Annotated in this window: 52 protein-coding genes and 4 tRNA genes (1 of these 56 only partly in view); 2 read left to right on the forward strand and 54 right to left on the reverse strand. The window is 54.7% G+C overall.

The window, feature by feature from the left end:
- The first annotated feature begins 49 nt into the window (after nt 1-49).
- Nucleotides 50-1,357: a citrate synthase gene (locus UF64_RS00955; protein WP_044826757.1), complete on the forward strand. Its 1,308-nt coding sequence runs from the start codon at nt 50-52 to the stop codon at nt 1,355-1,357.
- Nucleotides 1,358-1,447: 90 nt separating this feature from the next.
- On the opposite strand, the gene UF64_RS00960 is transcribed toward UF64_RS00955, so the two are convergent.
- The 43 genes from UF64_RS00960 to UF64_RS01170 form a co-directional block, all read right to left on the reverse strand.
- On the reverse strand, nt 1,448-1,867 hold the full coding sequence (locus UF64_RS00960) for a DUF5615 family PIN-like protein (RefSeq protein WP_044826758.1): 420 nt from the start codon (nt 1,865-1,867) through the stop codon (nt 1,448-1,450).
- Nucleotides 1,864-2,502 (reverse strand): DUF433 domain-containing protein, encoded by a 639-nt coding sequence (locus UF64_RS00965; protein WP_044826759.1) that lies wholly within the window; start codon nt 2,500-2,502, stop codon nt 1,864-1,866. Before UF64_RS00965 ends, UF64_RS00960 begins: the two co-directional genes overlap by 4 nt.
- Before the next feature lie 240 nt (nt 2,503-2,742).
- On the reverse strand, nt 2,743-3,183 hold the full coding sequence (locus tag UF64_RS00970; RefSeq protein WP_044826760.1) for a VOC family protein: 441 nt from the start codon (nt 3,181-3,183) through the stop codon (nt 2,743-2,745).
- A 338-nt stretch (nt 3,184-3,521) separates the two neighbouring features.
- Nucleotides 3,522-4,688, reverse strand: a complete 1,167-nt coding sequence (lpxB, locus tag UF64_RS00975; protein WP_044826761.1) for a lipid-A-disaccharide synthase — start codon at nt 4,686-4,688, stop codon at nt 3,522-3,524.
- The gene (locus tag UF64_RS00980; RefSeq protein WP_044826762.1) at nt 4,678-5,541 is read right to left on the reverse strand and encodes an LpxI family protein; all 864 of its coding nucleotides are present in this window, start codon (nt 5,539-5,541) and stop codon (nt 4,678-4,680) included. The genes lpxB and UF64_RS00980 overlap by 11 nt, the downstream gene beginning before the upstream one ends.
- The gene (gene lpxA / locus UF64_RS00985; protein WP_044826763.1) at nt 5,522-6,325 is read right to left on the reverse strand and encodes an acyl-ACP--UDP-N-acetylglucosamine O-acyltransferase; all 804 of its coding nucleotides are present in this window, start codon (nt 6,323-6,325) and stop codon (nt 5,522-5,524) included. Before lpxA ends, UF64_RS00980 begins: the two co-directional genes overlap by 20 nt.
- 2 nt (nt 6,326-6,327) lie before the next feature.
- Entirely contained in the window at nt 6,328-6,777 is a 450-nt protein-coding gene (fabZ, locus tag UF64_RS00990; RefSeq protein ID WP_044826764.1) for a 3-hydroxyacyl-ACP dehydratase FabZ, read from the reverse strand.
- A gap of 11 nt (nt 6,778-6,788) precedes the next feature.
- Entirely contained in the window at nt 6,789-7,808 is a 1,020-nt protein-coding gene (gene lpxD / locus UF64_RS00995) for a UDP-3-O-(3-hydroxymyristoyl)glucosamine N-acyltransferase (protein WP_044826765.1), read from the reverse strand.
- The gene (locus UF64_RS01000) at nt 7,808-8,386 is read right to left on the reverse strand and encodes an OmpH family outer membrane protein (protein WP_044826766.1); all 579 of its coding nucleotides are present in this window, start codon (nt 8,384-8,386) and stop codon (nt 7,808-7,810) included. Before UF64_RS01000 ends, lpxD begins: the two co-directional genes overlap by 1 nt.
- Nucleotides 8,386-10,707, reverse strand: a complete 2,322-nt coding sequence (gene bamA / locus UF64_RS01005) for an outer membrane protein assembly factor BamA (RefSeq protein WP_044826767.1) — start codon at nt 10,705-10,707, stop codon at nt 8,386-8,388. Before bamA ends, UF64_RS01000 begins: the two co-directional genes overlap by 1 nt.
- A complete protein-coding gene (rseP, locus tag UF64_RS01010; protein ID WP_044826768.1) occupies nt 10,704-11,810 on the reverse strand; it encodes an RIP metalloprotease RseP in 1,107 nt (368 codons plus the stop codon). The genes bamA and rseP overlap by 4 nt, the downstream gene beginning before the upstream one ends.
- A 44-nt stretch (nt 11,811-11,854) precedes the next feature.
- Nucleotides 11,855-13,009, reverse strand: a complete 1,155-nt coding sequence (locus UF64_RS01015; RefSeq protein ID WP_044826769.1) for a 1-deoxy-D-xylulose-5-phosphate reductoisomerase — start codon at nt 13,007-13,009, stop codon at nt 11,855-11,857.
- Between the two features lie 39 nt (nt 13,010-13,048).
- On the reverse strand, nt 13,049-13,867 hold the full coding sequence (locus UF64_RS01020; RefSeq protein WP_235284921.1) for a phosphatidate cytidylyltransferase: 819 nt from the start codon (nt 13,865-13,867) through the stop codon (nt 13,049-13,051).
- Nucleotides 13,854-14,594 (reverse strand): isoprenyl transferase, encoded by a 741-nt coding sequence (locus UF64_RS01025; RefSeq protein ID WP_044826770.1) that lies wholly within the window; start codon nt 14,592-14,594, stop codon nt 13,854-13,856. The genes UF64_RS01020 and UF64_RS01025 overlap by 14 nt, the downstream gene beginning before the upstream one ends.
- Nucleotides 14,595-14,596: 2 nt before the next feature.
- Nucleotides 14,597-15,160, reverse strand: coding sequence for a ribosome recycling factor (gene frr / locus UF64_RS01030; RefSeq protein ID WP_044826771.1), 564 nt, complete (start codon nt 15,158-15,160; stop codon nt 14,597-14,599).
- Between the two features lie 2 nt (nt 15,161-15,162).
- Nucleotides 15,163-15,894 (reverse strand): UMP kinase, encoded by a 732-nt coding sequence (gene pyrH / locus UF64_RS01035; RefSeq protein WP_044826896.1) that lies wholly within the window; start codon nt 15,892-15,894, stop codon nt 15,163-15,165.
- Between the two features lie 166 nt (nt 15,895-16,060).
- A complete protein-coding gene (gene tsf, locus UF64_RS01040; protein ID WP_044826772.1) occupies nt 16,061-16,984 on the reverse strand; it encodes a translation elongation factor Ts in 924 nt (307 codons plus the stop codon).
- Between the two features lie 86 nt (nt 16,985-17,070).
- Nucleotides 17,071-17,850: a 30S ribosomal protein S2 gene (gene rpsB / locus UF64_RS01045; RefSeq protein WP_044826773.1), complete on the reverse strand. Its 780-nt coding sequence runs from the start codon at nt 17,848-17,850 to the stop codon at nt 17,071-17,073.
- A gap of 231 nt (nt 17,851-18,081) precedes the next feature.
- Nucleotides 18,082-21,567, reverse strand: coding sequence for a DNA polymerase III subunit alpha (gene dnaE / locus UF64_RS01050; protein ID WP_044826774.1), 3,486 nt, complete (start codon nt 21,565-21,567; stop codon nt 18,082-18,084).
- Between the two features lie 89 nt (nt 21,568-21,656).
- Nucleotides 21,657-22,391, reverse strand: a complete 735-nt coding sequence (locus UF64_RS01055) for an ABC transporter ATP-binding protein (RefSeq protein WP_044826775.1) — start codon at nt 22,389-22,391, stop codon at nt 21,657-21,659.
- The gene (locus tag UF64_RS01060) at nt 22,384-23,634 is read right to left on the reverse strand and encodes a lipoprotein-releasing ABC transporter permease subunit (protein ID WP_044826776.1); all 1,251 of its coding nucleotides are present in this window, start codon (nt 23,632-23,634) and stop codon (nt 22,384-22,386) included. Before UF64_RS01060 ends, UF64_RS01055 begins: the two co-directional genes overlap by 8 nt.
- Nucleotides 23,635-23,757: 123 nt before the next feature.
- Complete coding sequence (gene proS, locus UF64_RS01065) at nt 23,758-25,083, reverse strand: proline--tRNA ligase (protein ID WP_044826777.1); 1,326 nt, start codon at nt 25,081-25,083, stop codon at nt 23,758-23,760.
- 294 nt (nt 25,084-25,377) lie between these two features.
- A complete protein-coding gene (locus UF64_RS01070) occupies nt 25,378-25,869 on the reverse strand; it encodes a hypothetical protein (protein WP_235284922.1) in 492 nt (163 codons plus the stop codon).
- Nucleotides 25,870-26,389: 520 nt separating this feature from the next.
- Nucleotides 26,390-26,629 (reverse strand): DUF1467 family protein, encoded by a 240-nt coding sequence (locus UF64_RS01075; RefSeq protein ID WP_008891214.1) that lies wholly within the window; start codon nt 26,627-26,629, stop codon nt 26,390-26,392.
- Nucleotides 26,630-26,744: 115 nt separating this feature from the next.
- Nucleotides 26,745-27,149: a methylmalonyl-CoA epimerase gene (gene mce, locus UF64_RS01080; protein ID WP_044826779.1), complete on the reverse strand. Its 405-nt coding sequence runs from the start codon at nt 27,147-27,149 to the stop codon at nt 26,745-26,747.
- A 102-nt stretch (nt 27,150-27,251) separates the two neighbouring features.
- Nucleotides 27,252-28,928, reverse strand: a complete 1,677-nt coding sequence (locus tag UF64_RS01085) for a ribonuclease J (RefSeq protein WP_200892623.1) — start codon at nt 28,926-28,928, stop codon at nt 27,252-27,254.
- Between the two features lie 73 nt (nt 28,929-29,001).
- Entirely contained in the window at nt 29,002-29,793 is a 792-nt protein-coding gene (locus UF64_RS01090) for a type III pantothenate kinase (RefSeq protein ID WP_044826781.1), read from the reverse strand.
- A gap of 43 nt (nt 29,794-29,836) precedes the next feature.
- Nucleotides 29,837-30,595: a biotin--[acetyl-CoA-carboxylase] ligase gene (locus tag UF64_RS01095; protein WP_052657397.1), complete on the reverse strand. Its 759-nt coding sequence runs from the start codon at nt 30,593-30,595 to the stop codon at nt 29,837-29,839.
- Nucleotides 30,596-30,597: 2 nt separating this feature from the next.
- On the reverse strand, nt 30,598-32,037 hold the full coding sequence (gene nuoN / locus UF64_RS01100; protein WP_235284923.1) for an NADH-quinone oxidoreductase subunit NuoN: 1,440 nt from the start codon (nt 32,035-32,037) through the stop codon (nt 30,598-30,600).
- 11 nt (nt 32,038-32,048) lie between these two features.
- Nucleotides 32,049-33,566, reverse strand: coding sequence for an NADH-quinone oxidoreductase subunit M (locus tag UF64_RS01105; protein WP_044826783.1), 1,518 nt, complete (start codon nt 33,564-33,566; stop codon nt 32,049-32,051).
- Between the two features lie 6 nt (nt 33,567-33,572).
- Nucleotides 33,573-35,576, reverse strand: coding sequence for an NADH-quinone oxidoreductase subunit L (gene nuoL / locus UF64_RS01110; RefSeq protein ID WP_044826784.1), 2,004 nt, complete (start codon nt 35,574-35,576; stop codon nt 33,573-33,575).
- A 7-nt stretch (nt 35,577-35,583) separates the two neighbouring features.
- Nucleotides 35,584-35,892, reverse strand: coding sequence for an NADH-quinone oxidoreductase subunit NuoK (gene nuoK, locus UF64_RS01115; protein ID WP_007089416.1), 309 nt, complete (start codon nt 35,890-35,892; stop codon nt 35,584-35,586).
- A complete protein-coding gene (locus UF64_RS01120) occupies nt 35,892-36,500 on the reverse strand; it encodes an NADH-quinone oxidoreductase subunit J (protein WP_044826785.1) in 609 nt (202 codons plus the stop codon). The genes nuoK and UF64_RS01120 overlap by 1 nt, the downstream gene beginning before the upstream one ends.
- 83 nt (nt 36,501-36,583) lie before the next feature.
- Nucleotides 36,584-37,072, reverse strand: a complete 489-nt coding sequence (gene nuoI, locus UF64_RS01125) for an NADH-quinone oxidoreductase subunit NuoI (RefSeq protein ID WP_044826786.1) — start codon at nt 37,070-37,072, stop codon at nt 36,584-36,586.
- A gap of 31 nt (nt 37,073-37,103) precedes the next feature.
- Entirely contained in the window at nt 37,104-38,117 is a 1,014-nt protein-coding gene (gene nuoH, locus UF64_RS01130) for an NADH-quinone oxidoreductase subunit NuoH (protein ID WP_008891224.1), read from the reverse strand.
- Nucleotides 38,118-38,204: 87 nt separating this feature from the next.
- Entirely contained in the window at nt 38,205-40,265 is a 2,061-nt protein-coding gene (nuoG, locus tag UF64_RS01135) for an NADH-quinone oxidoreductase subunit NuoG (protein WP_044826787.1), read from the reverse strand.
- A gap of 27 nt (nt 40,266-40,292) precedes the next feature.
- Entirely contained in the window at nt 40,293-41,573 is a 1,281-nt protein-coding gene (nuoF, locus tag UF64_RS01140) for an NADH-quinone oxidoreductase subunit NuoF (protein ID WP_044826898.1), read from the reverse strand.
- Between the two features lies 1 nt (nt 41,574).
- A complete protein-coding gene (gene nuoE / locus UF64_RS01145) occupies nt 41,575-42,237 on the reverse strand; it encodes an NADH-quinone oxidoreductase subunit NuoE (protein ID WP_044826788.1) in 663 nt (220 codons plus the stop codon).
- Nucleotides 42,234-43,412 carry an NADH-quinone oxidoreductase subunit D gene (locus UF64_RS01150; protein WP_044826789.1) on the reverse strand — a complete coding sequence of 393 codons (1,179 nt, stop codon included), beginning with the start codon at nt 43,410-43,412 and terminating at the stop codon, nt 42,234-42,236. Before UF64_RS01150 ends, nuoE begins: the two co-directional genes overlap by 4 nt.
- Nucleotides 43,412-44,041, reverse strand: coding sequence for an NADH-quinone oxidoreductase subunit C (locus UF64_RS01155; RefSeq protein ID WP_044826790.1), 630 nt, complete (start codon nt 44,039-44,041; stop codon nt 43,412-43,414). The genes UF64_RS01150 and UF64_RS01155 overlap by 1 nt, the downstream gene beginning before the upstream one ends.
- Before the next feature lie 19 nt (nt 44,042-44,060).
- Nucleotides 44,061-44,603, reverse strand: coding sequence for an NADH-quinone oxidoreductase subunit B family protein (locus UF64_RS01160; protein WP_044826791.1), 543 nt, complete (start codon nt 44,601-44,603; stop codon nt 44,061-44,063).
- Nucleotides 44,594-44,959 (reverse strand): NADH-quinone oxidoreductase subunit A, encoded by a 366-nt coding sequence (locus tag UF64_RS01165; protein WP_008891231.1) that lies wholly within the window; start codon nt 44,957-44,959, stop codon nt 44,594-44,596. The genes UF64_RS01160 and UF64_RS01165 overlap by 10 nt, the downstream gene beginning before the upstream one ends.
- Nucleotides 44,960-45,244: 285 nt before the next feature.
- Nucleotides 45,245-45,321 (reverse strand) — tRNA-Asp (locus UF64_RS01170).
- A gap of 312 nt (nt 45,322-45,633) precedes the next feature.
- Here UF64_RS01170 and fliG point away from each other — a divergent pair.
- A complete protein-coding gene (gene fliG, locus UF64_RS01175; RefSeq protein ID WP_044826792.1) occupies nt 45,634-46,653 on the forward strand; it encodes a flagellar motor switch protein FliG in 1,020 nt (339 codons plus the stop codon).
- A 104-nt stretch (nt 46,654-46,757) separates the two neighbouring features.
- On the opposite strand, the gene UF64_RS01180 is transcribed toward fliG, so the two are convergent.
- From UF64_RS01180 to UF64_RS01230, 11 genes are all read right to left on the reverse strand, one after another.
- Nucleotides 46,758-47,438 (reverse strand): hypothetical protein, encoded by a 681-nt coding sequence (locus UF64_RS01180; protein ID WP_235284924.1) that lies wholly within the window; start codon nt 47,436-47,438, stop codon nt 46,758-46,760.
- Between the two features lie 270 nt (nt 47,439-47,708).
- Nucleotides 47,709-47,785 (reverse strand) — tRNA-Val (locus UF64_RS01185).
- Between the two features lie 274 nt (nt 47,786-48,059).
- Nucleotides 48,060-48,136, reverse strand: a tRNA-Val gene (locus UF64_RS01190).
- Between the two features lie 112 nt (nt 48,137-48,248).
- The gene (locus tag UF64_RS01195; protein ID WP_008891813.1) at nt 48,249-48,521 is read right to left on the reverse strand and encodes an HU family DNA-binding protein; all 273 of its coding nucleotides are present in this window, start codon (nt 48,519-48,521) and stop codon (nt 48,249-48,251) included.
- A gap of 263 nt (nt 48,522-48,784) precedes the next feature.
- Nucleotides 48,785-51,196, reverse strand: a complete 2,412-nt coding sequence (gene lon, locus UF64_RS01200; RefSeq protein WP_044826794.1) for an endopeptidase La — start codon at nt 51,194-51,196, stop codon at nt 48,785-48,787.
- A gap of 142 nt (nt 51,197-51,338) precedes the next feature.
- Nucleotides 51,339-52,604 (reverse strand): ATP-dependent Clp protease ATP-binding subunit ClpX, encoded by a 1,266-nt coding sequence (gene clpX, locus UF64_RS01205; protein ID WP_044826795.1) that lies wholly within the window; start codon nt 52,602-52,604, stop codon nt 51,339-51,341.
- Between the two features lie 301 nt (nt 52,605-52,905).
- Nucleotides 52,906-53,535 carry an ATP-dependent Clp endopeptidase proteolytic subunit ClpP gene (gene clpP, locus UF64_RS01210; protein WP_044826796.1) on the reverse strand — a complete coding sequence of 210 codons (630 nt, stop codon included), beginning with the start codon at nt 53,533-53,535 and terminating at the stop codon, nt 52,906-52,908.
- Nucleotides 53,536-53,579: 44 nt separating this feature from the next.
- Nucleotides 53,580-55,052, reverse strand: coding sequence for a trigger factor (gene tig / locus UF64_RS01215; protein ID WP_044826797.1), 1,473 nt, complete (start codon nt 55,050-55,052; stop codon nt 53,580-53,582).
- A 112-nt stretch (nt 55,053-55,164) separates the two neighbouring features.
- Nucleotides 55,165-55,249 (reverse strand) — tRNA-Leu (locus UF64_RS01220).
- A 168-nt stretch (nt 55,250-55,417) separates the two neighbouring features.
- Nucleotides 55,418-56,812 (reverse strand): malonyl-CoA decarboxylase, encoded by a 1,395-nt coding sequence (locus UF64_RS01225; RefSeq protein ID WP_044826798.1) that lies wholly within the window; start codon nt 56,810-56,812, stop codon nt 55,418-55,420.
- Between the two features lie 150 nt (nt 56,813-56,962).
- Nucleotides 56,963-57,671 carry the end of a bifunctional ADP-dependent NAD(P)H-hydrate dehydratase/NAD(P)H-hydrate epimerase gene (locus tag UF64_RS01230; protein WP_044826799.1) on the reverse strand. 755 nt of this gene lie beyond the right edge of the window, so the window shows 709 of its 1,464 coding nt (coding positions 756-1,464); its start codon lies beyond the right edge, outside the window; it ends in the stop codon at nt 56,963-56,965.

The raw sequence follows: 57,671 nt of genomic DNA on the forward strand, positions 1-57,671 counted from the left end.
GCACCCAACTTGAAACCGTGTTCGTTCAAACAGGGAAGGAAAAATAGTCATGGCATCTAATTCCAAGACTTCCCACACCGTGACCCTGACCGACAATGCCACTGGCAAGTCGTTCGAGATGCCGGTGCTTGAGGGTAGCGTAGGCCCGTCTGTCATCGACATTCGCAAGCTCTATGCTGAAACCGGATATTTCACCTATGACCCGGGCTTCACTTCGACCGGCTCCTGCCAGTCCGAATTGACCTACATTGATGGCGACGTTGGTATCCTCCGTCACCGCGGTTATGCAATTGATGAACTCGCAGAAAATGCCGACTTCCTCGAAGTCTGCCATCTGCTGCTTTATGGTGAGCTGCCGAATGCCACCGAGAAAAGCCAGTTCGAAAACGATATCACCATGCACACCATGGTCCACGAACAGATGCGCAATTTCTATAACGGCTTCCGCCGTGACGCGCATCCGATGGCCATCATGTGCGGCGTTGTTGGTGCAATGTCTGCTTTCTATCATGACAGCACCGACATCAATGACCCGCAGCAGCGACTGATTTCGGCTTATCGCCTTATTGCGAAAATGCCGACCATTGCTGCGATGGCATACAAATATTCGATCGGTCAGCCGTTCCGTTACCCGAACAACAAACTCGGTTATGCAGAAAACTTCCTGCAGATGATGTTCGGCAACCCGTGCGAAGACTATGAAGTCAATCCGGTTCTGGCCAAGGCAATGGATCGTATCCTGATCCTGCATGCCGACCACGAACAGAACGCGTCGACTTCGACAGTTCGTCTGGCCGGTTCTTCGGGTGCCAACCCGTTCGCATGTATTGCGGCTGGTATCGCATCCCTTTGGGGTCCGGCACATGGCGGCGCAAACGAAGCCGTTCTGGTCATGCTGAACGAAATCGGCGATGTGAAAAACATTCCGGAATTCGTTGCAAAAGCAAAAGACAAGAACGATCCGTTCCGTCTGATGGGCTTTGGTCACCGTGTTTACAAAAACTACGATCCGCGCGCCAAAGTCATGCAGGAAACCTGCCACGAAGTTCTCAAGGAACTCAACATCAGCGACCCGCTGCTTGACGTTGCCCAGGAACTGGAACGCATCGCACGTGAAGACGAGTACTTCATCGAGAAGAAACTCTATCCGAACGTCGACTTCTATTCGGGCATCATCTTCAAGGCGATGGGCATCCCGGTCAGCATGTTCACCGTGCTGTTCGCCGTTGCTCGTACCGTCGGCTGGATTTCCCAGTGGAAAGAGATGATCGAAGATCCGTCGCAGAAAATCGGTCGTCCGCGTCAGATGTTCACCGGTGTTGCAGAACGTCCGTTCGTTCCGGTCAACAAGCGCTAAGTCGCGAAGACAACGATCTGAAAAAGAAAAGGCCCGGATTTTTCCGGGCCTTTTTGCGTATCTGTTATACTTCGGTTCCAATTGAAACCGTCAGGGCAGAGGATACTGTATTACATCCACATCCCCTTGATCGGCATCATAGGAAAATTCGAGACATTGATTGATCAGGTCTGCATGGCTTTGCAGTTCTTGCAGCACAAGTTTGAACATGCGTTTTTGCAAGACGTAACTCATTCCGCCCGGTGCATTCAGACAAATCAATCCTGCATGCACAGCCTGTTGACGATAAAGCCCTCGAGCACCTTTGACATTTAACTTCCCTCTAAAATCAACAGAGTTATGCGTCACAAGGGTCCAATCATTTTCAATGATCGCGTCCATTAACTGCCAGTCTTTCCATCCCTGCATACCGCGCCAGTTTACGTGTATACTTTCGACATGTCCCGCATTGATGGCCATATGAGCCAAATCCGGGCTAAGGCACTCATCAATGAGGAAAATGAAGCTCACGCATTGAACTCCGGAAGCACAAGACGTTTCCGAGATATAACTTTGATCTGTTGCGACGCTGCCGCAGGTCTTCCACGTAGGGGATGCGTCCGGGCATATAAAGGTGCCCGCCGGATCTGAGACAGTTCCAGATGCGGATATGCCCGTTTAACATTCTCCTCTGACATTCCTGATGCCAGTGACGCTGCAACGTTATGAACCGGTACACGTGTCCCAGTAAAGACAGGAATCCCCCCCAAAATCTCTGGGTCTTCCGTCACCAAAGATTTGACTTCCTGCAATTCGCTCAAACGCTCGGCAATCATGATGCGAAATGGCTCCAAGTCTATTTTAAGCCACGAATGAAACACTTTCGTATCCAAATATACGTTCTGGATGGGTTCAAATGCCAAACTCGGATAGGCAATATCCAAATCCTTAATGATTGATTTTCTCATAGAGGACGTGAGAACGTCCTTGGTCTCATAATACAGAGAAACCATAAGGCATGAATTGGCTGATATCATTCGAACATTTTTGCGAGCGATGTATTTCTCTGGAAGAATATGCTCGTCAAACATCCGGTTAATATCCCTTACGGTTACGCCGGACACATGCGCGGCTTCCGCTGCCTGTAGCATTTCCATTTCATACATAACACACACCAAAACAATACTTCCGATGCCTCGGAATATATATATTCATCCATAAAATCACAAGCGACAGAATAGGCAGACTTATTATACTGCTTGTTATCGAACGGGTATTTCAGCTCTCTACCAAGCCCCTCGCCTTTAACCAAGCTGTTAAAATCAAAGTAAAAATCCGCTGCGGCGTGTGCCACAGCGGATCCATTTAAAGCAATATATTTTGGGGTAGTCCCCGATCTGTCGTGTTTACCAGCTACCCGTGTTTTCCATGCTGGCCCAAGGTTCTGCCGGGGCAAGGTTGCCACCCTTTTGCAGGAATTCGATGGAAATACCATCCGGGGAGCGGACAAACGCCATACGGCCATCACGCGGCGGACGATTGATGGTGACACCGGCATCCATCAGTTTCTGGCAGGTCGCGTAGATATCATCGACTTCATAGGCCAGATGCCCGAAGTTGCGACCGCCCGAATAGCTTTCCGGATCCCAGTTATAGGTCAGTTCAAGCTCAGGCGCCTTGGTGGTCTTGGCACTTTCGACGTCTGCCGGCGGTGCGAGATAGATCAGGGTGAAACGGCCCTGCTCGCTTTCGATGCGGCGGGTCTCTTGCATGCCCAGAAGGTCGCAATAGAATTTCATCGACTCATCGACATTTTCGACACGTACCATCGTGTGCAGGTAGCGCATAACACTGTCTCCGTTATGAATTAATCAATCCTAGGGTCCAAACTCATTCACATAATCGTCCCGGTCACCCGAATTTGTGCGGATATGCGAAGCGAAATCGCCGGAAGATCTATCTCTTTCAAGATTTTGCGACAAAATAGCCCGTGCAAATTCGGGGAATCTAAAGGACAACTAATATGAGAGAAAGCCTCTGCGTCAAATCCCTTGATCGGGGATCACCCCGATCTGCGGGCTTTTCCTTGCTTTTTCTCTCATATCAGTTGCCGGGCCGGTCATGTGAATGAGTTTGGACCCTCAGAACCTAGTTGCAATGCGGATTTGACGCCACCCGTAACAGGTTATTTTTTGGCGATGATTTTCAAAATCTGCTCGGCTGCCTTTTCGCTGGGCGGCCTGTCACCAAATCCGAGCAAGGTACAGGCTTTGTCAAAGCCTTCGATCTGGGCGGCTCTTTCCGGGCCGTCTGACATCAGGGCTTCAAGGCGCGGAGTAATGCGTTTTGCCTTGCAGTTATCCTGAAGGAATTCGGGGATCAGCTTTTGCCCCAGAACCAGATTAACGATGGTGACGGTATCAATCTTGATCAGGCGCTTTGCGATCCAGCCGGTAATCGCGTTGACCTGATAGGCGATCACGTGCGGTACACCGGCAATGGCCAGTTCAAGCGATACGGTCCCCGATGCGGCCAAGGCCGAATTGGCAGCCGCAAACGCATCATGGCGGTCTTGATCGGTGGTAACGACAAGTGGATCAAGCGGCCATGTTTTCATTTCTGCGGTAACCGTGTCGGCGACCTTGCTGACGGTCGGGACGACGATGCGGGCATCGGGATATTTGGCCGCGATGTCATCAATGACCTGCCTGAACACAGGCAGCAGGCGTTTAACCTCGGAATTGCGGCTTCCGGGCAGGACGGCCAGAAGCTTTTGATCGGGGCTCAGGCCATGTTGGGTGCGGAACCTGTCACCATTCCCGTCATGGCGTTCTTCGACCGCTGAGTGGCCGATAAAGGTGGTTGGCAGGCCTTCTTTCTCGAAGTAAGGCGGCTCAAACGGCAGCAGTGCGAGCAGGTGATCAAGAAAACCGGCGATTTTCTTCGCCCGGCCTTCGCGCCATGCCCAGACTGATGGTGCGACATAATGCACCAGCGGGATACCCTTGCCTTTTAGCTTCTTGCCGACGCGAAAGCTGAAATCCGGGGCGTCGATGGTGATGACGACATCGGGTTTTTCGGATTTGGCGAAGTCGGCCGTCTGGGAAATGCGTTTGAGCAAATGCGGGATATGAGGCACTACCTCTGTCAGGCCCATGACCGACATTTCGTTCATTGGAAACAGGCTTTTGAGGCCTTCACGTTCCATACGCGGGCCACCGACACCAATGAAACGGATGTGGTCCTGCTTGGCCTTTAGCGCCGCCATCAGGCGACCGCCCAGTTGATCCCCGGATGCTTCACCGGCAACCAGCATGATTTTCGGACCAAGTGGCGCTGTTTCATCCGCCATGGGGGGATTCCTCGTCCGGAAGAGCCAGACCGACCACAAATAGGCCCAGCGCATCGGCACGGGCAATTACAGCTGCCCGGTCAATGATCATGGTTCCACCCGCGAGCAACGCAACCCCGCGTAACCCGGCTTTGTGGGCCTCTTCGATCGTTGTCATGCCAATGGCCGGCAGATCAAGACGTTTGTCCTGCTGCGGCTTGGCAGACTTTACCAGCACGCCACCAACGCCATCGCGCTTATAGGTCGCTGAACGGCGGACCATTTCGTCGGTGCCCTCGATGGCTTCGAGTGCCAGCACCAGCCCCTGCTGCACGACGCAGCCCTGCCCGACATCGGCTTGTCCCAGTGTCCGGGCGACGGCCAGGCCATGGCGGGCATCGGAAATTGCCTGCTCGTCCGGTTTTACTTTGCCAAGCACGCCTTCCTCGACAGCGAGATCGCCGAGAATTTCATGGGCACCGAGCAGCCGGAAACCTTCGCGCTCAAGCTCCTTGCCAACAAGCTTGAGCAAACCATCATCGCCAAGCGCCTTGGAACCGACCTTCATCAGAAGTTTGGCCGCGCGCCAATCGGGGCGGATGGATGAAAAGCTTGGACGTGCGACTTTTCCTGCCAGAACGACATCCTGGCAGTTTGCATCGCGCATGGCATCAAGGATTTTGGCTGCCGCGCCAAGGCGTGTGGTTACAGTCGGATATTGATCAAGGTCAGGATCATCGGCATAGCCATCGAGTTTGACGATGCAAACATCACGGCCAGCGGAAATCGCAGCCCCTGCCAGACGGGCGGGAAGTGCCCCGCCTCCGGCGATAATCCCCAATTTTGGCTGCGGATTATCCTGCGGAGCTGTCATATTTCGGCGTGCATACGGAACGCATGCTTTCCGCTTTGAGGAAATTGATGATTTCCATCACCGGACCGACACCCTCAAAATCCTTGGCGACTTCTTCGACGCGCTCTGCGAGTGTGCCTTCCTGCGCAAACAGCAGACGATAGGCCTTGCGCAGCGAATGAATGGTTTCACGATCAAAGCCGCGACGCTTGAGGCCAACGATGTTCAGACCTGACAGATAGGCACGGTTGCCAATCACGGAACCATAAGGAATGACGTCGCTTTCGACACCGGTCATGCCGCCGATCATGGCGTGCTTGCCGATACGAACAAACTGGTGCACCGCCGACAGACCGCCAACAATGGCGAAGTCTTCGACCAAAACGTGGCCAGCAAGTGTGCCGTTATTGACCAGAATACATTGATTGCCGACATGGCAATCGTGACCGACATGGGCACCCGTCATCAGCAGGCAATCATCGCCAATGGTGGTTTCCATCCCACCACCTTCGGTGCCCGGATTAAGGGTCGCGCCCTCGCGGATTTTGGTGCGCTTGCCAACGACCAGACGGCTTTGTTCGCCCTTGAATTTCAGGTCCTGCGGCGCGTGACCGACAGAGGCAAACGGATAGACTTCGCACTGATCGCCAAGGGTGGTGTGACCTGCGACAGCAACGTGGCTGTGCAGTTTGACACCATCACCCAAGACAACATTCGGACCGACCACGCTATAGGGCCCGATTTCGACATCCTGACCAATCTGCGCGCCATCTTCGACAACGGCGGTTGGATGCACTTTTGACATTATCAGTTATCCCGGATCATCGCGGCGATGGTGGCCTCGGCAACGACCTGACCGTCGACCTTGACCTGGCTTTCGAATTTCCAGACAGGGCCACGGCTTTGTTTCTTGGTGACATGGATGTGCATGACATCACCCGGAGTGACCGGCTTGCGGAAACGGGCGTTATCGATGCTCATGAAATAAACAAGTTTGCCTTCTGCGTCCGCACCGAGCGTCTGGACCACCAGGATTGCCGCGGTTTGCGCCATGCTTTCGATGATCAGAACACCGGGCATGATCGGCTGCTGCGGGAAGTGGCCGGTAAATTGCGGCTCGTTCATCGTGACGTTCTTGATGCCGGTCGCACAGACATCGGTTTCGATGTCGATGACCTTGTCGATCAGAAGGAACGGATAGCGATGCGGAATCATTTCCAGAATGCGCTGGATATCGACACTTACCAGTTCGGTCATGTGTGTAGCCCTTATTTCTTTTTTCGTATCAGACGCGACAAGGCGACCGTCTGTTTATGATATTCCATGACCGGAACGGCGGGGCTGCCGCCCACAGTTTCGCCCGGTCCGATGTTTTTCATGACGCCGGCTTGGGCTGCGACTTTCGCGCCATCGCCGATTTCAAGGTGACCAGTAATGCCTGCCTGACCGGCAAGCACCACAAAATTACCAAGCTTGGTCGAGCCGGAAATCCCGACTTGCGAGACAATGACGCAACCCATGCCAAGTTCAACGTTATGGCCGATTTGCACCAGATTGTCGATACGACAGCCATTGCCGATCACGGTATCGGGCCCTGCCCCACGGTCAATCGTGCTGTTTGAGCCGACTTCGACGTCATTGCCGATGACAACACGGCCAAGCTGCGGGACCTTGACGTGGCCTTGTGGCCCCATGGCAAAGCCAAACCCGTCCTGCCCGATGCGGGCACCGGGATAAATCAGGCAAAGATTGCCAATCAGGCTGTGGCTAATCGAGGCGTTCGCCCCAACCTTGCAGCCTGCACCAATGACAACGCCCTCACCGATGACGGCGTTGGACGCGATGATGGTGCCGTCGCCGATTTCGCAATTGGCGCCAATGACAGCACCGGCATCAACCTGAACACCTTTGCCAAGCTTGGCGGTCGGGTCAATCACGGCGTGATCGGAGACGACGCCATTGCCGGTTTCAAATGGATAGAACGCAGTCGCGGCCTTGGCATAGGCACGGTACGGGTCCTTGGTGGTGAACAACACCATGCCCTCGGGCGCGCGCTCGACAAATTCAGGACGCACGAAACAGGCCCCTGCCTTGCTGCTGGTGAAGGCATCAAGGTATTTGCGGTTATCAAAGAAGCTCAGGATATCGCCATCGGCATTCTGCAGTGGTGAAACATCCTGAAAGACCCGCGTTTCATCGGGTGCATTGACCGGGGTTGTTTCCGTCAGCGCCGCGATTTCGGCGACACCGAATGGTCCCTTGCGGCTAAAGAAACGCGCATCCGCCATCAGGAGGCTTCCTTGAATTCAACCGTAATGGTTGGCGCTTCGGCATTTACCCGATCAAAGACGGCCTTGGTCGCATCCATCGAGGTTGCAAACAGCACGGCCTGCCCGCGATGCAGGACAAGGTTAGCCCCGCGTTCTTCGGCAATGCGACCGACAATCTCGTTCAGGGTTTGAGTGAATTTGGACTGGGCTTCTGCCAAGGCCTGATCAAGGACGCGGCTGCGGGCTTGGGCGAATTTCTGAAAATCGGCGACTTTCTGCTGGAAAGCGCGTTGCTTTTCCTGAAACACATCTGCAGCCAGAAGGGTGCGCTGCTGTGCGAGTTGTTTTTCCTCGTCACGCAGGCCCTGCTCACGGGTTTCGATTTCCTGCTGATAGGCGACCTGCCGTTCGCGGATCTGCTTGCGGGCATCCTGCATCGCAGACGCCTCGCGCATGATCCCGGCAACATCGACAATCATCACAGATGCGAAATTATCCTGGTTCGGTTCCTGCGCCTGTGCCACAGACGCATTGGCCGCAAAACCCATCAGGGCGGAAAGAACCAGCAGGTTACGTAGTGATTTGATCATTTTCATTAGAATCTGGTTCCGAAGTTAAGTCGGAACATTTCCTCTTTGTCGTGATCTTCTTTTGTGATGGCCTGAGAGATATCAACACCAATCGGGCCAAACGGCGATTCCCAACCGACACCGAAACCAACGGAACTACGCAGCGATCCGGTATCATAGATCTCACCCGCGCGAGCACCATCAACGTCCCGGCCTGAGCCAAAGTCACTGAAGATGCGGCCGGTAAGCGCAAACTCGTCGGGCGTACCAAGCGGGAAGTCCATTTGCACTGTACCTGTGTAGTACATTTTGGCCCCCAACGCATCCCCGGTCGCGATATCGCGCGGACCAACACCCGCAGATTCAAAGCCGCGCAGGTTCGAACCACCGACCATGAAGCGCTGAGAAATTCGAGTATCATCGTCGAACCCGAAGATATAACCGGTTGCACCACGGGTGGAGAAGATCCATTCATGCTCTCGATCCAGCGGGTAGTAGTAGCCGCCTTCAACGCGGGTCCGCAGATAGTTTTCGTCACCACCAATACCGGCCAGATCGTTTGACAGCCGCGCGAAGTAACCTTCGGTTGGGGAAATCGTGCTATCGCGTTCGTCATAGGTCAGAGTATGACCAATAGCCGATTCAACGAACTCGGTATCTTCTGCCAAAAGCAGACGCGATGCTTCATCTTCATCGATATCCGAGTAGCTGTTTTTCTCAAGCGTGTAGCGGAACGAGTGCGAAAGTTCTTCACTATACTTGAAACCAGCACGTAGACGGCCGCCCGTCTGCTCTTCATCGTAAGAGCTTTCGTCCTGGTTATCCTCTTCGCGGCGGTAGACGTCAAAGCCCGCAGCGATTTCGCGATCCAGGAAGTATGGCTCGGTAAAGGACAGGTCGACCTGCTGGTCTGTAGAACCAAGCGTGAAGTTCAGGCGCAGGTCCTGCCCCTTACCCAGCAGGTTACGTTCGCGAATGCCAAGCTGACCAAAGGCACCGTTGTCCGTGCCGTAGCCGGCACCGATGGAGAATTCACCAGTCGATTTTTCTTCGACATCAACTTCAATAACGGTCTGGTCGGGTGATGCGCCCGGCAGGGTCTTGACGTCGACCGATTTGAAGAAGTTGAGGTTCTCGATGCGTTGCTTGGAGCGCTGCATCTTGGAGCTGCTGAACGCATCGCCTTCGACGAGACGGAACTCACGTCGGATGACTTCATCAAGTGTGCGGACATTGCCAACAACGTTGATGCGCTCGACATAGACCTTGGGTCCTTCGGCGATGTTAAACGTGATGTCAATCGTGCCAGCTTCACGGTTGCGCTGAACGTTCGGACGGATATCGATAAAGGCATAGCCTTGATCTCCGACACTGTCAGTCAGGGCGTCAACGGCATCATCAACCAGCGTCGCGTTATACCATTCACCGCTTTCGATCTCGACAAGCGGCTTCAGCGTTTCCGGATCGATCTTGTCGATTTGCGAGACAACATTGATGTCACCGAACTGATAGCGCTGCCCTTCACTGACCGTGTAGGTCACGAAGAAGTCGGAGCGATCCGGGGTGAGTTCAGCGACAGAAGACAAAACCTGGAAATCGGCGTAGCCAGCCGCAAGGTAGAAGCGGCGCAGCAATTCGCGGTCAAAGGTCACGCGATCGGGATCATAGTTATCGTCAGCGGTCAGGATTTTCCACCAGGCGCTTTCGGTCGTCCGAATGACATCGGAAAGCTCGCCATCATCAAACGCCTTGTTGCCAACGAAGTTGATCTTGCGGATGCCGGTCGCATCGCCTTCATCAATCTCGAACGCCAGATCAACACGGTTCTGATCGAGCTGAATGACCTTGGGCTCAACCGTGGCCGCAAAGCGGCCGCTGCGGCGATAGAGTTCCAGAACACGCTGAACGTCGGCCTGAACCTTGGTGCGGGTATAAACTACGCGCGGACGTAATTGCAGTTCAGCCCCGAGGGTGTCGTCATCTAGGCGCTGGTTACCTTCAAAGGCAATCCGGTTGATGATCGGGTTTTCAACGACATTGACCCGAAGAATCCCCTGATTAAAGGAGAATGAAACGTCCGCAAAAAGGCCGGTCGAGAACAAGGCCTTCAGCGAGTTATTGATTTTCTGCACGTCATAGGAATCGCCAGGAGCAACCGTCAGGTAGGCGTTGACCGTCGCACTTTCGATACGGTTATTGCCTTCGACTTCGATGTCGCGAATCAGACCCGATTGGGCATGCACTGCCACAGGAACAAACAATGGCGCCGTTCCGCCAAGCAGGGCCGTAATCACAACGGCCGCTTTTACCTTACGCAGCAAGTTAACCCCCCTGTTGCTGTCACTCATCCGCCAGCAAGTCCTTTGAGGAAACTAAAGACACCCAATTGCGTCAAATCGTTCCACGTTGCAAAAATTATTAAGCTGAATACCAAACCCGCGCCGATACGGAAACCATATTCTTGTGCTTTTGCCCCCAATGGCTTACCGCGAATTGCCTCAATCGCGTAGAACACAAGATGGCCACCATCCAGAACCGGAACAGGCATCAGGTTGATCAACCCAAGGCTGATGGAGAGATAGCCCATAAAGAACAGAAGCGGCGCAATGCCCCCTTCGGCGACCTGCCCCGACATCTGCGCAATCCGGATTGGCCCGCCAAGCTCGGAACTGTCACGATCACCACTGATCATCTCACCAAGGGCTGAGAATGTCTGTGCAGTCAGTGAATAGGTGGTCTCGAACGCACGGCCAACCGACTCAACAACGCCGGTGCGGCTCATTTCAAAGTCGCCCGCTGTGATGCCCAAGCGCCCAACGGTTGCGGTCACACCGCCCTCGTCGACTTCGATTGCTTCGGGCGTAACGGCAAGATCGATTGCCTGACCGTCACGCTGCACGGTGACAGAAAGCGGCTGCCCCGGATTGGCGCGCACAATGTCAGAGAGTTCAGAGAACCATTCGACCGGCTGACCATTGATTGCTGAAATTTCGTCATCGGCAACAAAGCCCGCCATGGCAGCCGGGCTGTCATCGAGAACTTCGCCAACAACCGGCAACGCACGTTGCTGTCCAACCGCAGCAAACAGGAAGGTAAAAACGATGATTGCAAAGATGAAGTTGGCCAAGGGACCGGCGAAAACGATTGCCGCGCGGGCAGCGACACCTTTGTGATGGAAGGCATGCTTTGCTTCTTCTTCATCAAGGTCATCGCGACCGCCCGCACTGGCCGGGTTCATATCGCCAAACATTTTGACGTAACCGCCCAGCGGGATGATGCTGACCTTCCAGCGCGTGCCCTTTTTATCCTGCCAGCCGAAAAGCTCCGGTCCGAACCCGATTGAAAAGGCTTCGACCTTTACTCCGTTTTTGATGGCCACCCAGTAGTGGCCATATTCGTGAACGAACACGAGCACCGAGAGCACAAAAAGAAAAGCAAGCAAGGTTTCCATCAAGAATTCCCTAAGCCGGTCGCACCAGCAATTTCAATCCAAGTCTATGCAAGACACGCCGCAGTTTCCCGGCGCACCATCGCATCTGTTTCAAATACCTGATCAAGGCCGGTCAGCGCGTCGCTTCCAAGCCTTGTCATGATCTTTTCGACAGTACCGGCGATATCCAAAAAGCCGATTCTGTCTTTGAGAAACGCCTCAACCGCTACTTCATTGGCAGCGTTCAGAACAGTAGGCAGGGTCCCCCCTTCCTGCAAGGCCTGACGTGCCAGCCGAAGTGCCGGGAAACGATCCGTATCCGGCGTCTCGAAGTTCAAGCTTCCGATCGTGGCAAAATCAAGACGCGGTGTATCCACCTTGATCCGATCCGGCCATGAAAGTGCATAAGCAATCGGAGTGCGCATATCCGGCGTTCCCAACTGCGCAAGAACCGAACCGTCGGAATATTCCACCATACTGTGAACAACTGATTGAGGATGCACCACAATTTCAATCTGTTCTTCTGCCACCGGGAAAAGATGCCAGGCTTCGATCAGCTCAAGCCCCTTGTTCATCATGGTCGCAGAATCGATAGAGATTTTTGCGCCCATTTCCCAATTGGGGTGTGCCAAGGCCTGCGCACGGGTCACTGATTGCATGTCCTTGAGCGACCGTTCACGGAACGGACCGCCAGACGCAGTCAGAAGAATACGATCAATGCGATTTTCAGCACGATCTTCAAGCACCTGGAAAATCGCGCTGTGCTCCGAATCCACCGGGATCAGAGTTGCGCCATGTTTGGCGATCTCGGCCGTCATCAGGGAACCGGCACAAACAAGTGTTTCCTTGTTGGCAAGCCCGATGCGTGCACCACGACGAATGGCGGCAAGCGTCGGTTTAAGCCCCGCAGCCCCAACGATTGCAGCAATGACGATGTCTGAAGGGCGTTCGGCCGCCTCGATCAACGCATCTTCGCCAGCGGCAACATCAATGCCCTTCCCGGCCAGCGCATCCTTAAGGTCACCGTAAAATGCCGGATCCCCAATGACAGCGCATTTGGCATCAAGCTCAATCGCAGCCTTTGCCAGGGCATCAACATTGCGATGGGCGGTGACAGCTTCGACAACATATTTGTCAGTGTGGGATTTAAGAACACCAACGGTGCTGGTCCCGATGGAACCGGTAACACCAAAGACACTGACGGATTTCTTCAAAGTCATCAAACACCTGTAAGGACAGCAGCCAGAGGATCGGCTGCCTTAACGCAGAGAAAGCCCTGCGAAACAGATAATAGCAAAGGCCACAGGAAATACCGACAACATCCCGTCCGCACGATCAAGCAAACCGCCATGCCCCGGGATCAGATGGCTGCTGTCCTTGACCTTGAAACGGCGTTTAAGTGCGGACTCACCAAGGTCACCGATTTGTGCCACGATCGCCAGAACCATACTGACAGCCACAATCGACCAGTTGATCGCATCAGAACTGAAATAGGTCACCAGCCCGCCAATCAGGCCCGCACAGACCATACCGCCGATCAAACCGGCCCACGTTTTCTTGGGGCTGAAGCGCGGTGCAAGTTTTGGCCCGCCGATGGTCTTGCCAAACGCATAGCCACCCGTGTCAGTCGCCCAGACAAGGAAGAACAACCACATAATGATCAGAAGGCCGTCGCCATCCTGGGTCCTCAGCCAAAGTGCCGAGAGTGCTGCAAGCGAGATATAGAGAACGCCAAATCCGGCAAGCAACCAATTCGCACCAGATCGGGCTGCAGCAATGATCACCCCGATTGCGATCGGCATGACGATAAATTCTTCCTGCCCGGTGACATACATCACCATGGCAACAGCAAGAGCCACACCTGTTACAACCGATATGCCGTTATGGTGTTCGGGTGCGCACATGCGCGACCATTCCCACATCATCCCGGCAGAAAAGGCAAACAGCAGCAAATCGAAATAGGGAGAACCGAACCAGACGGCGGCAACGGCGACGGGCGCCATAACCATCGCGGAAAGAACGCGTGGAATCAGGCTGGAATTGGTATCTTTTTGATCGTTGGTCTCAGATGACGGCACCAAAACGCCGCTCCCGCCCGGCAAAGTTATCGATGGCTTTTTCCAGATGGCTGCGATCAAAGTCCGGCCACAGAACGTCTTCGAAAACGAACTCAGTATAGGCAGACTGCCAAAGCAGGAAGTTGCTGATCCGCTGTTCGCCACTGGTGCGGATCAGAAGATCCGGATCCGGAATACCAGCCGTCGACAGATTTTGTTCGATCAGGTCTTCGGTGATTTCATCCGCAGCCAGTTCGCCTGCTGCAACCTTGGCCGCAATGTCACGCACCGCCTGGGTAATTTCCGCACGCGCACCGTAGCTGAGTGCAATGGTCAGGTTCAGGCGTGTGTTGTCGCGTGTCTGATCTTCGGCCTTGGCCAGAAGTTCGCGGATATCATCAGCAAAACGCGAGCGATCCCCGATGATGCGAATTTTCACGCCATTCTTGTGCAAGGTCGACAATTCGCGCTTCAGGAACAGACGCAGCAGCCCCATCAGGTCGCTGACTTCGCTTTCCGGACGCTTCCAGTTCTCGGTCGAGAAGCCATACAGCGTCAGATACTCGATACCGAGTTCGCCCGCGGATTCGATGGTGCGACGCACGGCATCAACACCGGCGCGATGGCCCATGGTACGAGGACGACCACGTCCGCGGGCCCAGCGCCCGTTGCCATCCATAATGATGGCAACATGACGCGGCACACAGAGCGTATCTGAAGGTTGAGCTTGCGAAGAAAGAACAGCCATTGTCAGACTTGCATGATTTCCTGTTCTTTGTGCGAGAGCGCTTCATCGATCTCGCCAATGACCTTGTCGGTCAGCTTCTGAACTTCTTTTTCCTGGTCGTGCATCTCGTCCTTGGAGATGTCACCGTCCTTTTCCCATTTTTTCAGCTGATCCATGCCGTCACGACGCACGTTACGGACAGAAATCTTGGCCTGCTCGGCATATTTACCGGCAACCTTGGAGAGTTCAGCGCGGCGCTCTTCGTTGAGTGCAGGAATCGGAACGCGGACAAGCGTACCATCAGCCGCCGGGTTCAGGCCAAGGCCCGAATCACGGATGGCTTTTTCGACGGATTTCACCATCGACTTGTCCCAAACCTGAACCGAAAGCATACGGGATTCTGGAACACTGACCGATGCCACCTGGTTAAGCGGGGTCGGAACGCCGTAAGCTTCAACCATGACCGGTTCCAGAAGGCTTACACTGGCACGCCCGGTGCGCAGACCGGTGAATTCCTTGTGCAATACTTCCACAGCCCCTTCCATGCGGCGGGACAGGTCCTTTTTTAGGCCAGCAACGTCAGACACGTTCAGTCTCCATTCGAAATAATCGTAAACGTCCCCTTTGCAGAAACGACGTCTGCAAAGGCACCCGGATTATGCAAAGAAAATACAATAACCGGAATATCATTTTCACGTGCCAAAGAAATAGCCGATGCGTCCATCACACGCAAATCTTTGGACAGAACTTCCATATAGGTCAGGGCGTCATAACGCTCTGCGGTCGGATCGGTTTTCGGATCGGCCGTATAGACACCATCAACCTGGGTGCCCTTGAGCAGCGCATCACAGCCCATTTCAACCGCGCGCAAGGCAGCAGCGGTATCGGTCGTGAAGAACGGGTTGCCTGTGCCGGCTGCGAAGATCACGACACGCCCCTTTTCCATGTGACGGACCGCACGACGGCGCACATAGGGCTCACAAACAGAGGACATCGGAATAGCGGATTGAACGCGGGTCTGAACGCCATGGCGTTCAAGTGCGTTTTGCACGGCAAGCGCGTTCATGATGGTGGCAAGCATGCCCATATAGTCGGCCGTTGCACGCTCCATGCCCTGCGAGGCGCCCTTGACGCCGCGGAAGATATTCCCGCCGCCAATCACCATGCAGACTTCGGCACCCATGTCATGAACGGCTTTGATTTCGCTGGCAATCCGGTCAACCGTTTCTGGATCGATACCGTATTGCTGTTTGCCCAGGAGCCCCTCACCAGAGAGCTTCAAAAGGACGCGACGAAACTTCAGTTGGCCGTTTTCTGCCATGTCGGATTGCCTCTTAAATGCCGATGTAACGCATTGCCCGAACGTGGGAAATGCAAAATTCAGATATAAAAAGACCGGCGAGTAACAGGGCGGATATGCGCTGCCGACCTCGCCGGTCTGGATCATACACGAAATGGTGGCAAACGCACCATTTCGATCAGATGTTTTATTTGTTCAGCTGCTCAGCAACTTCGGCAGCAAAGTCTTTTTCTTCGCGCTCGATGCCCTCACCGAGTTCGAAGCGAACAAAGCCCTTAAGGGTGATCGGCTTGCCAGCTTCTTTGGCAGCGTTTTCGATCACGTTTTTGACTTTGTTTTCACCGTCAATCACGAAGGTCTGCTCAACCAGAACGACCTGCTCGTAATATTTACGGATACGACCTTCGATCATCTTTTCGATGATTTCTGCCGGACGGCCCGATTCTTTGGCCTGCTCGGTCAGAACGGCTTTTTCACGCTCTACCAGTTCCGGATCAAGATCATCGACGGTTGCCGATGCCGGGTTGGTCGCAGCAATGTGCATCGCGATCTGTTTGCCAAGGCCTTCGAGAACGCCAGCGTCTGCTTCGGATTCCAGAGCAACCAGAACACCGATTTTGCCCAGATCCGGAGCAACAGCAGAGTGAACGTAAGAAGCAACAACGCCTTTTTCGACCGACAGGCCAGCCGAACGACGCAGGGACATGTTTTCGCCGATGGTGGCGATCATGTGCGTGACCTGCTCTTCGACGTTACGCGAGGTACCCGGGAAAGCAGCAGCTTTGAGGGTATCGATGTCGCCGTTTGCAGCAACAGCCTGGGTCGCGATTTCGCCAACAAATTTCTGGAAGTCTTCGTTACGCGAAACGAAGTCGGTCTCGGAGTTCAGCTCGACAACTGCACCTTTGGTGCCGTCAACAGCAACTGCAACCAGACCTTCTGCAGCAACACGGCCAGCTTTCTTGGCAGCAGCAGCAAGACCTTTGGTACGAAGCCAGTCAACAGCAGCTTCCAGGTTACCATCGGTTTCGGACAGCGCCTTTTTGCAATCCATCATGCCAGCGCCGGTGGTTTCGCGAAGCTCTTTAACGAGAGCAGCGGTAATAGCCATTTTTAAAGCCCCTAATTACGCGATCAGTAAACACCTAACAAAACGGCGGCATGCTAGCCGCCGTTTCATCAGGTACAAAATGAAACTTATGCGGAAGCTTCTTCTGCAGCTTCGGAAGCAGCAGCTGCTTCGGCCGGAACTTCTTCCGCTTCGCCGAGATCTGCGCCAGAAGCAGTCATTTCTTCCTGGATGCCGTCGAGAACGGAACCAACGAACAGATCGCAATACAGCTGGATTGCGCGGATCGCGTCGTCGTTGCCCGGAACCGGGAACTGAACGTTTGCCGGATCAGAGTTGGAGTCGAGGATCGCAACGACCGGGATGTTCAGGTTTTTAGCATCCTGAATAGCAAGCGATTCTTTGTTGGTGTCGACCACGACGATGATGTCCGGCAGACCACCCATGTCCTTAATACCGCCAAGCGCGCGCTCAAGCTTGTCGCGCGAACGGGTCAGGTTCAGGATTTCTTTTTTGGTCAGACCTTCTGCACCAGAGTTCAGGATCTCGTCCTGTTCTTTGAGGCGCTTGATCGAGTTGGAAACAGTGTTCCAGTTGGTCAGCATGCCGCCGAGCCAGCGATGGTTCACATAGTACTGGCCGCAACGCTTTGCAGCGTCTGCGATGATCGGGGAAGCCTGACGCTTGGTACCGACGAAGAGAACACGACCACCCGAAGCGGTTACGTCACGAACGGCCTGCATCGCGCGATGCAGCATCGGAACGGTTTCCTGCAGGTTCAGGATGTGGATGTCGTTACGTGCACCAAAGATGAACGGCTTCATCTTCGGGTTCCAACGGCGGGTGTGGTGACCAAAGTGGACACCAGCTTCCATGAGCTGGCGCATGGTAAAGGTTGGCAGAGCCATGATAATTCCTACCTTTTTCCGGTTAATACCTCCGCGGAAGGGAATTCCATACACCATGTATGAAACACCGGATGGACGAGTTGCCATATGACGGCAGTCGCCGCTCTTCCGCGTGCGATGTTCGGGGCGGGTTTTAATCCCCCCTGAGCGAGATTGCAACCCCTAAAATGCGCACAAATGCGCGGTTCCCGATGGGCTGCAGGGAATATTTCGCGCAACCAGATGAAATCATCAGATTTCCTCGGCGAATTCCACGCCTGGGATTGCACCAATGGCGCCGATCAGGGACGGGCCGACCTTGTAGTTTTCTTCTAACTCGATCTCGGCCATGCGGCCGTCGTCACACATGGATGACAGGCTTACGAGGCCTTTCCCCCTGCCCGCCTGTTCAAGCAGTTCGCGGATTTCAGCAACCGGATCGGGACGGTTCAGGCGAATGCGGATGCCTTCGGCGGCACCGGCGACGGCCTTTTCGAGGTCTTCGACGCGCTGGCCCTGAATGCGAAGCTGTCCTTCGCGCATTTCGGCAGAGACATTGAGCAACACCGGACGCCCGGCGGTGATGATTTCCTTATAGGCGGCCCATGCTTCGGCCCAGAAGGCGACTTCGAAGCTGCCGGTCGGGTCCGAGAACATGACAAAGGCGAATTTCGAGCCGTTCTTTTTCGAGATCATCTCACGCGCATTGATCAGGGTACCGGCCAGACGAATGGTACCCTTGTTCGAGGCGCGCATGCGTGCTGGCAGTTCCTTGATCGGGGCGATGCCGATGCGCTGGATGCTTTTGCCAAATGTATCAAGCGGATGGGCGGACAGATAGAAGCCAATGGCCGAGAATTCCTCGGTCAGTTTTTCCATCGGCACCCAGTCACGATCATCGGGCAGACGGATCTGATCCTTGCCAAAGCCGCTGCTGTCGCCAAACATTGAAATCTGATCATCATTACGCGCATGCATTTCGCGCTGGGCCACAGCGATGACCTTGTCGACATGTTCAAACATGACCTTGCGGTTCGATGCCAGGCAATCAAGGGCACCAGCGCGCACAAGGTTTTCAAGCAGACGTTTATTGACCGCACGGCTGTCGATACGTGATGCGAAATCGGTGATGTCCTTGAACGGTCCGTTGGCTTCGCGTTCGGCAACAAGGCTTTCCATCGCGGCATCGCCAACATTTCGCACAGCGGCCAGTGCATAGCGGATCTTGCGCACGCCATCATGGTTTTCAACCGAGAATGCGACCTGGGAGTTGTTCACGCATGGCGGCAGGATTTCGATTTCAAGCCGCTCGACCTCCTGCTTGAACACCGCAAGTTTTTCGGTGTTGTGCATATCAAGGGTCATCAGGGCGGCCATGAATTCGACCGGATAGTTCGCCTTGAGATAGGCCGTCTGATAGGCCACCAGCGCGTAGGCCGCGGCGTGGGATTTGTTAAAGCCGTAGGATGCGAACTTTGCGACCTGATCAAAGATGTCGGACGCCTGCCCGCGATCAACGCCGTTCTTTTCAGAACCGTCGACAAACAGGCCACGCTGCTTTTCCATTTCCTCGGCGATTTTCTTACCCATTGCACGACGCAACAGGTCAGCGCCACCAAGCGAGTAGCCCGCCATGATCTGGGCAAGCTGCATGACTTGCTCCTGATAGATCATGATGCCGTAGGTTTCTTCGAGGATCGGTTTAAGCATCGGGTGCATGTAATCAGGCTCTTCCTGACCATGCTTACGCGCGATGTAATGCGGGATGTTATCCATCGGGCCCGGACGATACAGCGCCACGACAGCGATAATATCTTCGAGCGTATCGGGCTTCAGGCCGCGTAGAACATCCTGCATGCCCTGGGATTCAAGCTGGAACACGCCGACCGTTTCGGCAGCCGACAGCAGTTTAAATGCCGGACGATCATCAAGGGGAATTGCGCCGATATCAAAGTCTTGCGGCACGTCTTTGCGAAGACGCATCAAATTGACGGCCTCGATAATCACCGTTAGCGTCTTAAGCCCGAGGAAGTCAAACTTCACCAGACCGGCATTTTCAACAAACTTCATGTTGAACTGGGTTACCGGCATGTCGGATCGCGGATCGCGATACAGCGGCACCAGTTCATCAAGATCACGGTCACCGATCACCACACCGGCCGCGTGGGTCGAGGAGTTACGATAAAGACCTTCGATCTGCATGGCGATTGACAGCAAGCGATCAATATCCGGATCCTCGCGCGCGATGCGGCGCAGGTCCGGCTCCATATCAATTGCTTCCTTGAGCGGGATCGGCTTGGCCGGGTCGCCCGGAATCATTTTACAGATCTTGTCGACATAACCATAGGGGATCGACAGAACACGCCCGACGTCACGCACAGCTGCCTTTGCCTGCAACTTACCAAAAGTAATGATCTGCGCGACACGGTCATGGCCGTATTTCTTCTGCACATATTCGATGACTTCACCGCGTCGGTCCTGACAGAAATCGACGTCAAAGTCAGGCATCGATACACGTTCCGGGTTCAAGAAACGTTCGAACAGAAGCGAGAACCGCAGCGGATCAAGGTCGGTAATCAACAATGCATAGGCCACAAGCGAGCCTGCACCGGAACCACGGCCCGGCCCGACCGGTATTTCATGGTCCTTCGCCCACTGGATGAAATCGGCAACGATCAGGAAGTAGCCCGGGAAGCCCATCTGATTGATGATGCCAAGCTCATACTCAAGGCGTTCCCAATAGGGTTTGGCGATTTCTTCTTTTTCAGCGTCCAACATTTCGTCGGTAAAGACGTGCTTTTCGAGACGGCCTTTCAGGCCTTCCTCAGACATGTGGCGGAGTTCATCGACCTCGGTACGGCCTTCGCCGCAATCAAAGGGCGGCAGGATCGGATCGATCTTTTCAACGTGCCAGGAGCAACGCTTGGCGATCAAAAGGGTGTTGTCGCAGGCCTCCGGAATATCGGCAAACAGGTCGCGCATTTCAGCTGCCGTTTTGAAGCGATGGTCCGGGGTGAGTTTCCAGCGTTCTTCCTGACCAACAACCGCCCCCTGCCCGACGCAGATAAACACGTCATGGGCTTCGTACATGTCGATTTTCGGGAAGTAGCAGTTATTGGTCGCAACCAGCGGCACGTCATGATCATAGGCCAGCTTGATCAGGCCCGGTTCAACCTGCTCTTCAAGCGGTTCACCATGGCGCTGGAGTTCGATGTAAAGACGGTTGCCAAAGATGTCCTTGAGGTCTGCAAGACAGCTTTCGGCCTTTTCAACCTGTTCCTCGCCCAGAAGACGTGCCAGCGGGCCCGTCGGGCCACCGGTCAGGCAGATGATGTGATCGGCATATTTGCGAATGTGCTCGTAAAGGGCTTTCGGTTCGCTGCCGGCTTCGGACGTCATATGGGCGCGCGAGACGATTTTCAGCAGGTTGAAATAGCCTTCCTTGTTCTGGGCAATCAGAACAAGGCGGTCTGGCATCGGTTCGCGGGCGATTTTGCCAACGGCGGGTTTGTCGCCATAGCGCTCGACACCCATCTGCACGCCCAAAATCGGCTGAATGCCCGAACCGCTGAGCGCACCGGCGAAATCAAGCGCACCGAACATGTTGTCGGTATCGGTCATCGCAACGGCGGGCTGGCCGTCTGCGGCACAGAGTTTGGCGAGCTCCTTGGTCGTGATCGCACCTTCGGCAAGCGAATAGTTGGTGTGTACACGAAGATGGACGAAACCATTTTCCATCGGAGCCAGACCTCTGAAAGATAAGAAAAATGCAGGGTTCGCGCGCCCGTCAAGGACGCGCAAAAACCAGCTTAAAGAATTTTGATCGCTTAGGAAAGATCAGCAGGGTCGAGTTCGATCAAATGACCGTCACGCAGCGTCACAACCCGGTCCATCTGACGCGCCAGCTCCGGGTTATGGGTCGCGATCAGCGACGCAAGACCTGTTTCACGCACCAGCGTCATCAACATGCCAAACACGGTATCGGCCGTCTGTGGATCAAGGTTACCGGTCGGTTCATCGGCAAACAGAACATCAGGCACATTGGCCAGCGCACGGGCGATTGCCACACGCTGTTGCTCCCCACCCGACAGGCGCGCCGGACGATGTTCCGCACGGTTTTCCAGACCAAGGCAACGCAGCAATTCAAGGCCGCGTTCTTCGGCCTCGTTGCGCTTCAGGCCATTGATCATTTGCGGCATGACGACGTTTTCCAGGGCGGAAAATTCCGGCAGCAGATGATGGTACTGATAGACAAAGCCGATATGGCTGCGGCGCATTTCGGTCCGCGCCAGATCTGACAAATCCGTGCTGCGCTTGCCCCCGATCGAGACCAGACCGTTATCTGGCTTTTCCAGAAGACCGGCAATCTGAAGCAAGGTTGATTTACCTGCACCCGACGGCCCGACCAGGGCAACAATTTCGCCCTGATGGATTTCAAGATCGACGGATTTCAGAATTTCGAGCTGATCGGGGCCCTGATTAAAGATGCGGTCGATCTTTTCAAGGCGCAGCACGACATTGCGTGAACGTTCTTCGGCGGTCTTTTTCATCAGATCACTCATAGCGCAGGGCCTCCACCGGATCGAGGCGCGATGCCCGCCATGCCGGGTACACCGTGGCAAGGAAGGACAGCGTCAGCGACATGATGCAGACCATAACGACCTCGCCAACATCCATGTCGGCAGGCAACTGCGAGAGGAAGTAAATCTCGGCATTGAACAGGTCGGTTCCGGTCAGGCTTTGAATGAACTGACGAATATTTTCGATGTTCAGACAGAACAACACCCCAATGATCAGCCCGGAAATCGTACCCAGCACCCCGATGGAGGCACCAGCGAGGAAGAACACCTTCATGATCGACTGGCGGGTTGCCCCCATGGTGCGCAGGATCGCGATATCGCGTCCCTTGTCCTTTACCAGCATGACCATGCCCGAAATGATGTTGAATGCCGCAACCAGAATGATGAGCGTCAGGATCAGGAACATCACGTTGCGTTCGACCTGAAGCGCGTTAAAGAAGCCGGCATTGGATTGCTGCCAGTTTACCAGACGCAACGGTTGCCCGGACAAGCTTGTCAGCAACTCGTCCATGGTGTCATCAAGCGCGCCGATATCTTCAAGCATCACTTCAAAATGGGTGATTTTTTCCGGCAGGCGGAAATAGGTCTGGGCCGCTTCGAGCGGCATGAAGATAAAGCCGCTGTCATATTCATACATGCCGATATCAAACAGGCCCGCCACGGTATAGCCACGCACCCGCGGCACCGAGCCAAACGCCGTCACATTGCCCTTGGGCGAAATCAGGTTGACCGTGTCGCCAACACCGACGCCCAGCTTCATGGCCAGACGTGCGCCCATGATCACCGTGTCTTCGCCCTTGAAGTCGTCAAGCGATCCGAAAACGATATTATCCGCGATGGTTGCGCGTTGTTTGACATCTTCGGGGCGCATGCCACGCACGATGGCACCGGATGCACGACCGTTTTTCGACGCCATCACCTGCCCTTCGACCACCGGCACGGTCAGGACCACATTGCCGTTTTTGGCGATCTCGTCCTCGATCTTGGCGTAATCGCCAATGCCACCATTACCCTGTGCATAGACAGAAATATGGCCGTTCAGCCCAAGTATTCGACCAAGCAGTTCCGCACGGAAACCATTCATTACCGACATGACAATGATGAGTGTCGCAACACCCAGCATGATGCCAAGCAACGAGAAGATGGCGATGACGGAAACAAAGCCTTCCTGCCGACGTGGACGCAGGTAGCGAAAGGCCACCATACGCTCGAACGGACTGAACATGGGCAATCGATCCTTGTGGAAGCGGGTCAGGAAACCGGGTTGGTTGGACAATTAAGACTTAGCAGCCAAACCGGAAATGGCAACGGGGCAGCACATGCCGCCCCGTTTGAATGCGTTTTAAGATCAGCCGTTGATCTGATTAAGAGCCGCTTCAAAGGTGACTTCGGTTTTTTCACCCGATTTGCGGTTCTTGAGTTCAACAACGCCGTTCTTGAGCCCCTTGGGGCCAATGACGATCTGCCAGGGCAGACCGATCAGATCCATATCGGCAAACTTGCCGCCCGCACGGATGTCGCGGTCATCATAAAGAACCTCGATCCCGGCATTGGTCAGCTTGCCATAGTAATCTTCGCACGCGGCATCACATTCATCATCGCCGGTACGCAGGTTGATCAGGCCAACCTTGTACGGTGCGACGGCTTCGGGCCAGATGATGCCGTTTTCGTCGTGGGATGCCTCGATCAGGGCGCCGACAAGACGCGACACACCGATGCCATACGACCCCATCTGCACCGGAACTTCGGTGCCATCCGGGCCAAGGACGGTTGCGCCCATCGGTTCGGAATATTTGGTGCCGAAGTGGAAGATGTGACCGACTTCGATGCCGCGCGTGGTGACAAGATCATCACCGAGTGCGGTAACCGCATCGTCGCTGGCGTCGTGCATTTCTTCGGTCGCGGCGTAGTCTTTGAGCGTGCCCTGTACCCAGTTTTCAAGGCCGGTACGATCATTGAGATCAACGCCCTTGCCGGTCAGGTCCTTATCAAGCCATTTCTTGTCGCAGAAGACTTCACTTTCGCCAGTATCGGCCAAAATGATGAATTCGTGGCTAAGGTCGCCACCGATCGGGCCGGTATCGGCCACCATCGGGATCGCCTTGACACCCAGGCGGGTGAAGGTGCGGCAATAGGCCAGGAAGATCTTGTTATAGGTGTGACGCGCGCTTTCGTAATCGATATCGAACGAATAAGCGTCTTTCATGTAAAATTCGCGACCTCGCATCACGCCAAAGCGCGGGCGGATCTCGTCACGGAATTTCCACTGGATATGATAGAGCAGCTGCGGGAGTTGCTTATAGGAACGCACATCCTTGCGGAAGATATCGGTGATGGCTTCTTCGTTGGTCGGACCAAACAGCATCTTGCGGTCATGACGGTCGGTGATGCGCAGCATCTCAAGACCGTAATCATCATAACGACCACTTTCCTGCCAGAGTTCAGCCGGCTGGATGGTCGGCATCAGAAGCTCGTTAAAGCCGATCTTGTCCTGTTCTTCGCGAACGATCTGTTCGATCTTTTTAAGAACACGGTGGCCGAGTGGCAGCCAGGAATAGATCCCTGCGGTGAGCTGACGCACCATACCGGCGCGGAGCATCAGACGATGGGACGCAATCTGGGCTTCCGAAGGGGTTTCCTTCAGGGTCGGCAGAAAGAACTGGGAAAGACGCATCAATGCCTCGTGATGATCAGATCTGAATGTTTAATAACCTTGCCCGGAAAATGCGACAGCAGCGCCCGAAACGCAAGCCGGAACTTGCTTTATATCATGCATATCCGCTTAGAGCAGTTTCCGTTTAGATCGAAGCGTTTTGTTCGTGTTTGGCGAGTTGTTTAGCAAGGCACAGCGCGCAAGGGCGATGCGGGGCATCGTTCAAGCGGTGTAACGCCGCAAAACATCGGCAAAACGGTTCGATCTAAACGGAAATTGCTCTAGAGCCCGAAGATGGCAAAACTGCGATGGTGATCAGCGAAAGCCCGCCTTGCGGCAGGCATCAATCAGTTCGGCGTTATTGGCATCATCGCCAAGCGGCTGATCATTGAAATAGACCCGCCCGTTGCGATAGGTGATCTTGCCAATGCTTTGCTCCCCGCTGACCCCGTCAGGCACGGTAAGTCCGGAATATTCAAAGAAGTCGATCGTGACCGGAAATTCGATTTCCTTGGGCAGGGATTTCAAAATGTTGCTGCCGCCATTCAAATCGGCCGGGGCAACTTCATTGCCGCGCACATCGACACCCGGCTTATAGGCGACATCGTCATCGGGCACATGGGTGACCAGTGCCTTGCAGGCGGAACGCGTGACTGTGATCGTTGGGGCGGCGGCTTCGTCCGTGGCTGCAGCATCACCCGCAGCAGGATCATCAGATGGTTCTGCCGCCGACGGGAACGGGGATTCGTCCTGTGCCTTTGCATCGGTGACAATCTGTGCCATCAGCATCAGGGCAGCAACAGACACCAATAGTCTGATTTTATGATCAAAACCGGGGCGAGAAATAGATTGGACCAATGAAAACTCGGGCATGTTTTAGCTTTGTCCTATCTGTGTGCGGTGCAGCAACGATTCATTTGTGAAGTTTGGTCAAAACATCTTGCATAAAAATGAAACATGTGGCTTTTTAGTCCTCCGCTAACGGCGCAAGATCGTTGCGGAAGGCGTATCGCAGCCGCTCATAATATTGCGGGAGGCTTTGTTGCCAATAAGCATACAAGAAGCAGGCGCGACGTCGAAATAAAACCTGTGCATAAGCCCAGGTCTTGAGGAGGAAGTATAAAAAGATTACGGGAAAACAGCTATAAAAATAGCGTCTTAGCAAGATCCTTGTGATCTTGCTTTTTTTTTGGCCCTACCCCATCCCGATCTTTGAGCCATGATTTTTCTGCAGGGCTTCGGCGGCCCAAAACGACAAAACCCCGCACCAAATGTTGCGGGGTTTTCTGTATCCGGGATTGCGTAAAATGCTTATTGCGTAGAGCACTTATTGTGGTGGGCGTACTTCGATCATGCCACTGGTAATAACAAACCAGGCCACCACCCACAGGATCGCCGAGATCAGGCTGGTGGCGAGGATCTTTTTCCACATATGCGGCTTTTCCGGCGCACCGCTGTCATGGCCGGGTTCGACATTCTCGACCCGTTTGACACCCACCGGCAGCACCATAAACAGAACCAGCCACCAGATAACGATGTAAACAAGAAGTCCGGAAAACCAGTTCATGGGTGTCTCATAAGGTTGCGGGGCCAAACTATTGGGTCAGCAGACGATAAAAACGCCCGACCCTTTTGGCAAGGCTGGACGTTGTGAGATGGGTCTCGTCAAAGCCGTTTTGTGATCAAACCTGTTCGAGTTCGACCAATGTGCCGTTGAAGTCCTTGGGATGCAGGAACAGGACCGGCTTGCCGTGTGCGCCGATCTTGGGTTCACCATCGCCGAGAACGCGTGCACCGCTTGCCTGCAGCTTGTCACGAGCGGCCAGAATATCATCGACCTCGTAACAGACATGGTGAATGCCGCCAGAGGCGTTCTTTTCAAGGAAACCCTTGATCGGGGAGTTTTCACCAAGCGGATACAGCAGCTCGATCTTGGTGTTGGGCAGTTCGACAAAAACCACGGTCACGCCGTGATCAGGTTCGTCTTGCGGCTCCGAGACCTTTGCGCCCAGAACGTCACGATATTGCGCAATCCCGGCTTCGAGATCCGGTACCGCAATCGCAACGTGGTTCAGCCGTCCAATCATGGTGTTCACTCCTGCATTTATAATCTGCCCGATTGACGCCAATCTAGGATAGCTGCGGGTTCAGAGACAACTGCGCTTTTGGTCGAATGCGCCCATGCGAGATCAGCTGTTTTCGGTCACACGAACCAGATGGACTTCGATCAACGGGCGTTTGCCCATGCGTTGGCGAACCGGACGGCGCAGGGCCTGACGCACGGCAAGGATCACAGCCGCATCATCAAGGACTTCCTCGTCATTGAGCTGATCAATGCGGTTGCCGATTTCAGCCGCAAAGTGATCAAGACGGGTTTCTTCGCCCGGTTCGTCAAACAGGCTGGGGGCCGTGATCATCGGATCGTTGACCATCTCACCAAACTGGTTGAGCACCACGGTGACGAACATCACGCCGTTCCAGACGATGCGGTTACGATTGCGGAAAGTATCCGAATCGCGTTTCAGCAAGCGGCCGCCATCAAGGGCGAGAACGCCGGCCTCGGCCACACCAATGACATGCGCATCGCCCGGTGACAGGCGAATAACCGTGCCGTCATGCGGGATCACCTGTTCGGGGATCTGGCATTCGGCGCCAAGGGCGGCCTGTTCACACAGATGGCGGGTTTCACCATGGACCGGCACAAGGATTTTCGGGCGGGTCAGCTGATACATGCGTGCCAGATCTTCGCGGCCCGGATGGCCTGAAACGTGGATCGGTTCATCACGCGCGGTAATGACCTTAACACCACGACGGATCAGCATGTTCTGGATATAGCCGATAGACTTTTCGTTGCCCGGAATTTCACGCGCCGAGAAGACAACCGTATCGCCTGGATCCAATTCCACGGTCGGGTGATCGCCCTTGGCGATGCGCGACAATGCCGCGCGCGGTTCGCCCTGCGATCCGGTACAAATCAACAGCACCTGATCCTTGGGCACTTCCATCGCGTCTTCGTCCGTCAAAAGGTTCGGGAACCCCTTGAGGTAGCCGACTTCACGCGCGGCTTCTGTCACGCGGTTCAGCGACCGACCGGCAAGCCCGACGCAGCGCCCGTTTTCATGGGCAGCTTCGATCACCGACTGCACGCGTGCAACGTTGGTGGCAAAGCAGGCAACGGCAATGCGGCCTTGCGGATGTTCGGCGAACAGTTTGGACAGGTTTTTGGCGACCTCGCCTTCTGATCCTGTTTTGCCCTCGGAAAATACATTGGTCGAATCACAAACCAGTGCCATCACGCCTTCATCGCCCAATGCTTCGAGCTTTTTGACGTCGGATGCCTCGCCGATTTGGGGATCGGGATCGAACTTCCAGTCACCGGTATGGACGATCAGGCCCTTGGGCGTGCGAATGGCAAGCGCGTTGGGCTCAAGGATCGAGTGCGTCATAGTGACGAATTCGATGTCAAAGCAGCCGAGTTCGAACCGGCCGCCAAGTTCGATCACATGGATCGGGACTTCATCAGCGAAATCGGTTTCAGAAAGCTTTGCCTTGAGAAATTCGGCAGCAAACGGAGTGGCGTAGATCGGACATTTCAGGCGTTTCCACATATAAGGAACCGCACCCAGATGATCTTCGTGCGCGTGGGTCAGAACGAGGCCCAGCAGCTTGTCCTTGCGTTCCTCGATAAAGGTCGGGTCTGGCATGACCACATCGACACCGGGCAGGCCTTCCTCGCCAAAGGAGACGCCCATATCGACCATCAACCATTGATCGTCATAGCCATAAAGGTTCATGTTCATGCCAATTTCGCCGGATCCACCGAGCGGCACGAACAGCACTTCATCTTTTGGCAAATACAAATCCACGGAGGGTATCCTTTGTCTTCGGCACGTTAATCAATGCGGGATAATCGTTCCCCTGCCCGGGCGCAAGTCTTTATCAGACTGCCTTGCCCGCGTTCTGGCTGTTGCGACGGTAAATCATCAACAGGCCCAGCATGGTCAGATCGCCGTGCAAATATTCAATTTCATCAACCGCCTTGGTAAAGAGCGGTGCAAGACCACCCGTTGCCACGACTTTCATATGGTCAACATTCTGCTGTTTGCGAATACGCGCAAGCAGGCCTTCGATCATCGAGACATAGCCCCAATATACGCCAGACTGCATGGCTTCGACCGTATTTTTGCCCACGACACTGCGCGGTGCTTCGATCGCGACCATCGGAAGCTGGGCCGCTGCCATATGCAGCGCCTTGATCGACAGGTTCACACCCGGCGCAATCACACCGCCAAGGTAATCACCATTACCATCCACCACGTCAAAGGTCGTGGCCGTGCCGAAATCAAGCACGACCAGCGGCCCGCCAAACAATTCATGGGCGGCAATCGCGTTAACAAGCCGGTCAGCGCCGACCTCGCTCGGTCGGTCCATGATGACTTTCATGTCCAGATTGACCGCAGGATCGCCAACCACCATCGGTTCGACATTGAAATAGCGGCGGCACAGGGTCTTGAGGCTGAATTCTGCAGCCGGGACCACGGTTGCGATGATGGCACCCGTAATCGCGTCCTTTGGCACACCAGACAGGGTAAACAGATGATGCAGCCACACACCCAGCTCGTCGGCTGTGCGTTCGGTGGTGGTGGAACAGCGCCACTGGCCCTTGATGGTATCGCCATCAAAAACCGCAAAGACGATGTTGGTGTTCCCGGCGTCAATCGCAAGCAACATGATGCTTACAGGCCTCCGCTACAAAGCAAGCTATTGGATGGTGTCAGGCGGCAAAGAAAACTTCGCCAGCCCCGATGCGGTGTTCGACACCGCTGTCTTCTCTTAGGATAAGTGAGCCATCATCATCAAGCCCGACGAAAGTTCCCTCAAGCTCGCGTTCGGTCAAACGGGCGACAACCGGCTTGCCGATCCCATACCCACGCGTGAGCCAGGCTTCACGGATCGGCGCGAAACCATCCCGTTCCCAGATCGGCAACCAATGGGCCACGCGCGCGACATAGGTTGAGATCAGATCATCAACCGACACCGGCGCCCCAAGGGCCGCAAGCGAGGTCGCCGGGCGTTCGGAATCATCGGGGAAAAAGGCGACATTCACCCCTGCCCCGATCACAAGATAATCGGTTGCTGATCCCTGATTGGAGGCGCTTTCAAGCAGGATGCCACAAATCTTGCGGCCATTAACCATCAGGTCATTGGGCCATTTGCAGTCCGGACGCACCATGCCACCGGTCACGGTTTCAACCGCCTCGGCCATGGCAACAGCAATCAGGAAGGTTAGTCGGGCCGCCTCGGCCAGTGAACAGGTCGGGCGCAGCAACAGCGATGAATAGAGATTACCCACCGGTGATGACCAGGCACGGCCACGGCGACCGCGGCCCGATGTCTGGGTTCTGGCTAAAACAAGGGCGCCACTTTGGGCGCCCTTGTCAGCGAGGCGCTTGGCCTCTTCATTTGTGCTGTCGATCGCTTCCAGTTCGTGAAGGGTGAAACCTTCGGGAAGACGGATCGTACGCAATGCCATTCTTACATCCCAAACAGCGATGCCGCGGCAACAGCTGCGCTATCCATCAGCGGGTTCGGGAAGAAGACGAAGGCCAGGATGATGATCGTGGCAACCGCCATGATGACATTCATCTCGGTACCATTGCGATCAAAGCCTTCGACCGGCTCGTCGAAATACATGACCTTGATGATACGCAGGTAGTAATAGGCACTGACGACCGAGGTCACCAAACCGATAACTGCAAGCGTTACAAGACCGGAATCGACGGCTGCCTTGAAGACATAGAACTTACCAAAGAAGCCAGCGAGCGGCGGGATACCTGCCATCGAGAACATGAAGATCGCAGTGATCGCAGCCATCAGCGGCTTGGTTTTGGCAAGACCGGCAAGATCGGTGATTTCCTCGTTCATGCGGTCATTGCGACGCATGCAAAGGATAACCGCAAAGGTGCCGAGGTTCATGACAAGGTAAATGCCAAGATAAACCAGAACACCGGTTACACCTTCCTGGGTGCCTGCTGCCAGACCGACAAGGGCAAAACCAACGTGACCGATGGACGAATAGGCCATCAGACGTTTGATGTTTTCCTGACGGAGTGCGGCAAAGGAACCAACCGCCATCGACAGGATGGAGATCAGGACAATAATCTGCTGCCAGTCTTCAACAGCACCGCCGAACGGACCAACCGCAACGCGGATGAACAGTGCAAGACCAGCAATCTTCGGGGCAACCGCAAAGAAGGACGTGACCGGGGTCGGCGCACCTTCATAGACGTCCGGGGTCCACATGTGGAACGGAACGGCGGAAACCTTGAAGCACAGACCGGCAAAGATGAATGCAAGACCAACCAGCGCACCAAGCGGCAGATCACCACCAACAAGGGTGTCACCCAGAACGGTGAAGTTCGTGGTGCCGGTGAAGCCATAGACCATCGACATGCCGTACAGCAGGATGCCCGAGGCGATCGAACCAAGGATGAAGTATTTCAGGCCCGATTCCGTCGAACGCACGGTGTCACGGCGGATAGCAGCGACAACATAAAGTGCAAGCGACTGCAGTTCGAGACCAAGATACAGCGACAGCATATCGGTTGCCGAAACCATCGCCATCATGCCAAGCGTGGCAAGGGTGATCAGGATCGGGAACTCGAAACGTGCCATGTTTTCACGCTCGGCGAAGTTCATGGACATGATGATGCCGGTTGCAGAACCGATCAGGATCAAGACCTTGCAGAACTTGGCAAACGGATCAGCACTGAACTGACCATAGAATGCCGAACCACCATCACCCATGACCACCAGCGCGATGGCAACGATCTGGGCGGCAACAGCCAGCCAGGACACGGTGCGGAAGGCTTTGTCCTTGCCGGCGAAAACCCCAAGCATCAACAGCGCCAAGGCAGAAACTGCCATAAACATTTCGGGCAGCGCGGCCCCGAGGTTGAGCATAGAAACTCCCATGTTCATTCCCCTCAATTCGCAGCCAGCTGGGCGGCTTGTGCCGCTGCAGCCTGGGCCGTTTCGACCTGGTTGACGAGGTTCTCAACCGAGACATGCATGATGTCGAGGAAGGAGACCGGATAGACCCCCATCCACAGAACGATGATCACCAGCGGTGCAAAGATAATCCATTCACGCGGGCTCAGATCGAGGATGGTTTTCAGGTTCTCTTTGGTGAGTGCCCCGAAAATGATCCGGCGATAGAGATACAGCGCATAGGCCGCACCAAGGATCAGACCGGTCGCGGCAAAGAATGCGACCCAGGTGTTGGCTTCGAACGCACCCAGAAGTGCGAGGATTTCACCAACGAACCCGCCCGTACCCGGCAGACCAACCGATGCCATGGTGAAGAACATGAAGATCAGTGCATAGCTCGGCATGCGATGAACCAGACCGCCATAGGCGTCGATTTCGCGGGTATGGATACGGTCATAGACCACACCGACACACAGGAAGAGTGCACCGGAAACCACACCGTGGCTGAGCATCTGGAAGATCGAACCTTCGATACCATGCTGGTTAAAGGTAAACGCACCTACCGTCACGATACCCATATGTGCGACCGACGAATATGCAATCAGCTTTTTCATGTCCTGCTGGGCAAGTGCGACCAGGGACGTATAGATGATAGCAACAATCGACAGCGTGAAGACGAGCGGTGCGAAGGTTTCAGATGCCAGCGGCATCATCGGTAGCGAGAAACGCAGGAAACCGTAACCACCCATTTTCAAGAGCACGCCAGCCAGGATCACAGAACCTGCTGTTGGTGCCTCAACGTGGGCATCAGGCAGCCAGGTATGGACCGGCCACATCGGCACCTTAACAGCGAACGATGCGAAGAAGGCCAGCCACAGCCAGAGCTGCATGTTATAGGCGAAACCATATTCCATCAGGGTCGGGATATCGGTGGTGCCCGCTTCGAAATACATCGCAAGCAGTGCCACCAGCATCAGGACCGAGCCCAGCAGCGTATAGAGGAACAGCTTGAACGCGGCATAGACGCGACGCTGACCACCCCAGACGCCGATGATGATGAACATCGGGATCAGGACGCCTTCGAAGAACAGATAGAACAACAGACCGTCAAGGGCGCTGAACATACCGACCATCATCGTTTCAAGAACGAGGAAGGCGATCATGTATTCCTTCACGCGCTTCTGGATTGCTTCCCAAGCCGAGAGGATACAGATCGGCGTCAGGAAGGTCGCAAGCAGGACGAAGAGAACGGAAATACCGTCAACGCCCATGTGATAAGAAATGTTCAGACCCGGCATCCAGTCCGCCTGCTCGACGAACTGGAAATCTGCGGTCGTTGCATCGAAGTTCACCCACAGCATCAAGGATACGAGGAAGGTGAACCCCGAGGTCCAAAGCGCAACCCAACGGGAATTGCGGGCAACAGTCGCCTCCTCACCATTGATCAGCAGCAGCAGAGCTGCACCGACCAGCGGCAGGAAAGTGACGATCGAAAGAATTGGCCAATCACTCATCGCCCGTTAACCCATCTTCCAAATTGTGTAGGAGACCAGCGCCGCAATGCCAATCAGCATCGCAAATGCATAGTGATAAACGAAACCACTCTGAATGGCGCTGACGCGACGTGCGATGTTACGGCAAGCGGCAGCAACACCATCCGGACCGCAACCATCAATGATGGCACCATCCCCTGATTTCCAGAAGCCATAGCCCAAAGCAAAGGCCGGCTTGACGAAAATCTTGTCATAGAGTTCGTCGAAGTACCATTTGTTCAGCGCGAAGCGGTAAACACCGTTGAAGGTGTTGGCCAGCGTGCGCGGAAGCGTCGGTACAAGCTTGTACATGACAATCGCAAGCGACAGACCGGTGATCATGGCAACAAACGGTGCCCATTTCACCCAACCCGGAACATGGTGTGCATGTTCAAGCGCCTGATGGCCTTCAGCCATAAAGAGTGCGCCGTTCCAGAAGGCCAGCATTTCTTCATAGTCGCCAACACCGAACCAATCCGATGCAAACCAACCAGCGAAGATCGCACCGACGGTCAGGAACAGAAGCGGACCGGTCATGACAGCCGGGCTTTCATGCACGTGCGCCATAGTCCGTTCATCAGCGCGCGGAGCACCGAAGAAGGTCAGGAAGATCAGACGCCAGCTATAGAACGAGGTCATCAAAGCGGCCAGGATCCCTGCCCAGAACGCGTACATGCCAACACCGGTGTGAGCCGCATAGGCACTTTCAAGGATAAGGTCCTTGGAATAGTATCCCGCGAAGCCCGGAACACCGGTAATCGCCAGCGTACCGATCACCATGACAGCGAAGGTCAGCGGGATCATTTTTGCGATGCCGCCCATCTTGCGCATGTCCTGTTCATCAGACATTGCGTGGATAACCGAACCGGCACCAAGGAACAGAAGCGCCTTGAAGAAACCGTGCGTCATCAGGTGGAAGACACCCGCCGAATAAGCCGACACGCCGCAAGCAAAGAACATGTAGCCCAGCTGCGAACAGGTCGAATAGGCAATGACGCGTTTGATGTCGTTCTGAACACAGCCGATGGTCGCAGCGAAGAACGCCGTCGAGGCACCAACAATGGTCACGATCATCAGGGTGGTTTCAGCATATTCAAAGATCGGCGACAGACGCGCGACCATGAACACACCGGCCGTCACCATGGTTGCCGCGTGAATAAGTGCGGAAACCGGGGTCGGGCCTTCCATTGCGTCAGGAAGCCAGGTGTGCAGACCAAGCTGTGCCGATTTACCCATCGCGCCGATGAACAGCAGGAAGCAGGTAATCTCAAGTGCGGAGAACTCATGGCCCAGGAACATCAGCGTCGCACCAGCGACTTCTTCGGCGTTGCCGAAGATGACGTCGAACTGAACGCTGTCGAACAGGACATAGACCGCAAAGATACCAAGGGCAAAGCCGAAGTCACCGACACGGTTGACGATGAAGGCTTTCATCGCAGCAGCCGAAGCCGACGGCTTGGAATACCAGAAACCGATCAGAAGATACGATGCTAGACCAACGCCCTCCCAGCCGAAGAACAGCTGGATCAGGTTGTCGGCGGTAATCAGCATCAGCATCGCAAAGGTGAACAGGCTGAGATACGCCATGAAGCGCGGCTTGTCCGGGTCATGCGACATATAGCCGATGGAATAGATGTGAACCATCGAGGAAACGCCGGTCACAACGATCAGCATCACACAGGTCAGCGTATCAATACGCAGCGACCAGGACGCATCGAAGCTGCCCGAGGAAATCCAGGTAAACAGTTCAATCACAACCGGGTTGCCACCAAGGGCAACATCGACAAAGGCAAAGATCGAAATCACAAAGGCAATCACGACACCAGCTACGGTGATCAGCTGTGCCACGCGATCGGCCGAGGACACACCATGATGGTGATGGCCGTGGCTGTCATGCGGGGCATCTTTTGCTGCCGACATGCCGCCGACCAGCGTGATGACGCCTGCAAGGATTGCCGCGATCAGGGGCAGGAATACAATCAACGGATACATATCTGCCTTACCCCTTCATCATGTTGATGTCTTCAACCGCGATGGTGCCGCGGTTACGGAAATAGACGACCAGGATCGCCAGACCAATTGCTGCTTCAGCCGCAGCAACCGTCAGAACGAAGATGGTAAAGACCTGTCCGACGAGGTCGCCGAGGAACGACGAGAACGCGACCAGATTGATATTGACCGCCAGCAGCATCAGCTCGATCGACATCATGATGATGATGACGTTCTTGCGGTTCATGAAGATGCCGAAGATCCCGAGTGTGAAAAGGATCGCCGCGACGGTCAGATAATGTGCAAGACCGATTTCCATCAGATCCCCCTTCCGACCGGAACTTTTTTGACTTCAAGCGTATCAGCGCGGGTACGCTTGACCTGCTCGGAGATTTTCTGACGACGGACACCTTCACGGTGACGCAGTGTCAGGACAATTGCGCCAATCATCGCAACAAGCAGAACCAGACCAGCCGCCTGGAAGATGTATGCGTAATCGGTGTAGATCAGTTGACCGAGTGCTTCGACGTTGGTCAGCCCTGCCGGTGTCGGCTGCGCGAGAACCGCGACCGCCTCATCGGTTAGGGTCCAGCCAGCGCCAACCAGTGCCAGTTCAACGAACAGAACAACCGCGATCAGAATGCCGATCGGCAGGTAGTTCAGGAAGCCCTGACGCATCTCGACAAAGTTAATGTCGAGCATCATGACGACGAACAAGAACAGGACTGCAACCGCGCCGACATAGACGACGACGAGCAGCATGGCGAGAAACTCGGCACCCAGCAGGACGAAAAGTCCGGCTGCGTTAAAGAATGTCAAGATCAGCAACAGTACCGAATGCACCGGGTTGCGAACGGTCACAACCGCGGTCGCGGACAAAACCGCGACGGTAGCAAACAGGTAAAAAGCCAAAGCCTGTACGACCATAAGGTACCCCCTTGGCGAACCGTTGCTGCCCCTTTGGCTGGCAACGGCCCATGAACTCTCTTTCTAACGATCAGACGCGACACTTACCGATAAGGTGCGTCTGCCTCCAATCGTGCAGCAAGCTCGGCTTCCCAACGCTCGCCGTTTGCCAGGAGTTTGTCCTTGTCATAGAACAGCTCCTCGCGGTTTTCGGTTGCGAACTCGAAGTTCGGACCTTCGACGATGGCATCCACCGGGCAGGCTTCTTCGCAGAAACCACAGTAAATGCATTTCGTCATATCAATGTCGTAACGCGTGGTACGACGCGAACCATCGTCGCGCGGCTCGACCTCAATGGTGATGGCCTGTGCCGGGCAAATGGCTTCGCAAAGTTTACAGGCGATGCAACGCTCTTCCCCGTTCGGGTAACGGCGCAGTGCGTGTTCGCCACGGAAACGCGGGCTCAGCGGGCCTTTTTCGTACGGGTAGTTGATCGTCACCTTGGGCTTGAACATGTACTTCAAGGTGAGCGCCATTCCCGAAACGAGTTCCGCGAGCAGGAAGCTCCGGGCCGTCCGATCTATAAATGACATCGTTTACCTCTCTCTTTCCGATGCGCGGCGATCAGGCCGGGACCTTGTCAAAAACAACGAGGAACGTGGCAACCAGCATGACCCATGCGAAGGACAACGGCAGGAAGATTTTCCAGCCCAGACGCATCAGTTGGTCATAACGGTAACGCGGGAAGGTTGCACGGACCCACAGGAAGATGAACAGAACGAAGCAGATCTTGATGATGAACCAGATTGCGCCCGGGATGAATTCGAGGAACGGCAACGGCGCGCTCCAGCCACCCAGGAACAGAATGGCGCACAGGCCACTCATCAGGATCATGTTCGCGTATTCACCAAGGAAGAACAGCGCAAAGGTCATAGCCGAGTAATCGACGTTATAACCCGAGACCAGTTCGGCTTCCGCTTCGGGAAGGTCAAACGGTGCGCGGTTGGTTTCTGCCAGGATGGATACGATGAAGACGATGAACATCGGGAAGTGGTAAACGAAGTTCCATTCCCAGATACCACCGACCTGTCCGCGGACAATGTCGCTGAGGTTCAGCGAGCCGGTCGTCAGCAGGACCGAGATGATGATCAGGCCAATCGAAATCTCATACGAAACCATCTGGGCGCCGGAACGCAGCGCACCAAGGAAGGCGTATTTGGAGTTCGATGCCCAACCGGCCATCACGATACCGTACACACCCAGCGAAGAAATCGCGAAGATGTAAAGAATACCGACATTCAGATCGGCCAGAACCATGCCTTCGTCGAACGGGATAACCGCCCAGGCGATGATTGCCAGAATAAAGGTCAGCATCGGAGCGATAATGAACACGCCCTTGTTCGCGCTGCTCGGAATGATTGTTTCTTTCAGAAACAGCTTCAAACCATCGGCAAGCGGCTGCAGAAGGCCAAACGGCCCCACAACGTTCGGGCCCTTACGGAGCTGAATAGCACCGATAACCTTACGCTCGGCGTAGGTCAGATAGGCGACAGCACCCAGCAGCGGCAGGACAATCGCCAGAATTTTGGCGACGATCCAGACGAGCGGTTCAATATATCCGTCCCAAAGAAGTTCCATCGGTCAAACCGTATCTTTTGCGTTTCGTCCCAAAATTGGGACACCCCCTTGCGGGATGAGCGACGATCAGATCGTCGCTCCCCTTACTCAGGCAACCTTCTCGGCAGCCGCATCCTTGACAAAGGCCTCAGTACATTTGGCCATCGTCACCGATGCACGGCTGATCGGGTCGGTCATATAGAAATTGCGAACCGGCGAGGTGAAGCCATCGGACTTCATGTCGCCTGCCTTGCCGAAATCGGTCCATTCCGCCTTGGTCGGAACGTTCAGCGACGCGAAGGTCGGGCTGAGTTCCACCATGCGTTCACGAACAGCATCGATATTGTTGTATGGCAGGGTCAGATCGAGCGCACCGGAAAGTGCACGGACAATCGCCCAGTCCTCACGCGCGTCACCAACCGGGAAGATCGCACGCCAGCCCTGCTGGGCGCGGCCTTCGGTGTTGACATACGTGCCGTTCTTTTCGGTGTAGGCAGCACCCGGCAGGATCACGTCCGCTGCCTGTGCACCGGCATCGCCCATCGCACCCTGGTAAATGACAAATGCCTTTTCCAGTTTGCTCATGTCGACTTCGTCGGCACCGAGAAGATAGACAACTTCGATATCGCCTTTGGCAGCGCCATCGAGAATGTCGTTGGTTGCAAGACCGCCCTCGCCCGGCACGAAGCCAAGATCAAGACCGCCAACACGCGACGCTGCGGTGTGCAGAACGTTGAAACCGTTCCATTCACCAGCAACCATGCCGTATTTCTCGGCAATTGCGCGGGTCGCTGCGAGAACAGCATCGCCGTCTTCACGGTTCAGCGCGCCCATGCCAACGATGATCATCGGCTTTTCAGCAGCTTTGAGAACCTTGGCGAAGTCGTTCTTGCCATCCAGGATTTCCTGAAGGGTGTCCGGACCGGCACCAAGATAATCGTTCTTGTAGGTCGGATCCCACTTTTCACCGATGATGCCGACTTTGAAATCACCGGCCGTCGAACGCCAGCGCTTACGCAGGCGGGAATTGATGATCGGTGCTTCGGCACGAACATTGGCACCAACGATCAGGCAGGCATCTGCCTCGTCAATGCCAGCAATGGTGCTGTTGAAGATATAGGAAGCACGCGGGCCGCCAATCTTCGATCCGTCCTGACGACAATCAAGGTTCGCCGAACCCAGCTTGCCCATCAGATCTTTCAGCGCCGTCATCGATTCACAATCGACCGTGTCACCAGCAAGGGCGGCAATCTTTTTGCCATCCAGCCCGGCAACCTTCGCCTTGATCGCAGCAAATGCTTCGTCCCAGCTTGCCGGCTGCAGTTTGCCATCCTTGCGAACATACGGACGGTCAAGACGCTGACGCTTCAGGCCGTCAATGGCATAACGGGTTTTGTCCGAAATCCATTCTTCGTTGATGTCTTCGTTGGTGCGCGGCAGAACGCGCAGCACTTCGCCGGTACGGGCATCGATACGAATGTTCGAGCCAACCGCGTCCATGACATCGACGCTATCGGTTTTCTTGAGCTCCCACGGACGCGCGGTGAACGCATACGGCTTGGAGGTCAGAGCCCCGACCGGGCAAAGGTCAACCAGGTTGCCCGACAGTTCGGAGTTGATTGACGCTTCGATATACGGTCCGACCTCGGTGTCCTCGCCACGGTAGACAGCACCCATGGTGCCGACACCGGCGACTTCCTCGGAGAAGCGAACGCAGCGCGTGCAGTGAATGCAACGGGTCATGATCGTTTTGACGATCGGGCCCAGTTCCTTGTCCTTCACGGCACGTTTTTTCTCGGCGTAACGTGAAGAGTCAAAACCATAGGCCATAGCCTGGTCCTGCAGGTCACATTCACCGCCCTGGTCACAAATCGGGCAATCCAGCGGATGGTTGATCAGCAGGAATTCCATCACGCCATTGCGTGCTTTCTTGACCAGATCGGAATCGGTTTTGATCACCATTCCATCTGCCGCAGGCATGGCACAGGATGCGACCGGTTTCGGCGCACGTTCCATTTCCACCAGACACATACGGCAGTTGCCGGCGATTGACAGGCGTTCGTGATAGCAGAAACGCGGGATTTCCTTACCGGCCTCTTCACAGGCCTGAAGGACTGTCGCCCCGGCTTCTACTTCAACTTCAATACCGTCAACTGTTAGTTTCGGCATGTCTCAATCCCTCTCAACAGGCCTCTCTCAGGCCGCGATCCGTGCGCGATATTCCTTGATCCGACGTTCCATTTCGGGACGGAAATGACGGATAAGGCCCTGAATCGGCCATGCAGCAGCATCGCCAAGCGCACAAATGGTGTGGCCTTCGACCTGTTTGGTCACATCCCACAACAGATCAATCTCATCGAGCGTGGCTTCGCCGCGGACCATGCGCGCCATCATGCGCATCATCCAGCCGGTACCTTCACGGCACGGCGTGCACTGACCACAGCTTTCATGCTTGTAGAATTCCGACAGACGCGCGATCGCATAGACAATGTCAGTCGACTTGTCCATGACGATCACAGCCGCCGTACCAAGACCCGAGCCCACTTCACGCAGACCATCGAAGTCCATCAGCACGTCGTCGCAGACGTCTTTTGGCATCAGCGGAACCGAAGAACCGCCCGGGATAACCGCAAGAAGGTTGTCCCAGCCGCCACGAACGCCGCCGCAATGCTTTTCGATCAGTTCCTTGAGCGGAATGCTCATGGCTTCTTCGACAGTGCACGGCTTTTCAACGTGGCCGGAAATGGCAAACAGCTTGGTGCCGTGGTTGTTTTCACGACCGAAGCTCGAGAACCACGAACCGCCACGACGCAGAATGGTCGGAACGGCGGCAATCGATTCAACGTTGTTCACCGTGGTCGGGCAACCATACAGACCGGCGTTCGCAGGGAACGGCGGCTTGAGGCGCGGCTGACCTTTTTTACCTTCGATACTTTCGATCAGGGCGGTTTCTTCGCCGCAGATGTAAGCACCGGCACCGAGATGCAGGTAAAGGTCAAAGTCCCAACCCGAACCACAGGCGTTTTTACCGATCAGACCGGCATCATATGCCTCGTCGATCGCGCGCTGAAGGTTGGATGCCTCGTGATAGAACTCACCACGGATATAGATATAGGCTGCATGCGCATTCATCGCGAAGCTGGCCAGAAGGCAACCTTCGACCAGGGTGTGCGGATCATTGCGCATGATTTCACGGTCTTTACAGGTACCCGGTTCGCCTTCATCGGCGTTGACAACCAGGTAGCTCGGACGACCGTCAGATTCCTTGGGCATGAAGGACCATTTCAGGCCAGTCGGGAAGCCAGCGCCCCCACGACCACGCATACCGGATGCTTTCATCTCGTCGATGATCCAGTCACGGCCTTTTTCGATCAATGCCTTGGTACCATCCCAGTTACCACGGGACTGCGCGCCTTTAAGGCCGAAATCCTGGAAACCATACAGGTTGGTAAAGATACGATCCTTATCCTGCAGCATATCAGGCGTCCCCTTCGCTTGCATCAGCGTCCTGCGGGGCTGCACCGCAGCCACAGAATGCCTTCAGAACCTTCGGACCATCGATCGGCTCACACCCTTTGCGGCCGCTCTGCGGGCCGGTTTTCGGCTTCTCGCCCTTTTTGAGGGCATCGAGGATGGCCTTGGTGCTTTCCGCAGTCAGGTCTTCGTAATAATCGTCGTTAATCTGCATCATCGGGGCGTTAACACACGCACCAAGGCATTCAACTTCGATCATGGTGAACTGACCGTCTTCGGTGGTTTCGCCAACGCCGATGCCGAGTTCCTTTTTGCAGGTATCGACAACGTCGGCAGAACCGCGAAGCCAGCACGGGGTCGTGGTGCAGACCTGGATGAAGTTCTTACCCACCGGGGCAAGGTTATACATCGTATAGAAGGTCGCGACCTCGTAGACGCGAATGGCCGGCATTTCGAGCATGTCGGCAATGTAATCCATTGCGACGGTCGGAACCCAGTTACCCTCGGTCTGACGCTGTGCCAGATCAAGCAGCGGCATGACCGCGCTCTGCTGGCGGCCTTCCGGATACTTGGCGATGATCTTCTTTGCCTTTTCCTGATTTTCAGGCGTGAAAGCAAAGCTGGTCGGTTGAAGCTCTTTCGGAGCTGGTCTTCTCAAATGGCTCATCGGTCAATCTCACCGAACACGATATCTAGCGACCCGATATTGGCAACGACGTCGGCCAACATGTGACCTTTGGACATAAAGTCGAGGCCTTGGAGATGCGGGAACCCCGGGGCGCGGATTTTGCAGCGATACGGACGGTTCGAGCCATCCGAAACAAGATACACACCAAACTCGCCCTTCGGTGCCTCGACCGCGGCGTAGCATTCGCCGGCCGGTACGTGGAAACCTTCGGTGAAGAGTTTGAAGTGGTGAATAAGGGCTTCCATCGAACGCTTCATCTGAGCGCGCGACGGCGGTGCCACTTTATTGTTTTCAACAATAACAGGACCATCCGGCATATTTTTGATGGCCTGCTTGATGATTTTCAGCGACTGCCACATTTCTTCAAAGCGGACAAGGAAGCGGTCATAGCAATCGCCGTTCTTGCCGACAGGAATGTCGAAGTCGAAATCTTCATACGAGTCATAAGGCTGCGATTTACGCAGATCCCATGCCATACCCGATGCACGAATGTTCGGACCGGTGAAGCCCCAATCAAGGGCCTCTTCCGCACTGACGATCCCGATATCAACCGTACGCTGTTTGAAGATACGGTTGCCCGTCAGAACGCGGTCAAAGTCCTTCAGGAAGACTTCGTACTGATCTGCCCAGGCATCGATATCATCGAGCAAACCGGCCGGAAGATCGGCAGCAACGCCGCCCGGACGGAAATAGTTGGCGTGAAGACGAGCACCACAGGCGCGCTCATAGAATTCCATGAGCTTTTCACGTTCTTCGAAGCCCCACAGAAGCGGGGTCATCGCACCAACGTCCAGTGCAAACGCGGTCAGGTTCAGAATGTGGTTCAGAATACGACCGATTTCCGCATAGAGAACGCGGATATACTGGGCACGCTTGGGCACTTCGACGCCCATCAGCTTTTCGATGGCCAGGCAATATGCATGTTCCTGGTTCATCGGTGCGACATAGTCGAGACGGTCGAAATACGGGGTCGCCTGAATATAGCTCTTATATTCGATCAGCTTTTCCGTACCACGGTGCAGAAGACCAATATGCGGGTCGGAACGTTCGACGACTTCGCCATCCATTTCCAGAACCAAACGCAGAACGCCGTGCGCCGCAGGGTGCTGCGGGCCGAAGTTCATGGTCATGTTTTTGATTTTTTGTTCGGACATCAGGCGTTGCCCTCCGCCTTTTCATCACCCGGAAGAACATGCTGGATGCCTTCCCACGGGCTTTCGAAATCGAAATTACGGAAATCCTGAACCAGTTTGACCGGCTCGTAGACAACACGCTTCTGTTCATCGTCATAACGCACTTCGACATACCCGGTCAGCGGGAAGTCTTTACGCAGCGGATGACCTTCGAAACCGTAATCGGTCAGGATACGGCGGGGATCCGGATGATCGGCGAAGAAGATACCGTACATGTCCCACGCTTCGCGCTCGAACCAGTCGGCGGCGCTGAAAAGCGAGACACAGCTTGGTACCGGGGTGTCTTCGTCGGTGCGGACCTTCACACGAATGCGCAGGTTATGCTTCAGAGACAGCAGGTGATAGACGACGTCGAAACGTTCGGTACGTTCCGGATAGTCGGCACCACAAACATCAATCAGCTGCTTGAACAAGCAGCCGGTATCATCCCGAAGGAAGGTCAGAACTTTAAGGATATCATCGCGCTTGGCGACGATGGTCAACTCGCCGTAACGAATCTCGCTTTCGAGAATTTCGTTGGCCAGCTGGGACGCCACCAGATCTTTCAGATCTTTCAAAGCAGCGCTGTTATCGCTGAGCAGTTCGCTCATGCAAGCCCCCTATTACGGATCAGCGTGTCAGGACACCGGTACGGCGGATTTTCTTTTGCAGCTGCATCACGCCGTAAATCAGCGCTTCTGCTGTCGGCGGGCACCCCGGAACGTATACGTCCACCGGGACAACGCGATCACAACCGCGAACCACCGAATAAGAATAGTGATAGTAACCGCCGCCATTGGCGCACGAGCCCATCGAAATGACCCAGCGCGGCTCTGCCATCTGGTCATAGACCTTACGCAGTGCCGGGGCCATTTTGTTGGTCAGGGTACCAGCAACGATCATCACGTCCGACTGACGCGGGCTTGGGCGGAAGACCAGACCATAACGGTCAAGGTCGTAACGCGACGCAGCGGAATGCATCATCTCAACAGCACAGCAGGCCAGACCGAAAGTCATCGGCCACAGGGAACCGGTGCTTGCCCAGCTTGCAAGTTTATCGAGATTGGCAAGGACAAAGCCCTTGTCGTTCATCTCGTCAAACACGCCCTTAAGCAGTGCATCCTGATCCGAACCGGGTGCCAGGGGTGCGCCTGTATTGGTGCTCACTCCCATTCCAAAGCTCCCTTCTTCCATTCGTAGATAAAGCCGACCGTCAAAACAGCCAGGAAGATCACCATCGATACAAAGCCGAACGTCCCGATATCACCGAGGGTAACAGCCCACGGGAACAGGAAGGCGACTTCGAGGTCGAAAATAATGAACAAGATTGCGACCAGATAGAACCGGACGTCGAACTTGATGCGCGCGTCTTCGAACGGCGCAAACCCGCATTCGTAAGCGGACAGTTTCTCAACATCCGGTGCCTGCTTGGCAAGAACCAGCGACGCGATGACGATTACCGCCGAAAGACCGACGGCGATCCCGATGAACACCAGGATCGGAAGATATTCCGAAAGAAGCTCTTGCATCTCTCTGACCTCTCAAGAACAGGCCTTTTGACCCGACCAGGTCCCCACCTGGCCCATTACGGCGCACCATAACGTATGCACCGCACAAGTTCCAGTCCTCAAGCGTGTTTAACACGCTCAAAGAACGGAAACTTTCTAAATCTTTCTACCGTTTACTATCGTCCGATATCGGGCTGGACGTCGAGATGATCAAGACCCAATCGTGCGAAGCAGTATTAGCAACACATGAAAAGGCGATCGCGGAAAAGACAATTCGCCCGACAAAAGACAACAGATGATGGATCATGGCGCGAGCGACGAGACTTGAACTCGCGGCCTCCGGCGTGACAGGCCGGCGCTCTAACCAACTGAGCTACGCCCGCTAAATGACCATCAATCGGCGCGCCTTTGTTAGACCACACCCCAAACCAAGTCAAGCAGCTAGCAACGTTTTCAACCCATTCGACAATTGCGTTTCCACACATCACCCGCTGCGGGGCAATTTCGCCCCGGATTTGTACAGCATTAATCAATTCTGTACATTTAGGGGGCTTTATACCTATGGGGCTTTGCAAAGGGGTGTCGGCTTTTATAGAATTGTTGACAAATAACCCCTATCTTACGGTGCGATAGAGGCAGGTTCGGGAGTCAGGTTCCAACCCCGAACAGAGTCATTACGACGGAGAAGACCACCCGTGGGGCGCGTTAAAGAAGAATACAGATCACTGGCCGGACCTGAAAAGGCAGCGATTCTCATGCTTGCTCTTGGGGAAGAGCACGCAACCAAGATGTTCAGCATGATGGATGACGAGGAAATCAAAGAGATTTCCCAAACCATGTCGAGCCTGGGTACGATCAACTCCAATATCGTTGAGCGCCTTTTTGTCGAATTCGCTGACCAGCTTTCTTCAACCGGGTCGCTGGTGGGTTCGTTTGATACCACAGAACGCCTGCTTTCCAAGGTTCTGCCCGAAGACCGTGTCAACGGCATCATGGAAGAGATCCGCGGTCCTGCGGGTCGCACCATGTGGGACAAGCTGAACAACGTGAACGAAGCGGTTCTGGCGAACTACCTTAAAAACGAGTATCCGCAGACCGTGGGCGTGGTTTTGTCCAAGCTCAAACCCGCACATTCTGCGTCGGTTCTGTCGCTTTTGCCGGAAAACTTCTCGATGGAAGTCATCATGCGTATGTTGCGCATGGAAGCGGTTCAGAAAGAAGTTCTTGATAACATTGAAAAGACGCTGCGCACCGAGTTCATGTCGAACCTTGCGCGCGGTTCGCGTGGCGACAACCACGAGCTGATGGCGGATATCTTCAACAGTCTGGACCGCCAAAGCCAGGACCGTTTCCTTACTGCGCTTGAAGAACGTAACCGTGACTCGGCCGAGAAGATCAAGGCCCTCATGTTCACCTTCGAAGACCTTGCGCGCCTCGACAACAACGGCGTTCAGACGCTGCTGCGTCAGGTCGAAAAGGACAAGCTTGCCCTAGCACTGAAAGGCTCGACCGATCAGATGCGCGACTTGTTCTTCAAGAACATGTCCGAACGTGCCGGCAAGATGATGAAGGAAGATATGGATGCGCTTGGCCCGGTCCGTCTGTCCGACGTCGAAGAGTCGCAAATGATGATCGTCCAGCTGGCCAAGGAACTGGCTGCACAAGGTCAGATCGTTATCTCCGAAGGCAGCGGCGAAGACGAAATGGTCTTCTAGACCCGGCATCGAAATCACAGAAACACCAAAGGGACAGTCAAGGCTGTCCCTTTTTTCGTTCTCCGAACGCGCCTAACTGCCAAGCCGCGGCCAAGCACCCTGCCCTAGCCGAGAATGACGTTGGGCGTCGGATCGGTGATTGACTGGATTTCCCAGCGCAGACGGTTCTGGCCGCTGACTTCCCGGAATTCAGCGGCATTGTGGCTGCGCACGCCAGCCGTCGTGCGCACCTCGATCTTGCCGGTCATCTGATAGCCAAGGGCAGTCAGGCGGTCCTGATACTGATCGGGGACAAAGCCGCCCCGAATTTCGACGGTGTTTCGCTCTGAATGGAAGAACATTTCCAGTATGCGCGATTGCCTGCGGACAAAGACAAAGCTTTTCTCGCGCATGATGTTGCCGCGCTTTTCATAAACGAGGTTAAACACACCCCGTCCACTATAGGTGAGCTGCCTTACCGCCGAATCGCGCTTGAGATCGGCCAGAACAGCCGCGACCTTTTCCTTCTCGCCCTCGGCATCCAGGCTTTTGTCGAGCAGACCCTGCGTGATGTTTGGCTGGACCAGTAGTCCACGATAGCTCAGCCGATAATCGCCGTTACGCTCCATGGAAAGGTCAATGGTGAACGCTTCAGGCAGATAGCAGCTAGCCAGCATCAGCGGCAGGCAGAGAACGATCAGAACCTGACGGATGCTGCTCCAAGCCCGACGCGACAACCGCTGTGGCGCCGCCGCATGGCAAACACGTTCACGATTGGTAGGATGCTGGGCCGGATTGCTGTTCATCTTGAAGGTTCCGATTCTCTTGATCATGGGATCAACAGTGCCCGTCTGGCGGGCAAGCGTCAACTTTTACAGATGCTTATCGCCCTGCCCGCCCACTACCTGGGCAAAGCCACGTGACGCTTTGTCATGACACATTAAAGGACCGATATAACAATGGATAAGTATTCTGTGCGCTTAGCCGCCTTGGGAAGCCGTTTTGCGCTTAAGAGGGACACCGACAAAGGCTGGAACCCGAAATGAAAAAGGCAGCCTTTAGGGCTGCCTTTTTCATGGTGGGTGATGAGAGATTCGAACTCCCGACCCTCTCGGTGTAAACGAGATGCTCTAACCAGCTGAGCTAATCACCCTTTTGCAAACCGCGCTGTTCTGCGGAAGCGGGGCGGAACTTACCATGGTTTTCCCAAAAAGCAATGCCCACTTTGCATAAAAATGTAACTTCTATTTCAAGGCGGATTATCGTCGGTGATTGGTCAACCAAAACCCGCTATTTCGGCCCGATTTCGCGCCATTTTGCGGTCCTCTACCCCACGCGCGCTCTGTTGCCGGAGCAATCAACAATCAGGCGCGTGATTCGCGTGGGTGCAAAAACAAAAAAGGCAGCCTTTAGGGCTGCCTTTTTGATGGTGGGTGATGAGAGATTCGAACTCCCGACCCTCTCGGTGTAAACGAGATGCTCTAACCAGCTGAGCTAATCACCCGTTGCTTTGGGAACGACGGCTCCGAAGCGGAGCGGAACATAGCATGGATTTTCCAAAAAGCAATGCCGGTGACACAGGTCACCGGCATTTATTTCAAAGAACTTCGTCAAACTTAGTTGACGGCGTCCTTCAGGCCTTTACCAGCCTTGAACTTCGGCTGTTTCGATGCCGGAATGTCGATTTCTTCACCGGTGCGCGGGTTGCGACCTTTTGAAGCAGCGCGAGCAGCGACAGCGAAGGTACCGAAACCAACCAGACGAACTTCGTCGCCGGATTTCAGAGAATCGGTGATGGAATCGAAAACAGCGTCAACCGCTTTAGCAGCGTCAGCTTTGGACAGATCAGCTTTAGCAGCTACACTTCCAACGAGATCGTTTTTGTTCACTTCCTGGCCCCCTTGTTTGGACGTTCGGAGTTATGAGGAAATTTGGTTTGCCCCAAACCTGTTGCATGCGCAGTGTAAGCAGGTCGCAAACATCTCGTCAATGCGAGAGACGCAGTTTTCTGCGGTTTTTGACGTTTTTTTCGATTTTTTGCGCTTTACACCAATCCCGACATGTTCCTGCGCCGATTCTTGGGCAAAGTTATCCACAGAAAAAGGGGAACGACGTGGTCGTTCCCCTTGTTTTCTGCCGGTTATGACGATCTTTAGTGAGTCGTCACACCGCCGATATCCGATTCTTCGCCGTCCTTGGATTTGACAGCAACATCATCAACCTCTTCTTCCCATTCGATCGGGACAAGCGGATTGACCAATGCGTGGCTCAGAACTTCGTCAACATGGGACACCGGAATGATTTCCATGCCACGTTTGACGTTGTCAGGAATCTCTTCGAGATCCTTTTCGTTCTCCTGCGGGATCAAGACGGTTTTCACCCCACCACGCAGAGCAGCCAGAAGCTTTTCTTTCAAACCGCCAATCGCAAGCACCCGGCCACGCAGGGTGACTTCACCCGTCATCGCAACGTCCTTGCGCACCGGATTGCCCGTCAGAACCGAAACAACCGAGGTCACCATGCCCACACCGGCCGACGGGCCGTCTTTGGGCGTTGCCCCTTCGGGCACGTGAACGTGGATATCACGTTTTTGGAACAGGGTCGGCTTGATCCCGAAATCAACTGCACGCGAACGGACAAACGAGGTCGCCGCCTGAATGGATTCCGTCATGACTTCACCGAGTTTACCGGTGGTTTTCATGTTGCCCTTACCCGGAACGGTGACCGCTTCGATCTGAAGCAGATCGCCACCAAACTCGGTATAGGCAAGACCGGTTACCACACCGACCTGATCTTCACCCTCGGTCTCGCCGAAGCGGAACTTACGGATGCCGGCATATTTGCCAAGGGTGCGCGGGGTCACACGAACCGTTTTCAGATTTTCAAGCATGATACGCTTGGTCGCCTTACGGGCCAGTTTGGCCAGTTCACGTTCGAGGCTACGCACACCGGCTTCGCGGGTGTAATAACGGATCAGATCACGAAGTGCTTCGTCCGAGATGCTCCATTCCCCTTTCTTCAGGCCATTATCCTTGACCTGCTTGGGAATGAGGTGACGTTTGGCGATCTCGACTTTCTCGTCTTCGGTGTAACCGGAAATCCGGATGACTTCCATACGGTCAAGCAGCGGCTGCTGCATACGAAGCGAGTTGGCCGTGGTCACGAACATCACATCCGAAAGATCGTAATCGACTTCGAGATAGTGGTCGTTAAAGGTCGCGTTCTGTTCTGGATCCAATACCTCAAGCAGGGCCGAGGCCGGATCACCACGGAAGTCCGAACCCATCTTTTCGATCTCGTCGAGAAGGAACAGCGGGTTGGAATATTTCGCCTTTTTCATGCCCTGGACAATCTTGCCCGGCATGGACCCGATATAGGTCCGGCGATGACCGCGGATTTCAGATTCATCGCGTACGCCACCAAGCGACATGCGCACGAAGCTGCGCCCGGTCGCATTGGCCATGGATTTACCAAGCGAGGTTTTACCAACGCCGGGAGGACCAACGAGACAAAGGATCGGGCCTTTGACCTTTTTGGTACGCGCCTGAACAGCTAAATATTCAAGGATGCGTTCCTTGACCTTTTCCAGACCGTAATGCTCTTTATCAAGAACCTTCTTGGCCTTTTTCAGGTCATGGGAAACACGCGAACGCTTGTTCCACGGAATGGACACCATCCAGTCAAGATAGTTGCGCACCACGGTGGCTTCTGCCGACATCGGGCTCATATTGCGCAGTTTCTTGAGTTCTGCCTGTGCCTTTTCCTTGGCTTCCTTGGGCATTTTGGCCTTGTTCAGCTTCTCTTCGATTTCAGAAGCTTCATCCTTGCCATCTTCACCCTCGCCCAGTTCCTTCTGAATGGCTTTGAGCTGTTCATTCAGATAGTACTCGCGCTGGGTTTTCTCCATCTGGCGTTTGACGCGGTTGCGGATTTTCTTTTCAACCTGCAACACGCCAATTTCGGATTCCATGAAGCCGAAAATACGTTCCAGACGATCGCCAACAAGCTTGGTTTCCAAAAGCTCCTGCTTTTCGGAAATCTTGAGCGACAGGTGGGAGGCCACCGTATCGGCAAGCTTGGCCGGTTCTTCGATCTGGTTGACCGAGACCAGAACCTCAGGCGGAATTTTCTTGTTCAGCTTGATGTACTGTTCGAACTGGGTGACGACAGAACGGGCCAGCGCTTCGAGTTCGCTGTCATCCTCGTCACTGTCTTCACGCACCGAACCATAGGCCTGGAAGAATTCAGGGTTATCAACATAGCCGGTAATTTCGGCCCGTTTCCCGCCTTCAACCAATACCTTGACGGTTCCGTCCGGCAGCTTGAGAAGCTGCAAGACAGTTGCGACAGTACCAATTTCATAGAGATCTTCGACAGCCGGATCATCAAGACCGGCGTCTTTCTGGGTAACAAGCAGGATCTGCTTGTCTTCACGCATCACATCTTCGAGTGCACGCACCGATTTTTCACGTCCGACAAAAAGCGGAACAATCATGTGCGGGAACACGACAATGTCACGCAACGGCAGCACCGGGTATATTTCGCCACGCGCCAATTCGACCATTATGTTCTATTCCCTAATCTGAGCCGTAACGCTGCTGTGCGGTCCTTTCATAGGCCCCGCAGGCAACGCGAACATGTTTTAGATAATCGTTAGATAATCTGAATTTCCCGCACCGCAATAGATGCCGGTGCGGGAATTAAGTTCAGGCAGTGTTTTCAACACCTTCGCGACGCTCTGCATGGATCAGCAACGGTTTTGCCTTTCCTTGTACGACGTCGGCATTGATCACGATTTCCTCGACGCTTTCCATGGTCGGCAGATCGAACATGGTTTCAAGCAGGATGCCTTCCATGATCGAGCGCAAACCACGCGCACCGGTCTTGCGTTCAATTGCCTTATCAGCAATCGCCTTGAGCGCATCCGGCTGGAAGGTGAGTTTCACATCTTCCATATCGAACAGGCGCTGATACTGCTTGATCAGTGCGTTTTTCGGCTCGGTCAGGATCTGAACCAGAGCGTCATTGTCGAGGTCTTCAAGCGTTGCAAGAACCGGCAGACGACCGATGAATTCCGGGATCAGACCGAATTTCAGAAGGTCTTCCGGCTCAACTTCGCGCAGGACATCACCAGCACGGCGTTCATCAGGGCCGCGAACATCGGCACCAAAGCCGATTGCGCTGCCTTTGCCACGCTGCGAGATCACCTTGTCCAGGCCAGCGAACGCGCCGCCAACGATGAACAGGATGTTGGTGGTGTCAACCTGCAGGAATTCCTGTTGCGGATGTTTCCGGCCGCCCTGCGGCGGAACGGAAGCAACAGTGCCTTCCATGATCTTGAGCAATGCCTGCTGCACGCCCTCGCCCGAGACATCACGGGTGATGGACGGGTTGTCGGACTTGCGCGAAATCTTGTCGACTTCGTCGATATAGACGATGCCGCGCTGGGCACGCTCGACATTATAGTCAGCAGCCTGCAGCAGCTTGAGAATGATGTTTTCGACATCCTCACCCACATAACCGGCTTCGGTCAGGGTGGTGGCATCTGCCATGGTGAACGGCACATCAAGAATGCGGGCCAGGGTCTGGGCCAGAAGCGTTTTACCGCAACCGGTCGGACCGACCAGCATGATGTTTGATTTCGCCAGTTCGATGTCTTCATTCTTGCTGGCGTGATGCAGGCGTTTGTAATGGTTGTGAACCGCTACAGAGAGAACTTTCTTCGCATGGCCCTGACCGATGACATAGTCATCAAGGACCTTGCAAATCTCTTGCGGAGAAGGCACCCCGTCTGCCGATTTGACGAGATGGGTTTTGTGCTCTTCGCGGATGATGTCCATGCAAAGCTCGACGCATTCATCACAGATGAACACGGTTGGACCGGCGATGAGCTTGCGAACCTCGTGCTGGCTCTTTCCACAGAAAGAACAGTACAGAGTGTTCTTGGAGTCCCCGCTATTCGATTTGCTCATACAAACCCCAATTACGTTTGACGTTATCTTTTATCGCCATGTTAGCCGGTAAACGATACCGATCTCAACGTTTAATCTGCGCTTTTCGGCTTTATGGCTTCAAGTTTGATATGGGTTCGCCACTGTAGTTGCGAAACCCCTTGCATTAATCACCTAAACGTTCCGGCAGCCTGCAAGTTCCGAACATCAACACCAAAGCCAGCGCATACACTTGTCTATGACTTAAAACTGCCATGAGGCAAGACATAAAAAAACGCCCCGGCAGATCACCGGGGCGTTTTCACCAATCACACTTGGGTGATCAGTCTTTCTTTTCATCACTTTCCGACTTCGGACGCGAGGTAACGACCTCATCGATCAGACCGAATTCCTTGGCCTGATCCGGGGTGAGGAAGTTGTCACGCTCCATTGCGTCTTCGATGGTCTTGAGATCACGGCCGGTATGTTCGACATAGATCTCGTTAAGACGCTGACGCAGAGCCAGAATTTCACGGGCGTGAATTTCGATGTCCGATGCCTGACCCTGGAAGCCGCCAGACGGCTGGTGGATCATGACACGCGCATTCGGCAGGCAGTAACGCTTGCCTTTTGCGCCGGCCATCAGAAGCAGCGAGCCCATGGATGCCGCCTGCCCCATGCACACTGTGGAGACATCACAACGGATGTACTGCATGGTGTCATAGATGGCGAGACCCGAGGTCACAACACCGCCCGGTGAGTTGATGTAAAGCGAAATGTCCTTATCCGGATTTTCCGATTCGAGGTGCAGCAGCTGAGCACAGATCAGTGACGACATGCCGTCATGGACCTGACCGTTGATGAAAACGATGCGCTCTTTGAGCAGCCGCGAAAAGATGTCATAGGCACGCTCGCCACGGCTGGTCTGTTCAACGACCATCGGCACAAGCGAATTCATCTGTTCTTCAATCATCAACTGCAATCTCCCTGCATGATCCTAAACCGTTTCCGGCCGGATTACTTCTCTTCGGATTTGTCAGCAGCTTTTTTAGCGGCCGGCTTCTTGGCTGCAGCTTTTTTGGCCGGGGCTTTTTTAGCCGGAGCCTTTTTCTCTGCGTCCTTTTTCGCCGGTGCCTTTTTAGCAGCCGATTTCTTCTTCGGAGCTTCGTCTTCCTCTTCAGGCTTCAGAAGTTCTTCAACCGAAACGGTTTTTTCTTCTACCTTCGCGAGTTCGACGATGTAATCAACGACCTTGTCTTCATATACAGGGCCCTGAAGCGCCTGCAAGGCCTGCGGGTTATTTTTATAGAATTCGATAACCTGCTGTTCCTGACCCGGATATTTCTGGGCTTCTGCAACGAGGACCTTGTTGACGTCTTCCTGAGTGACCTGAATTTCGTTCTCACGGCCAACTTCTGCGAGCAGAAGGCCCAGAAGAACGCGACGTTCTGCGATTTCGCGGAACTCGGCGGTCAGCTCTTCTTCAGACTTGCCTTTGGTTTCGTCGTCTTCCTGACCAGCTTCACGGGCCTGTTTGATCTGGCCAATGATGCCTTCCAGTTCGTTATCTACCAGCGAAGTCGGCAGTTCGAAGCTGTGGTTTTCGGCCAGGGCGTCAAGAAGCTGACGCTTCATTTTCTGACGGGAAACCGATTCGTATTCGCGACCGAAGTCCTTGCGAATGGCGTCTTTGAGGGACTCAAGGCTTTCCTGACCGAGTTTTTTGGCCAGTTCGTCATCCAGCTCAGCCGGTTTCTTTTCCTTGATTTCCTTGACGGTTACGTCGAACTCGGCGTCTTTGCCGGCCAGTTCTGCTGCACCGTATTCGTCCGGGAATTTCACTTTGACAACGATTTCGTCACCAGCGTTCACACCGGTCAGCTGATCTTCGAAACCTTCGATGAAGGAACCGGAACCGAGTTCGAGTTCGTAATCTTCGGCTTTACCGCCTTCGAACGCTTCACCGCCGATTTTGCCGAGGAAGTCGATCACGACAACGTCGCCAGCTTTGGACTTGCGCTTGCGTGCGAGCGGAGCGGTCGTACCCTGTGCGGATGCGATACGCTCGAGGGTTTCGGTCACTTTGCTGTCGTCAAGTTCAACAACTTCACGGGTCAGCTTCAGCTTTTTGAAGTCCATCGCTTCGATGGCCGGAATGATTTCGACTGCGATGTCGAATTCCAGATCGCCGCCTTCATCGAATTTGGTGACTTCGATTTTCGGCTGAACAGCCGGGCGCAGATCATTGTCGTTCAGAACCTTGCCGGTGTTTTCGTTGACAGCGGCTTCAAGGACTTCACCCATGACAGCCTGGCCATAACGCTGGCGCAGGAGTTTCGCCGGGATTTTGCCCGGACGGAAGCCCGGCAGGCGAACCTGATCCTTGATCTCGTCGAGTTTGGCGACGACTTTTTCTTCGATGTGTGCGGCGGGCACGACGACTTTGAACTCGCGCGCCAGGCCTTCGTTTTTGGTTTCAGTAACCTGCATAGATAACTCTTTTGCTTGGTTCGAATAATGTCCGTTACGCGACGCAGTCCGGACGTCAGAAAGTCAATATGACTAAACGAATATGGGTCTCGATCAAATTTTCAGCTGCTTATGGTACGGGTGAAGGGACTCGAACCCCCACGGATTGCTCCACTGGAACCTAAATCCAGCGCGTCTACCAGTTCCGCCACACCCGCACACAAGCATAGAATTCACTCCGGTCACACCGGAATGAGTGCGCCTTAATACAAACTTCGATCCCCTCATGCAAGCATCGCCTTTTCGACAATCGCAATCTTGTCGAAAATAACTGCAAAACATGGCCTGAAATGAGGGTAATCAAGCGATTTTGGATATTGGATGCGCTAACGCAGAAGCCGTTTTACCGCACTTGAAACCGCAATTTTGCCCTGCCCGACATAACTTTCGTGATTTTTTTCGATGGTGGAGAGGTCATAAAGATAGTTCACCATCATCCCGAATGACTGATTCCAGCCATTTTCCTTGCCATTGCCGTTCCAGTTCAGGCGTTCGACCCGCGCGCCGTTGCTAAGATGGAAATGCGCGACCGGATCAAATGCGGTTTCCATACCCGGCCGCTTGGCATTCAAGAGATACCAGGCCGTCAGATATTCGATATTGGTCCGTGTGCGTTCGGATACCGCGTCGGGGCTGGTTGCCGGGGGTTTTGGCCCCATCAGGTCATCACAATCATTGAGGGCCGCCTCAATCACCTTGGGCAGGCCGGTTTCCTGGCCCTTTGCCATGGTATCAAGCTGCCGGTCCATCCAGTTGCGTAAGGCCGGGATTGGCGACAGGGTGGAGAATTGTTTGAGGTGCGGCAGATCGCGTTGAAGTTCTGCCACCACACGCTTGATCAGGAAGTCGCCAAAACTGATCCCGGCGAGACCTGCCTGCGCGTTCGAGATCGAATAGAAGATCGCTGTATCGGCTTTGGGGCCATTGTCCGCTGCGCCTGTGACGTCATCCTTGCTTTCGATCAGGGCGTCGACATTGCCGGCAATGCCGTTCACAAGCGCGACTTCAACGAATATCAGCGGCTCATCGGGCATACCGGGATGAAAGAAGGCAAAGCAGCGCCGATCTGACGCCAGACGGCGTTTCAGGTCATCCCAACTTTGAATGGCGTGAACGGCTTCATAGGCGATGAGCTTTTCCAGAAGAGCTGCCGGTGAATTCCATGTAATGCGTTGCAGCTCCAGAAAGCCGATATCAAACCAGCTTGCCAGCAATGTCTTGAGGTCGCGTTCGAGAATGGCAAGGCCCGGGGCCTGTTTACGCCAGCGCAGTAGATCGGCCCGCAGATCAACCAGAAACTTCACACCTTGCGGTAAGGAGTTGAATTCCTTGAGGATTGAGCGAAATGGCGGCACCAAAGCACTGCGTAGCTCGGTCTCCAACAATGCCTGTTCGGCCAGATCGTCGGCCGCCGTCCAGTCGGACATGACGGCGGCCACCCGGTCGCGATCAACACCGAACTCATTGACCAGAAGATGCAGGAAGTCACGTTTGCCCGCATCATCCAGACGCAGGAAATCATGGCCCAAGGCAGCCGCACGGGCACGGGCCGAGACCGCCCCACCGCGCCTGGCCAGACAGTCAGAAATCTGTTCGCGCCACCGGTCATGGCGGGTTTGGCTTTCATCAAAACCAAGGCCGCGCACCACGGGGCTATCACGCAATTCGCGCCAAGCGCCACGCAGATTATCAAGGGTTCTGTCGAGAAACGTCTGAGACATGCCTGTCTCCCACTCCGATATCAGAAGAACTTCAATTCGTTTCCTCAGGGCGCGCTGTTCCCGTCGCAACGCGCCATATCGTTTTTATATCGGTTGATTATACACCAAGTGCCAGCGTGCCGGATGACTTATTGGGCGGCAAAACGCGCTTTATCCCTTTTTGCGCGACGCCAGCCAGAGTTCGCGCAAAACGCCGGGAAGATGTTCCGGGATATCTTCGGCAATCAGGCCGGGACCGATATCTGCGCCTGCGCGCGCATGCAGCCACACACCCATGCAGGCGGCATCAAAGCTGTCCATGCCTTGTGCCATCAATCCACCGATGATCCCGGCCAGAACATCGCCCGATCCGGCGGTTGCCAGCCAAGGCACATCCACCGCACTGATTGCCGCCCGCCCATCAGGGGCCGCGATCACGGTATCTGCCCCCTTGATCAGAACCGTCGCACCACAGCGCTTGGCAGCGGCCCGCGCCCGACACAGCTTGTCGCCGGTGATATCGGGAAACAGGCGGGCAAATTCGCCCTCATGCGGGGTTAGGACGGTTGGCCCCTGCACGGCGAAACACAATGTAGACGGATCTTCGGCAAAGCTTGTGAGCGCATCGGCATCCAGAACCGTCGCACGACAGAGATGCAAAAGCTTCAGCACCAGCGCGCGGGTTTCATCACCCACACCAAATCCTGGGCCAATGACAAAGGCATTATGGCGGCAATCATTGACCAGCGTATCGAACGACGTCATCGGGGCCGTCATATTTCCCGGCGCATCGGATGCATAGACAGGCAATGCAGAGGCCTCGGATACGATGGTCAGAAGACCAACACCGGACCGCCGTGCAGCACGGGCTACAAGGCGC

Origin of the sequence: Thalassospira sp. HJ (genome assembly GCF_000948415.1) — a bacterium.
In the GTDB taxonomy this organism is placed as follows: Bacteria; Pseudomonadota; Alphaproteobacteria; order Rhodospirillales; family Thalassospiraceae; genus Thalassospira.

Coding starts and splice junctions, on each gene's coding strand:
- UF64_RS01075 (WP_008891214.1), bottom strand. CDS start 26,629: ATGAACTGGTTTTCCGGACTTCTTGTTTACATCGTTATCTGGTGGCTG.
- lpxB (WP_044826761.1), bottom strand. CDS start 4,688: ATGGCGGATGAAACAGCGCCACTTGGTCCGAAAATCATGCTGGTTGCC.
- nuoK (WP_007089416.1), bottom strand. CDS start 35,892: ATGGAAATCGGTCTTGCACATTATCTGACCGTCGCGGCGATCCTTTTC.
- bamA (WP_044826767.1), bottom strand. CDS start 10,707: ATGAGTGACAGCAACAGGGGGGTTAACTTGCTGCGTAAGGTAAAAGCG.
- rpsB (WP_044826773.1), bottom strand. CDS start 17,850: ATGGCTCTGCCAACCTTTACCATGCGCCAGCTCATGGAAGCTGGTGTC.
- lpxD (WP_044826765.1), bottom strand. CDS start 7,808: ATGGCGGATGCGCGTTTCTTTAGCCGCAAGGGACCATTCGGTGTCGCC.
- nuoG (WP_044826787.1), bottom strand. CDS start 40,265: ATGCCGAAACTAACAGTTGACGGTATTGAAGTTGAAGTAGAAGCCGGG.
- UF64_RS01095 (WP_052657397.1), bottom strand. CDS start 30,595: ATGGCATTGCGTACGATCCGTCTTCCCGAAGGTTTCACCCTTCACGAA.
- UF64_RS01155 (WP_044826790.1), bottom strand. CDS start 44,041: ATGAGCGAACTGCTCAGCGATAACAGCGCTGCTTTGAAAGATCTGAAA.
- UF64_RS01000 (WP_044826766.1), bottom strand. CDS start 8,386: ATGAAAATGATCAAATCACTACGTAACCTGCTGGTTCTTTCCGCCCTG.
- UF64_RS00955 (WP_044826757.1), top strand. CDS start 50: ATGGCATCTAATTCCAAGACTTCCCACACCGTGACCCTGACCGACAAT.
- nuoF (WP_044826898.1), bottom strand. CDS start 41,573: ATGCTGCAGGATAAGGATCGTATCTTTACCAACCTGTATGGTTTCCAG.
- UF64_RS01060 (WP_044826776.1), bottom strand. CDS start 23,634: ATGTTCAGTCCGTTCGAGCGTATGGTGGCCTTTCGCTACCTGCGTCCA.
- pyrH (WP_044826896.1), bottom strand. CDS start 15,894: ATGGCAGAAAACGGCCAACTGAAGTTTCGTCGCGTCCTTTTGAAGCTC.
- UF64_RS01225 (WP_044826798.1), bottom strand. CDS start 56,812: ATGTCTCAGACGTTTCTCGACAGAACCCTTGATAATCTGCGTGGCGCT.
- UF64_RS01165 (WP_008891231.1), bottom strand. CDS start 44,959: ATGCAAGAGCTTCTTTCGGAATATCTTCCGATCCTGGTGTTCATCGGG.
- rseP (WP_044826768.1), bottom strand. CDS start 11,810: ATGGAAACCTTGCTTGCTTTTCTTTTTGTGCTCTCGGTGCTCGTGTTC.
- UF64_RS01055 (WP_044826775.1), bottom strand. CDS start 22,391: ATGAGTGATCTGATGAAAAAGACCGCCGAAGAACGTTCACGCAATGTC.
- UF64_RS01150 (WP_044826789.1), bottom strand. CDS start 43,412: ATGTCCGAACAAAAAATCAAAAACATGACCATGAACTTCGGCCCGCAG.
- proS (WP_044826777.1), bottom strand. CDS start 25,083: ATGCGTCTTTCCCAGTTCTTTCTGCCGACCCTGAAGGAAACCCCTTCG.
- clpP (WP_044826796.1), bottom strand. CDS start 53,535: ATGATTGAAGAACAGATGAATTCGCTTGTGCCGATGGTCGTTGAACAG.
- UF64_RS01120 (WP_044826785.1), bottom strand. CDS start 36,500: ATGGTCGTACAGGCTTTGGCTTTTTACCTGTTTGCTACCGTCGCGGTT.
- nuoE (WP_044826788.1), bottom strand. CDS start 42,237: ATGAGCCATTTGAGAAGACCAGCTCCGAAAGAGCTTCAACCGACCAGC.
- UF64_RS00965 (WP_044826759.1), bottom strand. CDS start 2,502: ATGTATGAAATGGAAATGCTACAGGCAGCGGAAGCCGCGCATGTGTCC.
- UF64_RS00970 (WP_044826760.1), bottom strand. CDS start 3,183: ATGCGCTACCTGCACACGATGGTACGTGTCGAAAATGTCGATGAGTCG.
- tig (WP_044826797.1), bottom strand. CDS start 55,052: ATGCAGGTTACTGAAACCAAAAACGAAGGCCTGGCGCGCGAGTTCAAA.
- UF64_RS00980 (WP_044826762.1), bottom strand. CDS start 5,541: ATGACAGCTCCGCAGGATAATCCGCAGCCAAAATTGGGGATTATCGCC.
- UF64_RS01180 (WP_235284924.1), bottom strand. CDS start 47,438: ATGAACAGCAATCCGGCCCAGCATCCTACCAATCGTGAACGTGTTTGC.
- clpX (WP_044826795.1), bottom strand. CDS start 52,604: ATGAGCAAATCGAATAGCGGGGACTCCAAGAACACTCTGTACTGTTCT.
- dnaE (WP_044826774.1), bottom strand. CDS start 21,567: ATGGAAAATGGTTTCGTCCATCTTCGTGTACACACCAACTATTCGCTT.
- lpxA (WP_044826763.1), bottom strand. CDS start 6,325: ATGTCAAAAGTGCATCCAACCGCCGTTGTCGAAGATGGCGCGCAGATT.
- tsf (WP_044826772.1), bottom strand. CDS start 16,984: ATGGCTATTACCGCTGCTCTCGTTAAAGAGCTTCGCGAAACCACCGGC.
- nuoH (WP_008891224.1), bottom strand. CDS start 38,117: ATGGAACTTCTTTGGGACGGATATATTGAACCGCTCGTCTGGATCGTC.
- mce (WP_044826779.1), bottom strand. CDS start 27,149: ATGATTGGACGGCTGAACCACGTTGCGATTGCGGTACCGGATCTCGAA.
- UF64_RS01160 (WP_044826791.1), bottom strand. CDS start 44,603: ATGGGAGTGAGCACCAATACAGGCGCACCCCTGGCACCCGGTTCGGAT.
- nuoI (WP_044826786.1), bottom strand. CDS start 37,072: ATGTCATTTATAGATCGGACGGCCCGGAGCTTCCTGCTCGCGGAACTC.
- UF64_RS01090 (WP_044826781.1), bottom strand. CDS start 29,793: ATGTTGCTTGCGATTGACGCCGGGAACACCAACATCGTCTTTGCGGTT.
- UF64_RS01015 (WP_044826769.1), bottom strand. CDS start 13,009: ATGACTTTGAAGAAATCCGTCAGTGTCTTTGGTGTTACCGGTTCCATC.
- nuoL (WP_044826784.1), bottom strand. CDS start 35,576: ATGTATCCGTTGATTGTATTCCTGCCCCTGATCGCGGCAATCCTTGCA.
- UF64_RS01105 (WP_044826783.1), bottom strand. CDS start 33,566: ATGAGTGATTGGCCAATTCTTTCGATCGTCACTTTCCTGCCGCTGGTC.
- lon (WP_044826794.1), bottom strand. CDS start 51,196: ATGGTCGAATTGGCGCGTGGCGAAATATACCCGGTGCTGCCGTTGCGT.
- nuoN (WP_235284923.1), bottom strand. CDS start 32,037: ATGGGAGTTTCTATGCTCAACCTCGGGGCCGCGCTGCCCGAAATGTTT.
- UF64_RS01025 (WP_044826770.1), bottom strand. CDS start 14,594: ATGGCTGTTCTTTCTTCGCAAGCTCAACCTTCAGATACGCTCTGTGTG.
- fabZ (WP_044826764.1), bottom strand. CDS start 6,777: ATGACCGAACTGGTAAGTGTCGATATCCAGCGCATTCTGGAAATGATT.